Below are 57,671 nucleotides of genomic sequence, written 5' to 3'. Positions count from 1 at the left end.
TGGTTACCGCACTCTTTACCGCCAACCTGTTCGGGCTGTTCGAGATTCAGCTCTCTTCATCGTTGAATACGCGTATTGCCGCCCCACGCATTGAGAAACCGGGCGCCCGGGGGATAGTCGGTCACTTTGGGCAAGGCGTTTTGGCGACTTTGCTGGCAACCCCGTGTTCCGCTCCCTTCCTCGGTACAGCCGTGGCTTTCGCGCTGGCGGCTCCAATGCCCGCGCTGTGGGGGATTTTTACCGCGCTCGGGGTGGGGATGAGTTTGCCGTGGTTGGCAGTCGCCGCGTGGCCGAAACTCGCGTTGTGCCTACCGCGCCCCGGCCGTTGGATGAATCACTTGCGGATCGCCATGGGCGTACTGATGCTGGCGTCCTGTCTGTGGTTACTTAGCTTGATGATCAGTCATATCGGCCTGCAAACTGCCATTATCATCGCCGGAATAGTCTTGCTGGCATTACTACTGGCTATTGGCAGACGTTACGGCGCTCGCATTGCCGCGATAGTCAGTTTAATCGCCGTGCTGATTGTTGGGGGATTACTGCTGGTGGGGTCATTAACCGCAGATTTATGGCGCAAACCGCTGCATGACAATATCCCGTGGCAGCCATTAACCGAAACAGCCATTAAAAAGGCGTTGGCCGAACATAAACGCGTGTTTGTCGATGTCACCGCCGATTGGTGTGTGACTTGCAAAGTTAACAAGATACACGTGCTGATGCGTGATGATGTGCAACAGGCTTTGCAAGCACCGGATGTGGTGGCGTTACGCGGATACTGGACGCGCCCTTCCGCGGATATCACCGCATTTTTACGTGAACGAGGCAGTGTAGCCATTCCGTTCAATCAAATTTATGGGCCGCAGCAACCGCAGGGAGTGGTACTTTCTCCGCTGCTGGACAGTGATGTTCTGCTGAAAGTGTTGGCCGATGCGAAAGGAAATGAAAAATGAGAATGTTGACTGTATTACTGTTTGTTATGTTTTCGAACCCTCTATGGGCGGCGGCTCCCTTCACTCCTGAACAGGAAGTTCGCATTAAAGAACTGATCCGTGAAACGCTCATATCTAATCCAGATATTCTGGAGCAAGCGGTCAATGCCTGGCAGCAGCAGGCCAATGAAGCACAAGGGCAGCAACTGAGTCAGTTTATCGCGGCGAATAAACAAGCCCTGTATCAAGATCCCGGCAGCCCGCGTTTTGGCGCGACGACACCACAACTGACTTTAGTTTCTTTCACCGACTACAATTGCCCATTCTGTAAAACATTTGACCCATTGCTGGAAAAGTTAGTCAAAGAGTACCCGCAGGTGGCGGTGGTGATAAAACCATTGCCATTCAAAGGAGAAAGCTCGATGACCAGTGCGCGACTGGCATTGACTCTGTGGCAACAGCACCCGGAACAATGGATGGCTTTTCATCAGCGTTTGATGGCGAAAAAGGGCTTCCACGATGCAAGCAGTATTGCTGCGGCACAGAAAAAAACCGGGGTGGCACCGGCTGCGCTAAGTGAGCAAAGCCTGAATGTGCTGCGCTCCAATTTGAAGTTGGCCGACCAACTGGGTATTCAGGGCACCCCCGCTACCTTAATTGGTGACCAGTTAGTACCGGGTGCAATTTCTTATCAAGAACTGGAAGAGATAGTGAAGCAGCAACTGGCACAGGCGGGTAAATGAATCGCTTGAAGCGCTGGGGCAAAGAACTGATAGTTTTATTGCTGCTGGTGGTGGCAGTTTCACTGGCAATGGATTGGCTGCGTAGCCCGCAAGCGCCCGCGAATTGGCCAGGTACGCCCTGGCAAACGCTGGCGGGAAAGACGGTTTCTTTATCTGAAATGAGTCAGGAAAAACCGCTGCTTATCTATTTCTGGGCGACATGGTGTGGCGTGTGTAAATTCACCACTCCCAGTGTCAATCAGTTGGTGCAAGAGGGTGAAAATGTTCTGACCGTGGCGCTGCGCTCTGGAGACTCAGCTCAGGTTGAGACCTGGTTACGCAAAAAAGGCTACCAACTGCCAGTGATCAATGATCCGCAAGGCGAGTTATCCGCCCAGTGGCAAATTAATGTCACGCCGACCGTGGTTATTCTCTATCAAGGAAAAATGGTACAACACACCAGCGGCTGGAGCAGTTATTGGGGGATGAAACTGCGCCTGTGGCTGGCGTCCTTCTAACGTAATATTTTCTCATAGATAGCCCAGTGCCATTAGGCTGGGCTTTTTTCTGCCCCGCACTCCCTGATAGCGGCACTTAGTCGGTTTATTCCTTGAGTTATCAATTCCGGGGAGTTGGCGGCAAAATTCAAGCGCAGGGTAAACTCCCCGTCAGCTTCCTGGGTGTGAAAACCGCCTCCTTTGGCGAAAGTCACGCCCGCTTGCCACGCCAGCGGCATCAAACGCGAAATCGGTGCATTCTGTGGTAGTTGCAGCCAGATAAATAACCCACCATCAGGTATTTCAAACTGACAATCCGGCGGCAATGTCTGGGTGAGAGCCTCGACCATCACATCACGATGCTGGCGATATAAACGGCATGCCCGTCGTAGCTGTTTGTCATATCGCCCGACGGTAACGAAGGCATCCAGCGCCCGCTGAATCAGGTTCGAACTGGTAAAACTATCAACATGTTTTAAACGCGCCAACTGCGTGTAGTGGGGTTGGTCGGCAACCAAATAACCAATACGCATGCTGGGCAGCAACATTTTGGAAAAGGTGCTGACATAAATAACCTCGCCCGGTGCCGCCAGTGAACGCAATGAAGGCAGTTTTTTGCCGCTGTAGCGCAAATCTCCGACGTAATCATCTTCAAGAATCGGCACTCCGGCGGCTCGTGCGAGGTGTAATAGCTGATAGCGGCGGCTTTCACTGAGACAGCGGCCCGTCGGGTTATTAAAATTAGGGATGCAATAAATAAGTTTGGGTTGATGCTTAACCAATAGCGCAGGCAGCGTATCTAATTGCATGCCCTGCTGATCACTGGGTAGCGCAACAACATTCACTTTATGTAGGCGAAACAGGGCAATTGCTTCGGCATAAGTAGGTTCTTCTACCAACACGGTATCACCTGGGGCCAATAATGATTGGCTCACCAAACTGATGGCGTGTTGCGAACCATTGGTTATTAGCAATTGCTCTGGGCGTGTCGCGATACCCTGCGCAGAAAGAATACGGCTCAGGGTATCGCGCAGCGGGTAATAACCGCAGTAATCGCCGTAACTGAATGCCTCCTCAGCATGTCGCCGCAATATCGATTGCAAAATCTGGCGGAATTCATCCAGTGGAAAAATCTTTGGGCTACCAATACCTGCGGCGAAATTGATAGTGTCTGGGGGGAGGGGAATATCAGCATAACCGTCCAGCCGTGAAGTCACGGTGGTAAAACGATCGAGTGGAAATTCCCCTGGTAATAGCGGCTGTGGCTGACTTGGCGGTGGCGGGAGATGGCGAACATAGGCACCGCTGCCGCGTCGTTGTTGCAAAAAACCTTTAGCTGCCAACTCGGCGTAGGCGTTATCCACCGTTAGGCGGCTGACGGACAATTCTGCAGCTAAAGTACGGGTTGACGGCAATTTATCCCCATCAGCAAAGACGCCACTGAGAATAGCCCGCCGTAGTGCTTCTTCAATTTGCAGATACAGCGGAATGTCTTGTTGGCGATCTAAAGGAATATGCATGTGATAACGCCGAAAGTGGCTCAGGCTAGAAATAATACTTTTACTATACCCAATGCCAGCAAGCCTTCAAACAAGAAAAAGTGGCCTGCATCAATCAGGAGAGAAGTGGCTCTGGTGGCACAAAAATGACGGAGTAAAATTGCCTTAAATCAAGCAATGTCGTCAATCTAATGAGGCTGTTATGGCAATACCGGCAGGATTACCCCCATCAATAATTCGTGCTCCGATGGTGGGAGGCGGTTTTTTGACCGGTAAGCGGCAAGGGTATGTACTGGCGCTTATCAGTGCTATGTTATTGGGTTTTACTGGGATTATTATCCGCATTCTCACTGCGCATTATCATTTGCCGACTTCAGTCTTAGCTTTCTGGCGGGCAGGGTTGGTCGCAGCCGTTCTGTTACCTATTTTATTAGTGGTCAAGCCTGAGTGGGCCAAATTACGTCGCGATCAGGTCAAATTCTATTTGGCTTATGGTCTGTTACTGGCGGTATTTAATGGTTTATGGACAGAATCTGTGGCGTTAAACGGCGCATCGATATCCACCATTTTGGTATATTGCTCGGTGGGGTTTACCGTTTTTCTGGGCTGGATTTTTTATAACGAATATATGGGCTGGCGTGAGTTTTTCGTTATCGTTATTAGCATGGTGGGCTGTTTTCTGGTCAGCGATGGGGTGAATATCACGGCAGCAGATTTTAATTTTGTGGGTTTATTCATTGGACTGGCGTCGGGAATTGGTTACAGCTTTTATACTCTGGCCGGGCGAATTGCCACGGATCACCGTTATCCCGTGTGGAATACCATTTTATATGTGTTTGGATTCTCCGCTGTGTATCAGTTGATATTTAATCAACTGTTGTTGTGGTTCCCGATACAGGGGTTACAACAGATGGTGGGAAATCTGTTCTTTTTATCCATCGGGACAGAAGGTGTTCAATGGTCTGGCTGGTGGCTATTGCTGATCCTGGCCGCTGGCCCGACATTACTGGGCTTTGGTCTGTTTAATCTGAGTTTGAAAACGCTTCCGCTGGCAGTCGCCAGCTTAATACTCACCCTGGAATTGGTGTTCACCGCTGTAATTGCTTATTTTCTATTGGATGAAATCTTATCAGCTTCGCAATTACTGGGCAGTGCATTGGTTTTACTGGGCGTATTAATGCTGCATAGAAAAGATAATACTCAGGGTGAGATAGCAACACCGGGAAATAGTGTTATCTCACCCTGAGAGCATTTATTGCGCAGTTTTTCGACGTAGTGGTATGCGCAGACGTTGAGCTAATATCACCCCCGCGAGCGTAATTCCGCCACCAATCAGATGGTAGCTGTGCAACTGTTCATGCAGGAAAGCTACGGCAATAATGGCGGTAAACACTGGCGTCAGGTTCATAAATATCGACGCGGTGTTTGCTCCCAGTCGCATGACGCCGTGAATCCATAAATAAGGCGCAATAATAGAAGCGGGAATGCCGGCAAATAATACCAGCGGGATATTCTGTGCCGTTAATTGAACATCTGCTGCCAACAGGAAGTTCGGTAATAACAGCACCACACCAAAGACAATTTGCATATACAGGGATTGCCAGTTAGGTAATTGAATTGCCCAGCGCTTGGTTAACACCCCGTAGAGAGCATAGGATGCCGAGGCACCGAACATCATCAATTCACCTTTACCGATGCCATGTTGCAGCAATTGCGCCGGGTTACCCGCGCTGACCAACCACACCAATCCCCCTAATGACAATACACTGCCCAGCGCAATCCCGACGGTAGGTGCCACACGCAGCACCACAATGCTAATAAGCACGGTTAATAATGGAATTAACGAACTGAGTATTCCCATAAACAGGGCGCTGACACTGTGGGCAGCGTAATAAGCCAGGCTTTGGTACAACACCATCCCCAATAACCCCAGAATCATCAGTTTCCACCAATAAACGCGGATTGCCTGCCAGTTGCGGATAACGCCCATTAGCAAAAATGGCGTTAGGGTCAGTAATGCCAGTACCCAGCGATAGAAGGAGATTGCCGCCGGATCAATAGCGGTGGCGGAGACCTTGCTGACCACGGCATTAATTGACCAGATAATCACCGCGAATAAGGGGAATAACACATTCATGAACATAATTCTCATTGAGATACTAATGCGGTGCAGTGTAACGCTGTCTGATTTATTCTATATACTGATAATCAGACAATCGTTGCTGTGATTAAGACAATTTTAAACGGGCAGAGCTGTAGGCCGCAGGGTATTGATATGACGATGATAAAACCTAATCTTCCGATGGTTGCTGCCACCGCGCCGCAGAATCTCTCTTTCCGCTGCGAGATATACAATGCCAATACTGAATTTCTGCCCCATACCCATTCCTATGGGCAATTGATCTGTGTTAAATCGGGTGTACTGGCCATGAGCATTGGTGGGCAGCGCTTTCTGGCTCCGCCTGAATTCAGTGTCTGGATCCCCGCCGGAGTCGAGCATTCCAGTTATAACCGTAAATCAATGCATTTTCGCGCTATCGATATCGCGTTAGAACATTGCAAAGAGTTACCCACCTCAGCTTGTCTGATTAATGTCAGCCCGATTTTTAATGCCATCGTGGAGGATTGCTTCGCCCGCGGTTTATTAATGCCGCAAAGCGAACAAGATTTGCGCTTAAGCCTGGTGCTAATTGATCAGCTCAGAGTCTCACCGGTGCAGTGCACCTATTTACCGACCTCACAAGATAAATTGCTGTCGCCCATTTTGGCGGCGCTGGAACGCTGTCCATCAGACAATACCTCGCTGGCAGTTTGGGCCAAACGGGTCTATACCACTGAACGAACGTTATCACGCCGTTGCCAGCAAGAGTTAGGCATGGCGTTTAGTGAATGGCGGCAACGTTTGCGTTTTTTACATGCAATTTCGCTGCTCGAGCAAGGGAGAACGGTGCAAAGTGTGGCACTTGATGTGGGCTATAGTTCAGCGTCAGCTTTTATTACCATGTTCCAGCAAATTTCGGGCACGACACCAGAGCGTTTTCGCCGCACCAACCCCCTTCCTCCTTGATGTCGCAGGGGGGTGGCTATGTTTACGTACCCGAATCACTGACTTGAGTCAGCTCATCGGGGGTATTCGCTTGCCACTTACCTGCAACTCCAACGATTTTGGGGATATACTAAGCGCCCTGTTTTTCATCTGTAGGGCAGCAAGCTGCCGGAGAACAAAGTGAAAATTCTGGTTGATGAGAATATGCCATACGCCGATGCGCTATTTCAGCGGTTAGGTGATGTGCAGGCAGTGCCGGGGCGGCCAATCCCCCTTGATGCGCTGGCTGGTGCGGATGCACTGATGGTGCGTTCGGTCACCAAAGTGAATGAGGCTTTGTTGCAAGGTACGTCAATTCGTTTTGTCGGCACAGCGACCGCGGGCACTGACCATGTCGATGATAACTGGCTGCAACAGCAGGGCATCGGCTTCTCTGCCGCCCCCGGTTGTAATGCCATTGCCGTGGTGGAATATGTTTTTTCTGCGTTGATGATGATGGCCGAACGCGATGGCTTCCAACTACGTGATAAAACAGTTGGTATCATTGGTGTGGGGAATGTGGGATCACGGCTGAATGCTCGTCTGCAAGCTCTCGGGGTGCGGACTCTTCTGTGTGACCCACCACGCGCGGATCGCGGTGATAACGAAACATTCTGGCCGCTGGAAAAACTGGTATGTGAGGCCGATGTTCTCACCTTCCATACACCGCTGAATAAAACCGGCCCTTACCAAAGTCTGCACATGGCAGATGATGAACTGCTGGCGGCTTTACCTGATGGTCGCATTCTGATTAATGCCTGTCGCGGTGCGGTGGTTGATAATGCCGCATTGCTCCGCGCGCTGGAAAAGGGCAAAAAGCTCAGCGTGGTGTTGGATGTGTGGGAACCAGAGCCAGAGTTATCTTTGCCGCTATTGGCCCGCGTTGATATCGGGACACCCCATATCGCCGGATACACATTGGAGGGTAAAGCGCGCGGTACAACTCAAGTGTTTGAAGCATTCAGTCAATATTTGGGCCAGCCACAATCCGTCGAGCTTGCCAGCTTATTGCCACAGCCCGAATTCAGCCAGTTACGGTTAAATGGTGAGTTAGACGAAGGCAAATTAAAACGATTGATGCACTTGGTGTATGATGTGCGCCGCGATGATGCGCCGTTACGGCGTGTTGCTGGTCAGCCGGGCGAGTTTGACCGCCTGCGTAAGCACTATCAAGAGCGGCGCGAATGGTCATCACTTTGTGTGCAGTGTGATGATGCTGCCAGCGCTGAGTTGTTGCAAAAGCTCGGGTTTAGCACCAATACCCTTCGTTCTTGAAGTTGCAGGGGTGTTCGCTACGTTCACTCACCCGAGTCACTTACTTGAGTAAGCTCATCGGGATGAGTTCGCTTGCTGCCTACCTGCAACTCCAATGACTTTGGGTATATCGCATGAATTCGTTAGTAAATGACCATTCTGTTATTTGCATAATTCTTTGTAATTTAATGAACGTTAGTGGAGAAAACCAACATGTCTGACGGCTGGAATATAGCTCTGTTAGGAGCAACGGGCGCAGTAGGTGAAGCCTTGCTGGAGCTGTTAAATGAGCGCCAGTTCCCGGTTGGTGAATTGTATCCTTTGGCCAGCGAGCGCAGTGCTGGTGCGACTGTGCGTTTTAACGGTAAAAGCGTACTGGTTGAAAATGCCGCAGAATTTGACTGGTCACAGGCACAACTGGCTTTCTTTGTTGCTGGCCGTGAAGCCTCACAGCAATACGCTGAAGAAGCGGCCAACGCCGGTTGCTTGGTTATCGACAGCAGTGGTTTGTTTGCCATGGAACAAGATGTACCGCTGGTGGTGCCAAGTGTGAACCCTCAAGTGCTGGCGGAGTATCGCAATCGCAATATTGTGGCGGTCGCTGATAGCCTGACCAGCCAGTTATTGACAGCAATTAAGCCGTTGACCGAGCAGGCCGGTTTGTCCCGCTTGCATGTTACCGCGCTGATTTCTGCCTCCGCTCACGGCAAAGCCGCAGTGGATGATCTCGCCGGGCAAAGCGCCAAGCTGTTAAATGGTATTCCTGCGGAACCCGGTGTTTTCGCTAAGCAATTGGCCTTTAACGTTTTACCGCTGCTGGCTGATGAGGAAGGTAGCGTACGTGAAGAACGCCGTTTAGTGGATCAGGTGCGTAAAGTCTTGCAAGACGAGGGGTTACCTATCTCCGTGAGCTGTGTCCAGTCGCCAGTATTCTATGGTCAGGCACAAGTGGTTCATCTGGAAGCGCTACGCCCAATCGCCGCGGAAGAAGCCCGCAGTGAGCTGGAAAGTTGCGACGATATCCAGTTATCGGAAGAAGATGATTACCCAACACAAGTCACTGATGCCTCTGGCAGTGATGTTTTAAGTATTGGTTGTATCCGCAATGACTATGGTATCCCCGAAGTGTTGCAGTTCTGGTCGGTGACTGACAACATTCGTTTCGGTGGTGCGTTGATGGCAATTGAAACGGCGGAGCGCCTGTTGCAGGAGCAACTATACTGATGTCCGAACTTGAGTTGACTCAGCCAGAAAATACCGTGGCTGAGGCTGCGGGGATTAAAATCGCGCTGGGTATTGAATACAACGGCAGCCGTTATTTCGGTTGGCAGCGCCAGCAAGAGGTTGCCAGCGTACAGGCTTGTCTGGAGGCCGCATTGTCAAAAGTCGCCAATGAGCCTATCGGCGTATTATGTGCCGGACGGACAGATGCCGGGGTGCATGCGACGGGGCAGGTAGTCCATTTTATCACCACAGCCGAGCGCAAAGATGCCGCCTGGACGATGGGCGTCAACAGCCATTTACCGCCTGATATTGCGGTTCGTTGGGTCAAAACAGTTGATGATAGTTTTCATGCCCGCTTCAGTGCCACGGCTCGTCGCTATCGTTATATTATTTTTAACCATCGCTATCGGCCGGCGGTTTTGGCGCAAGGGGTCACCCATTGTTATATGCCGCTGGATGCCGAAAAAATGGAACAGGCTGCGCAATGTTTGCTCGGTGAACATGATTTTACTTCGTTTCGTGCGATACAGTGCCAGTCGCGTACACCCTGGCGAAATGTAAAACATGTCAAAGTTACCCGACATGGCGCGTATATCGTGGTAGATATCAAGGCCAACGCATTTGTTCATCATATGGTGCGCAATATTGTCGGTAGCCTGATCGAAATTGGTTGCGGCAATCAGAGTGTCACCTGGATGGCCGAGTTACTGGCGCTGAAAGACAGATCGCGTGCGGCGGCAACCGCGAAAGCGGAAGGGTTATATTTAGTCTCGGTCGACTATCCTGATCACTTTGCGTTACCCAAAACGCCATTGGGACCGCTTTTTTTAGCTGACGACTAATATTGTTGCCTTATTTTCATACAACAACATGAGTTAGGCGAGTGGATCACTTGGGGCTAAGGATTACCTAAGGAAGTTCAGCTAAGCTCGCTTAATCAAAGATTAAGCACGTTGACTACTCGAGAGTATTTATGGAATTTATACGTTTCGTTATTGATTTTATTTTGCATATTGATGTGCATTTAGCGGAGTTGGTAGCGCAGTATGGCGTCTGGGTTTATGGCATTTTATTCCTGATTCTATTTTGTGAAACCGGTTTGGTTGTCACGCCATTCTTGCCGGGCGATTCTCTGTTGTTTGTGGCGGGTGCATTAGCTTCACTGCCCTCCAATGACATCAATGTTCACATTATGGTTGCTCTGATGGTCACGGCCGCGATTTTGGGTGATGCAATTAATTACACCATTGGTCGGGTATTCGGTGAAAAGTTATTCAGTAACCCGGACTCCAAAATTTTCCGTCGTAGTTATTTGGATAAAACTCATCAGTTTTACGAAAAACATGGTGGTAAAGCCATTATCTTGGCGCGTTTTGTTCCGATTATTCGTACTTTTGCGCCGTTTGTTGCAGGTATGGGCAAAATGTCCTATCGCCATTTTGCTGCTTATAACGTGATTGGCGCATTAGTATGGGTGCTGTTATTCACCTATGCTGGCTACTGGTTTGGTAACATGCCTTTTGTTCAGGATAATCTGAAATTGCTGATTGTTGCCATTATTGTGGTGTCAATTTTACCGGGCGTATTCGAGGTTTGGCGGCATCGGCGGGCAGCAGCACGTCAGAAAAATCAGTAAAAATGTTACCTAAGCCATGGGTTCGACCAGTTTTTTATCTACACTGTCGAACCAATATGGTTTAATGAGTCACATTTATGGTCTGTTCCTGCGGACAATCCGGAGTGAGTGCCTTAGTTACGTCGTATTGGCGTATATCTTAGGCATTTTTTATTGGAATGTTTTCAGGGAGATGGTTAAAGCATGAACAGCGAACTGGCAACAGCCAGGTTCAAACAGAAAGGTCATCAATGAGCTGGATTGAACGAATTCTTAACAAAAGCAATATCACACAAACCCGCAAAGCGAGTATTCCTGAAGGGGTGTGGACGAAGTGCGACAGTTGCGGGCAGGTACTTTATCGTGCCGAGTTAGAGCGCAATCTGGAAGTATGTCCTAAGTGTGATCACCATATGCGTATGTCAGCCCGTGCGCGCTTACATATGCTGCTGGATGCAGGCAGCGAAGTTGAATTGGGTAGCGAACTGGAACCGAAGGACATCCTGAAATTCAAGGACTCCAAAAAGTATAAAGATCGCCTCTCTGCTGCACAAAAAGAGACGGGCGAGAAAGATGCTTTGGTTGCGATGAAAGGAACCTTGCAGGGAATGCCGATTGTTGCCGCTTCATTTGAATTTGCCTTTATGGGCGGGTCAATGGCATCAGTGGTAGGTGCTCGCTTTGTTCGTGCGGTAGAACAGGCACTGGAAGATAATTGTCCACTAGTGTGCTTCTCTTCCAGTGGTGGTGCCCGTATGCAGGAAGCATTGATGTCTCTGATGCAGATGGCAAAAACCAGTGCAGCTCTGGCTAAAATGCAAGAGCGCGGTTTGCCGTACATATCAGTGCTGACTGACCCGACTATGGGCGGTGTATCAGCCAGTCTGGCGATGTTGGGTGATATCAATATCGCTGAACCCAAAGCACTGATTGGTTTTGCTGGCCCTCGGGTTATCGAGCAAACTGTACGTGAAAAACTGCCGCCGGGCTTCCAGCGCAGCGAATTCTTGATTGAAAAAGGCGCTATTGACATGATAGTTCGCCGTCCGGTTATGCGTCAGACGCTGGCCAGCATTTTGTCGAAATTGACTCATCAACCGCAACCAAACGTGGATGGGGTTAAGGCTGATGCGGCTGTGACTGATAATCAGGCTGATGCCTGATGAACTGACCGGGCATCACTCTTATAAGGTGGTGCTCGGTTATCGTGCATTGTCGTAGCTTGAGCTTTGCTGCTTTCAATAAGAAAAGATATACCCAAAGTAATTGGAGCTGCAGGTAGACAGCAAGCGAATAAATCCCGATGAGCTGACTTAAGTCAGTGATTCGGGTGAATGAACGCAGCTAACAACCCTGCGGCTTCAAGTACGAAGGATATAAGGCCAGTGACGGGACTTATGAACAACCATCAAACTCCCCAAGCCACGTCGCCTTTGGCCGCGTGGCTTTACTATCTTGAGCGTTTGCATTCTCAGCCAATCGAGCTGGGGTTGGAACGTGTTAAACAGGTTGCTGAGCGTTTGGACTTGCTTAAACCTGCCCCCAAAATCTTTACCGTTGCCGGTACGAATGGCAAAGGCACCACCTGTTGTACCCTGGAATCAATTTTACTTGCAGCGGGTTTGCGGGTCGGGGTTTACAGCTCACCCCATCTTTTGCGTTACACCGAGCGCGTCCGTATTCAGGGGCAAGAACTGCCTGAAGCGGAGCACAGCCATTCTTTTGCTAAAATTGAAGCTGGGCGCGAAGGTATCTCACTGACTTACTTCGAGTTCGGCACTTTATCTGCCCTGCAACTGTTTAAGCAGTCCAACCTTGATGTGGTGATTCTGGAAGTGGGGTTGGGGGGGCGTTTGGATGCGACCAATATTGTTGATTCAGATGTTGCTGCCATCACCAGCATTGCGATCGATCACACCGATTGGCTGGGCTTTGACAGAGAAAGCATTGGCCGTGAAAAAGCCGGCGTTTTCCGTGCGGGTAAACCCGCAGTGGTAGGCGAACCTGATATGCCACAGTCGATTGCAGAGGTTGCGGCAACACTCGGTGCGCACCTGTATCAACGCAATATTGCCTGGCAGTTCAGCCAGCAAGACTCTTCTGGTCAACAAAAAAACGCTTGGAATTGGCAATGCGATGAACGCCAATGGAACGATTTGCCGTTGCCGAATGTGCCGCTCGCCAATGCTGCGACAGCTCTGGCAGTATTACATTATTCTGGATTGCCATTAAGCGAAGATGTAATTCGTCAGGGGTTGCAGGCCGCCAGTTTACCGGGGCGTTTTCAGATAATCAGTGAGCAGCCGTTGTTGATTTTGGATGTGGCTCACAATCCCCACGCAGCGCGTTATTTGACTGATAAACTGGCTCAATTACCGAAACAGGGCAAAGTGCGTGCGGTGGTTGGGATGTTATCGGATAAAGATATTGGTGGTACGCTGGCGTGTTTATCTGAGCAAGTCGATGAATGGTACTGCGCACCGCTGGAAGGGCCGCGCGGGGCGAGCGCGGAGCAATTAGCCGAGCATTTGGCGCAATCACGCCAGTTTAGTGATGTCGAAACTGCCTGGCGTCAGGCCATGCAGGATGCAGAACCACAGGATGTGGTCATTGTCTGTGGCTCTTTCCATACGGTTGCTCATGTTATGGCTGCCATGGATTTGTAACAGCTCGAGTTTATCAAGACATTGAAATGGGGAGTGCGAGTGGCAAGTAAGTTCCAGAACCGTTTAGTCGGGACCATAATTCTGGTGGCGTTGGGCGTGATTGTGTTGCCGGGGCTGCTGGATGGTAAAAAGAAGCATTATGAGGATGAGTTTGCTGCCATCCCATTAGTGCCAAAACCCGGTGATAGTCAGGAGATTGATGCGGTTCCTCCGGTCAGTCAGCCCCTGCCTATTGCGCCTCCGGAAGGTGCAGCGCAAGCCGTGGCAGTCCCTAAAGATGATTCCGGCTCAGAGGCCGCTAATGACGCCGGTAACCTACCGTCTGAACCGACTATCGTGGCACCCCCCCCGGTACAAAGTAAGCCGGTTGAAGTGAAACCTGTCGAGAAGAAACCAACTGAGGTTAAGCCAGTAGAAGTCAAGCCAGTACCCGTCGAGAAAAAACCGCAGGAAGTTAAGCCAAAACCTGAGGTTAAACCGCCAGTACAACCAGAAAATAAACCGGTCGCGGAAGAAAAAGCGCCAGTGGGGCAGGCCTATGTTGTCCAACTGGGGGCACTGAAAAATGCGGCCAAAGTGAATGAAATTGTTGCGACGCTGCGCTTGTCAGGTCATCGTGCATTTACGGTGCCCGCGACACCGGTTCAAGGTCAGATTACCCGCGTGTATGTTGGGCCAGATGCGTCAAAACAAAAACTGCAATCGGCCTTGCCAGAGCTTAATTCATTAAGTGGTCTGAATGGGCAGGTTAAGCCCTATGGTACGGGGCGCTAAAGTTTGATTAAGGGTTAAGACATCAGGGTGTATAGGGTTTTTCGCGTTAAGTTTGTGCGGCGATTGTTGTTTTTAAAATCGCCGCACTTTAATTTGTCGCCGGCAATAATTCCTCTACGCAAACGTTTTCTTTTTCTGTTAGAATTCGCCGCGAACAGGATGCAGCGGCGATTTCGTCATTGGAATAGTCATGGTCTGGATTGATTACGTCATTATAGGGATTATCGGATTTTCTGCTTTAGTCAGCTTAATCCGGGGTTTTGTCCGTGAAGCATTGTCACTTGTAACATGGGGATGTGCGTTTTTTGTTGCCAGCCATTTTTACAGTTACCTTGCTATCTACTTCACCCGTTTTGAGGATGAAGTGGTTCGTAACGGAATTGCTATCGGCATTTTGTTCATCGCGACATTGATCGTCGGGGCTATTGTTAACTATGTGATAGGTTCGCTGGTTGAACGTACGGGGCTATCAGGAACTGACAGGGTGCTGGGCATCTGTTTTGGTGCGCTGCGAGGCGTTCTGATTGTCTCGGCTATGTTGTTCTTTCTGGATACGTTTACTGGTTTTTCGCAGAGTGCTGACTGGAAACAGTCACAATTAATCCCGCAGTTCAGTTATATCATCAGGTGGTTCTTTGACTACCTACAGAGCACGTCGAGTTTCTTACCGAATCAATTACCGATTCGGAGCGGCTTATGAGGAAAAGACAACATGTGCGGTATTGTCGGTATCGCCGGTTTTGCACCGGTAAACCAGTCGATTTATGATGCGTTGACGGTGCTTCAGCACCGAGGCCAGGATGCTGCGGGCATCGTTACCATTGATGCCCATAATGGGTTCCGGCTGCGTAAAGCAAACGGCTTGGTGAAGGATGTATTTGAAACCCGGCATATGCTGCGCTTACAGGGGAATATGGGTATTGGCCATGTTCGTTACCCAACAGCAGGCAGTTCCAGTGCTTCCGAGGCCCAGCCTTTCTACGTTAACTCACCGTTTGGTATCACTTTGGCCCATAACGGTAATCTGACTAACGCTCACCAGCTGAGAAAGGAATTATTCGAAGTTTCTCGCCGTCATGTGAACACCACTTCTGACTCAGAAATTCTGCTGAATATTTTTGCCAGCGAATTGGACCGTTTCCAGCATTATCCGTTGGAATCTGACAACATTTTTGCCGCTGTTGCCGCCACACATCAATTGATTCGTGGTGCCTATGCTTGCGTCGCGATGATCATTGGTCATGGTATGGTTGCTTTTCGTGACCCTAACGGTATTCGCCCGCTGGTGATGGGTAAACGCACCCTCGCAGATGGTCGTAATGAATACATGGTCGCTTCTGAAAGTGTGGCGTTGGATACCCTTGGTTTCGAATTCCTGCGTGATGTTGCACCGGGTGAAGCGGTGTATATCACCGAGAAAGGTCAATTATTCACTCGCCAGTGTGCTGAAAATCCGAAATACAATCCGTGCTTGTTTGAGTATGTTTATTTTGCTCGCCCTGACTCCTTTATGGATAAAATTTCTGTCTACAGCGCACGAGTGCGCATGGGCCAGAAATTAGGCGCAAAAATTGCCAAACAGTGGGAAGATCTGGATATCGATGTTGTGATTCCTATCCCGGAAACTTCCTGCGATATCGCGCTGGAAATCGCCCGTATTCTGGATAAGCCTTACCGCCAGGGGTTTGTGAAAAACCGTTATGTTGGCCGTACCTTTATCATGCCGGGCCAGCAGGAACGCCGTAAATCAGTGCGCCGTAAACTGAATGCCAACCGTGCAGAATTCCGTGATAAGAACGTATTATTGGTGGATGACTCCATTGTACGCGGTACGACATCAGAACAGATCGTTGAAATGGCGCGTGAAGCTGGAGCGAAGAAAGTATATTTCGCCTCTGCCGCTCCTGAAATTCGTTTCCCGAATGTGTATGGCATCGATATGCCAAGTGCTAATGAATTAATTGCACATGGGCGTGAAGTGGATGAGATTCGTCAGTTGATTGGTGCGGATGCACTGATTTTCCAGGATCTTAGTGACCTTATCGAGGCGGTACGCGAAGATAACCCAGATATTACTCAGTTCGAGTGCTCAGTCTTTAACGGCGTTTACGTGACTAAAGATGTGGATCAAAGCTATCTGGAGTATCTGGAATCGTTACGTAACGACGATGCGCAAGCATTACGTAGTCATAACGAAGCGGAAAACCTGGAGATGCATAACGAAGGATAATACCCGTCATCTTTCAAGCCGCAGGTGTACTGGCTATATTTAGTGAAAAGGTGAGTGTGAATCAAAAAGGTGCAACCAGCGTGCAGGCGCGGTGCGCCTTTTTTTGTTACTAACTGAACCCTGAGTGATATGGCTAAATGAGCGGGTGATAATTTGCTAATTGATCTCGGATACGGCAAAGTCTCGCCATATTTCTTTATGTTATGCTTAATTTATAAGGCATAAAGCCAGCTTGAGGGACTTTCCCATGAAACGACTTATTATTGGCATTAGCGGTGCCAGCGGTGCCATTTATGGTGTTCGCTTGTTACAGGTGCTACGACAGGTCGAGGGGGTGGAAACACACTTGATTCTCAGTAATGCGGCACGCCAGACGTTAGCACTTGAAACAGATTTCAGTGTGAAGGATGTGCAGGCGCTAGCGGATGTGGTACACGATTCTCGCGATATCGCAGCTTGTGTTTCCTCGGGATCGTTCAAGACCAGCGGGATGGTCATTTTACCTTGTTCGATCAAAACGTTATCTGGCATTGTTCATAGCTATACCGATGGCTTATTGACCCGTGCTGCTGATGTGATACTGAAAGAGCGCCGTCCACTGGTGCTGTGCGTACGCGAAACGCCGCTACATTTAGGCCATTTACGGCTGATGCTACAGGCTGCTGAGTTGGGCGCGGTCATTATGCCGCCGATGCCAGCGTTTTATCACCGCCCGCAGACTATCCAAGACCTGGTCGATCAAACGGTTAATCGGGTTATCGATCAATTCGATATTGAGTTGCCCGAAGATCTATTTATTCGTTGGCAAGGTGCCAGTTAACATTCTTCCCTCAATTGATACATTTGTGCAACATCGCACTGAAATGGGGCGCATTATGCACCACAATGATGCTGTTTCAGATCGCGTACTGTTGCATAGATTTCGTATTCAGTTTCTCTCTACGACCCTATGCCCACTTTTAGTGGTTGTTGTGCCAGGCAAGCGGTAATGGAATTTGCTTTTTCCGCCAATGATTACTGGCACGATTACTGCACATCGATTTATGGAAACGTAGATTTATGGACGCTAAGGGTTGTACAGAAAACTAACGCGCTTTGTGGCATCGAAAATCAATTTGAGGGTTATGTATGAATAAGAAAATTTTGGTTCTGCCTCTTGTATTAGCATTGGCTGCTGCCAGCACTGCTTTTGCTGCTATTCCTAAAGATATCAAAATTGGTACAGATCCAACTTATGCTCCTTTCGAATCAAAAAATGCCAGTGGTGAGTTGGTAGGTTTTGATATCGATATCGCCAAAGAGTTATGTAATCGTATTGATACTAAATGTACTTTTGTTGAAAGTGATTTCGATGCACTTATTCCATCGCTGAAAGCTAAAAAGATTGATGCCATTATCTCTTCGCTTTCCATTACTGAAAAACGCCAAAAAGAAATTGCTTTCACCGACAAACTTTATGCTGCGAATGCTCGTTTGATCGCGCCGAAAGACAGCAAAATTGAACCAACATTGGTGGCGTTGAAAGGCAAACGTGTCGGTGTATTACAAGGTTCGACTCAGGAAGCATTCGCCAATGCAGAGTGGCAGCCAAAAGGTATTGAAGTTGTTGCTTATCAGAATCAGGATTTGATTTACTCCGATTTAAGCTCTGGTCGTATTGATGCGGCTTTCCAGGATGAAGTCGCTGGCAGTGAAGGTTTCCTGAAGCAAGAAGCAGGTAAAGGTTATGCCTTTGCCGGCCCATCAGTTAAAAATGATGAATTCTTTGGTGTAGGCACGGGTATGGGCCTGCGTAAAGATGACGCTGAGCTGAAAGCTGCGCTGGATAAAGCCTTTGCAGAAATGCGCAAAGATGGTACCTACGATAAACTCGCGAAAAAATATTTCGATTTTGATGTTTACGGCGGTTAATTCCGTTTGCTGTAACGGCCTCTGCCTAAATAGGGCAGGGGCCGTTATGGGGCAATTCACAATTATTAACCAGACTCCTTACTCAGTAAAATAGGATAACCCAGATGCTGGATGGATATTCCAAACTGATATTTGAGGGTGCGCTGGTGACGCTGGAGTTGGCATTGTGCTCGGTGCTGCTGTCAGTGATTATCGGCTTAATAGGTGCCGGTGGGAAATTATCATCAAATAGGCTGTTATCTGGCTTATTTGAGTGCTATACCACGTTGATACGTGGTGTACCTGATTTAGTTTTGATGTTGCTTATCTTTTATGGTTTGCAGATAGCCCTAAATAGCATTACTGAATCTCTTGGTTTTGCACAAATCAATATTGACCCCCTTTCTGCTGGGATTATCACCCTCGGTTTTATCTATGGTGCTTATTTCACTGAAACATTCCGTGGCGCTTATATGGCGGTGCCGACAGGCCAGATTGAAGCTGCCAGAGCATTTGGTTTCTCTTCCAGCCAGATTTTCCGCAGAATTATGTTTCCTGCCATGATGCGTTATGCGTTGCCAGGTATTGGTAATAATTGGCAAGTTATTCTCAAGGCGACAGCTTTAGTCTCTATTTTGGGATTGAATGATGTCGTTAAAGCCACTCAGTTGGCTGGAAAGGGGACTTATCAACCATTCTTCTTCGCATTGGTGGCGGGCGTGGTTTATCTCATTTTTACCACCCTATCTAATGGTATTTTACTGTGGTTGGAACGGCGCTATTCCCACGGAGTGAAGAGGGCCGAACTATGATTGAAATCCTACATCAATATTGGCAAGCCTTACTTTGGAGTGACGGTTATCGATTTACCGGTATGGCCGTTACGCTATGGTTATTAATCTCCTCAGTTGTGATGGGCGGGTTACTGGCTATTCCGTTGGCAGTGGCGCGTGTCGCCGAGCGGCGTTGGATTCGCTTACCGGTGTGGATATTTACTTATATCTTTCGTGGTACGCCGTTATACGTGCAATTGCTGGTGTTCTATTCCGGGATGTATAGCCTGGAGATAGTCCGAGGCAACGATCTACTCAATGCATTCTTCCGCAGTGGATTGAATTGTACTATTTTGGCCTTGACGCTAAATACCTGTGCTTATACCACCGAGATATTCGCCGGTGCTATTCGATCAGTACCTCACGGTGAAATTGAAGCAGCAAGAGCCTATGGTTTCTCGCGTTTTAAAATGTATCGCTGCATTATTTTACCTTCTGCATTGCGTATTGCTTTACCCGCCTATAGTAATGAAGTTATTTTAATGCTGCATTCTACCGCGTTGGCTTTTACTGCCACGGTGCCAGATATACTGAAGATAGCGCGTGATATTAACGCTGCGACTTATCAGCCGTTTTATGCTTTTGGTATTGCTGCCGTACTTTATCTGATTATCTCCTTTACGCTAATTAGCCTGTTCCGCCAGGCAGAGAAACGTTGGCTGGCACATATAAAACCTCAGGCATCGCATTAAGTACGGAGAATTTATGACTGATACATTAAAAACTAAAATAGCTGAAACCAAGCTGTCTGTGACGGAATTGCACAAGCGCTATGGGGAACATGAGGTGTTAAAAGGTGTTTCACTGTCAGCCAAAGCCGGGGATGTTATCTCTATTATTGGTTCGTCTGGATCGGGGAAAAGTACCTTTTTGCGTTGTATCAACTTCCTGGAGAAGCCCAGTGAAGGGTCGATCAGTGTCAATAATCAAGATATCCGATTGGTGCGCGATAAAGACGGGCAATTAAAAGTCTTTGATAAAAAAGAGCTGCAATTGCTACGTACCCGGCTAACGATGGTATTCCAGCATTTTAATTTATGGAGCCATATGACGGTGCTGGAAAATGTGATGGAAGCACCGGTGCAGGTATTAGGGTTAAGTAAATCGGTAGCTAAAGAACGTGCTATCCGTTATCTGGATAAAGTCGGTATTGATGAGCGTGCGCGCGCTAAATATCCAGTGCATCTTTCCGGCGGTCAACAGCAACGAGTCTCTATTGCGCGGGCATTGGCGATGGAGCCGGATGTATTGCTGTTTGATGAACCGACTTCTGCGCTTGACCCGGAACTGGTTGGGGAAGTTTTGCGAATTATGCAAAAACTAGCAGAAGAGGGGAAAACCATGGTGGTAGTGACTCACGAAATGGAGTTTGCTCGTCATGTTTCCAGCCATGTCATTTTCTTGCATAAAGGGGTAATCGAAGAAGAAGGCCCGCCAGCCGAGCTTTTTGGTCATCCTAAAAGTCTTCGTTTGCAGCAGTTCCTTTCTGGTGCATTGAAGTAATTTACTCCATGAGATGAGCGTAATGTTCATCTCATCGTTATACCAATTCACCGAAATATCTCCTCCTTCAAAATTATTTAATTCTGTAAGGATAGACTTGAAGCATAGATATTTTACGGAATGGGCTTGTTCAGCACATTACGCAGCGCTTCTTCCAGTTCAAAATAACGGAAAGCAAACCCGGCTTCTTCCAAACGTTTCGGAATTGCCCGCTGTCCACCTAATACCATAGTTGCAGATTCTCCTAGCAATAAGCGAATTGCCGCAGCAGGGGTACGAATAACTGCTGGACGGTCTAATACCTCGGCCAGAGTGGCAATAAATTGCTCATTATGGACCGGATAAGGAGAAACCATATTAAATGGGCCGCTAAGGCCATCGGTGGTCAGTAAATAATAAATACCATGAACCATATCATCTATATGTATCCACGGCAGGTATTGACGCCCATCACCAATTGGGCCACCTATTCCAAGGCGTAATAACGGGACCATTTTAGCCAATGCTCCACCGTGTGGAGCTAATACGATGCCAGTGCGTAGTAGGCAAACCCGTGTGTGCTGACTTTCAGCGGCACGAGCGAGACTCTCCCAGCGTTCACATAGCATATGAGTAAACTCATCATGGGGGGCTTCATCTTCGGTAACCACGGCTTGCCCTTGATCACCATAAAACCCGACAGCTGATCCTGAAATAAAGACCGCAGGGGGCTGACTGCTAGCTCTAATTAATGTCGTCAATTTTTCGGTTATCTGCCAACGACTTTGACACAAAATCTCTTTCTGTTGTGGCGTCCAGCGTTTTTCCGCAATAGGTTCACCTGCCAGATTGATAACGGCATCAAAATTATTGAGATCATGTTGGTCATCTAATGTTGACCAACAGGTGACTTGTGAACCAAGCACGTCTTTCGCCCGTTGTGGATCGCGGGTTAATGCTGTTATTTGATGGGCTTGCGACAAAAGGAATGCGGTCAGACTGCGTCCGATGAGTCCTGTAGCTCCAGTGAGTAAAATACGCATAGCCAATCTCCGTATATGCCCTTCTGACTTGATGCCTACCTGCACCACCTCGTTCTTTGGAGATAGCGGTAGCCTGATTTCTTTTTAGCATAGGTTATCTTGCGCTCTTCTCCCACGACGCTGAGCACATCCTGAGTGAAATTTTTAACAAAATAAAAAATAATAACTAAATAAATTTGCTGATCTATCCGATGAATACAGAATTGAATACTTGGCTATTACCCATTGAGTAGTGGAACTGTCAGGACTATGTACCTTATTGTTTCTGAACGCGAACAATGATTATAAGCCATACCAATGATGACAAAGCTCTGAATTCGCGCTTTTCTGCTAGAGTCAATATACTCATCGGTATGGAAAAGAGGCCATCTGCCTCTTTCACCTTGTAATGTTGGATATTTTATAAATAAAAGTTGAGTATTTCATAAAACTCACGGCGGCTTATAAATCCTCTGGTTGAGGTCAGCTTGCTGCCTCATTGTTGTCCATACACTTTTCAGGTGCGCATGAAGCTAAACATTGAAGTTAATTGTTCTTATGTATGTGAACCCATACATAAGCAAGACGGTAGTTTATTAGCGGTAGAGCTATTGAGCCGATTTTCAGCTAAGTCGGTAGATTTACCCATCGATGTTGAAGATTTTATTAATAAATTGGATATCGATGGAAAGACTGATTTATTCCAGGATCAATTACGGGCAGTGAAAGTTTATAGCGAGTGGTTTATCACTCATAATGTTCTGCTTTCAATTAATATCGATTTTGACTTGGCAAGCGTGATTGTTACAGATGAGTCAACTCGTCTGATGCTTGATGAGTTGCCTTTCTTGCGCTTGGAAATAATGGAAACATTCTCCAATTTATCTGATGGAATGAATAACCCACTGTTACGCGATTTGGCTGAGCGATATCCGCTATGGCTGGATGACCTTGGTAGCGGTGGCTCAACCTTAAATGCTGTCACTGCCAATATTTTCGAATATGTAAAAATTGATAAGCATTTCTTCTGGCAACACAATAAGCATACCTTCCCGATTTTGATCAATAATATTAAGAAATATTGCCTTGGGGTGATTGTTGTTGGTGTAGAGAATCAGGATGAATCGGAGCAACTTAAAGGCAGTAATATTGATGCAATGCAGGGATATTTATTCAATCAGCTGACACTGGATGAATTGGTAGCACAATCTTCGCTTTAACGCTTTCTCTCCCATTCTATCTTGCGCAATGCTGACATTATTCTTTCATGTCGGCGTTGTTTTTTTACGATAAAATTTTCTTATGATAAATGGTGGCTTTTTCTCGGATTAATCTGACGGATTGGATGATAGAATAAAGCCTCATTGAGTTCTCACTACGTACTGCGGCGGCAGGTGTCGCCAGATTGACTTGAAATTAGACCTAAGAGACGACGATACCATGAAGTTAATGTTTGCTTCTGATCTGCATGGGTCGCTACCGGCCACTGAAAGAGTTTTGGAGATTTTTGACCGCAGTGGGGCGCAATGGCTGGTGCTGTTGGGGGATTTACTCAACCACGGGCCACGTAATGCGCTACCAACAGGTTATCAACCAGCCGCGGTTGCAGAATGTCTTAATCCCTATAAAAACCAGATTATTGCTGTGCGGGGTAATTGCGATAGTGAAGTCGATCAGATGCTATTACGGTTCCCTATCATGGCCGGCTGGCAGCAGATTATTATGCCAGAAACACGTTTATTTTTGACGCATGGTCACCTTTATCATCCGGGTGCGCTTCCTCCGTTGCGCAAGGGGGATGTCTTAGTTTATGGTCATACCCATCTACCACAGGCAGAGTGGCAAGATGACGTCATATGCTTTAATCCCGGTTCAGTCAGCATCCCTAAAGGGGGATATCCGGCGAGTTATGGCATGTTGGATGGGGGAGTTTTACAGGTTCTGGCCCTACAAAATGATGAACCTATCAGCCAATTGTCATTAAAAACTAAATAATATAACGAGTTATAAACTCTTGATTAACAATTGCGCGTATCTAACCGCGCCCAGATAGAAGGTTTCAGAGGATGGTGGAGCAAAATCCAGCAGCAGTCATCGAGTGGGTTGATATTGTTGATGAGCAAAATGATGTTATTGCTCAATGCAGTCGTCAACAAATGAGAGCTCAACGACTACGCCACCGTGCTACCTATATTGTGGTGCACGACGGAATGGGCAAAATACTGGTACAACGCCGTACTGAGAGTAAAGATTTCTATCCCGGGAAACTGGATGCAACTGCCGGTGGTGTGGTGCAAAGTGGTGAAAACTACCTTGAGTCTGCACGGCGCGAGGCGGAAGAAGAGTTAGGTATTGCTGGCGTACCTTTTGCTGAACATGGTCAGTTCTACTTTGAAGAAGAGTGTTGCCGCGTGTGGGGGGCTTTGTTCAGCTGTGTTTCCCATGGCCCATTTGCATTGCAGGCGGAAGAAATAGACGAAGTTCGTTGGATGCTACCGGAGGAAATTACCGCGCGTTGCGACGAGTTCACGCCGGATTCTCTGAAAGCACTATCGCTGTGGTTAACCCGTAACAACGAGCAGGATTACGGTAAAATCACACCGCGCGAAGATTAATCTCATCCAATCATAAAAAAGCCCCGACATCAGTCAGGGCTTTTTTGTTTTGAGCTTATTCTACTGATTATCGAACAATAATCCCGAGCAGGATACCCAGCGCACCGAAGTCGGCATCACTAAACGTTGTGTTGGCGAATCCGATATCACCCAATACTGGCAGCAGGAATACTGGCAGGAAGGTAATCAGCAAGCCTTGGGCAAAGGCACCCAAAATAGCACCACGACGCCCACCGGTCGCATTACCAAACACCCCTGCGGCAGCACCGACAAAGAAATGAGGCACAACACCTGGGATGATGACGGTCATATTCATCAAATACAGCGCGAACATACCGATAAGACCAGCGGCAAAGCTGCTCAGGAAGCCAACCAATACTGCATTTGGCGCGTAAGGGAACACGACCGGGCAATCTAGTGCGGGTTTTGCATTTGGCACTAATTTGTCGGAAATCCCTTTGAAGGCTGGCACGATCTCAGCAATAACCATACGCACACCTTGCAAGATGATGTATACACCTGCGGCGAAAGTAATGGATTGCATCAGTGAGAACATAAACCAGTTTTTACCACCGCTTAGGCTTTTCACCACTTCCGGCCCGGCAAACAGGCAAGTGACGATGAAAATGATACACATGGTAAAGGAGATAGCGACCGGTGTATCACGCAAGAACAACAGACTTTTTGGCACATTCATGTCTTCAGTTGAATGTTCTTTATTGCCAAACTTGCTGCCGATAAAGCCAGCTAATACATAAGACAGGGTTGAGAAGTGGCCGATAGCTACATCATCTGAGCCGGTGACTTTCTTCATGTAAGGATGGGCAATGGCCGGGAAGAACACCATCGCAACCCCAACAACCAGAGAACCGATCACAATCAGAGTTACACCACTAATCCCGGCGGTCGCCAGAATTACAGCTACCATCATCGACATAAACAGCGTGTGATGACCGGTCAGGAAGATGAATTTCCACGGCGTAAAGCGGGCAATCAGAATATTGATAACCATAGCGAAGAACATAATCATCGCCATTTCTTTACCGAAACTCTTTTGTGCCACAGACACAATGGCTTCGTTATTTGGCACAACGCCCTGAATACCAAATGCATGTTGGAAGATGTTGGCGAAATCACCCAGAGATGAAACCACCAGGCCAGCACCGGCACCTAAAATCACAAAACCCATAATGGTTTTTACGGTGCCTTTAATGCACTCCGTGACCGGTTTCTTCTGTGCAATAAGGCCGATTAAAGCGATCAGACCGACCAGCACTGCCGGTTCGGAAAGAACATCACTCATTAAAAAGCGAAAGAAATCCATGCCAGCCTCCTGTTACAAAGCGCCTAATTCGGTTAATGCTACAGACAAGCGCTCTTTCATGGCTTTCTTGTCGATCATATTGTCCAGTGCCACGATTTTTCCGCCAACAGCCTGAGCAATTAATTGCTCAGCGATATCTTTAGTACCGATGAAAATGTCACTGGGTGTTCCTTTGGCGGAACCGAGATCCACATGATCCACTTCTGCATTGACCGCCAATTCTTTCAGAATATTTTTGATGCTGATTTCCATCATCAGGCTTGTACCTAAGCCGTTGCCGCAAACCACTGTAATTTTCATTTTCTTTCCCCTTGAAATTATTATCCGAATTCAATGCTGAGATTAATAACGCGCAATAACGGATAAGATATCCTGCTGCGTTTTGGCATTAAGTAGGGCTTGTACATCGTTATCGTTATCGAACAACTGAGCGAGTTGAGAAATAGCCTCGATGTGGCTAGTACTGTCTGTCGCCGCTAACACTATGAGCAGTTTTACCGGATCGTTACCTTCAGCATTGAAAGTGACGCCCTCGGTGATGACGGTTAAGGCCAGAGAGAGTTTATTGGCACCTTCTTCCGGGCGGGCATGTGGCATGGCAATGCCCGGCCCAACAACATAATAAGGGCCAATAGCCTCATGGGAGCGATAGATTGCCTCGACATAACGGGCTTCAATCGAGCCATTATCAATCAATGGCTGACATGAAATCGCGATGGCATCACGCCAGTCTTTTGCCTGGCTGACGACCTGAATGACGTCTGGCGTTAACAGTGTTTTTAACATGATATATATGACTCCCGATGACTGTTAACGTGAGAGTAGATTTTTATCACTGGTATTAATGTGATGAATATCTCAATTGATAGCGCTACCTGATAGCGCTATCAAAATTTGTGATAGCGCTATCATTTGTCACACCAAGGGCTTTGGCTATCTCCAAATAAGCCATATACAATGCAATGTATTGTCGAGGGCCAGTGTGGGAAAGTTTTACTCAGACAAGAATTTTAATCAGGCAGGAAATCAGCATGGAAAAAACGCGCAAGCGCCGTAATACCGGGCGGGTCACTCTATCCGATGTGGCGAATTATGCCGGGGTAGGGTCGATGACTGTTTCCAGAGCGCTGCGAACGCCGGAGCAGGTTTCAGATAAATTACGTGAAAAAATAGAACAAGCGGTTGAAACTCTTGGCTATATTCCAAACCGGGCAGCCGGAGCATTGGCCTCGGCTCACAGCGATACCGTCGCTGTTTTAATTCCGTCATTAACGGACAAAGCCAGTTCCCGATTTATGCAGGCGCTGCAACAGATTCTAAATAAAAATGAGTTCCAGTTATTACTAGGTTGCCATGAATATAACCAACGCAAAGAGGCGGAAATATTGATGACCTTGCTGCAAAGTAATCCGGCAGCAGTGGTGATATTTGGCTCACAGCTGGCAGATAAAACCTATCAATTACTGGAACGTGCCAATATCCCGACGGTCAACGTGGTCGGTTCTTATTTCAAAGGGGCCAAAATTACTCTTGAAGCGGCTTTTTTTGAGTCGGCCTATGAACTGAGCCGCCATTTGTTGGCGCGAGGCTACCAGAATATTGGTTTTATCGGCGCTCATATGGATAACCGTCTACAACGTCAGCAGTTGAATGGTTGGCATAAGGCGATGTTAGAGCACTATAAAAATGCGGATCAGACCGTCACAACACCGGAGACGGCCAGCTTGCAGTTTGGGCGCTATGCACTGACAGAAATACTCCAGCGCCAGCCAGAATTGGATGCGGTGATATGCAGTCACGAAGATATCGCGCTCGGTGTGTTATTTGAATGCCAGCGGCGGCTGTTGAAAATCCCCAGTGGTATTGCGGTAGCATGTTTAGACGGCTCTGACAGCTGTGATCAAACCCATCCGACCTTGACTTCAATGCGTATTGATTACAAAAAAATGGGCAAAGAAGCTGGCAAAATGCTGATTGAGCTATTGGATAATGATGAAGAGGGTGAACCTCTAAGCCAGAATTTCAGCTATAAATTTGAGTTGCGGCAAAGCACATGAAGATAGACAAACTCTGAAGGAAAGCCGCCCCGAAAGGCGGCTATCTGTTTTACTTGCCTGATGTGTTGATGATTACCGTGATTGAGTTGTTGAAAATACTCCAACCCCCATTCCAGGATGTTAACAACGCACCAAATACAACGAGCACAATACAAAAGTATCGTTTCATTGTGCGGTCCATGCTTAGACCGCTTCACGCCAGCACCATCGGCGACACTGCCGTGAATACAAGCACGAGAGTGTGCCTGTGTTTACGGCCATTGGAACTCCTTTCCTTAAACCGATGCCCGCTTGCTTAGGGCGGCGAAAAGGCCCAGCGCGATTGTACACCAATATTGAGTTGTTCAGCATTTGACAATCAACCACAAGCGAGACAATATACTCAGCACGAGAGTGTGCTTGCGTTACAACGGCAATACAAATCTGCTGGAAAGGCCGCTTACCGGACCAGCGCAGAAAAACCGTCTTTATGGCGGTTTTTTTGTGCCTATTCTTGCCCTAATACAATAAAAAGCCCGCAATAAAAACGCCAGCACGAGGCTGGCGTTGGTGTTTCTTATACATACTTAATCGTGAAATTAAGATGCGCTAGCGTCAGCCTGAGCTGATTGAATTGCGGTCAACGCCACGGTATAGACGATATCGTCTACCAACGCACCACGAGACAAGTCGTTAACTGGCTTGCGCATGCCTTGCAGCATCGGCCCGATGGAGATCAGGTCGGCAGAGCGTTGTACCGCTTTATAGGTGGTGTTACCGGTATTCAAATCAGGGAAGATGAACACTGTCGCTTTACCGGCAACTGGCGAGTTAGGCGCTTTGGATTTAGCCACATCTGCCATGATTGCCGCGTCATACTGCAACGGACCATCGATGATCAGATCTGGGCGTTTTTCCTGTGCCAGACGAGTTGCTTCACGCACTTTTTCTACGTCGCTACCTGCACCAGAGTTACCGGTGGAGTAAGAGATCATCGCTACACGCGGTTCGATACCGAATGCCGCCGCAGAATCAGCTGATTGGATAGCAATTTCTGACAGTTGCTCAGCCGTTGGATCTGGGTTAATCGCGCAGTCACCGTAAACCAGAACCTGGTCAGGCAGCAGCATAAAGAATACAGAAGAGACCAGTGAACTGCCCGGTGCAGTTTTGATCAACTGCAACGGTGGGCGGATAGTGTTTGCGGTAGTATGAACAGCGCCAGACACCAGACCATCAACTTCGCCTTTCTCCAGCATCAGCGTGCCGAGAACCACGTTGTCTTCCAGTTGCTCACGAGCAACCACTTCGGTCATCCCCTTGCTCTTACGCAGTTCTACCAGACGTGGAACATACTGCTCACGCACAGCAACCGGATCGATGATCTCAACGCCTTTACCCAGCTCTACACCTTGAGCCGCAGCAACACGTTGGATCTCATCTGGATTACCTAACAGCACACAAGTCGCAATACCGCGCTCAGCACAGATAGCCGCAGCTTTAACTGTACGTGGCTCATCACCTTCTGGCAGCACGATACGTTTGCCAGCTTTACGCGCCAACTCGGTCAGCTCATAGCGGAATGCTGGAGGAGACAGGCGGCGTGAACGTTCGGATGTGGCGCTCAGAGAATCAATCCACTCACTGCTGATATGGCTGGCAACGTAGTTTTGCAGTTTCTCAACACGTTCATGGTCATCTGCTGGTACTTCCAGATTGAAACTTTGCAGACTCAGGGATGTCTGCCAAGTGTTGGTATCAACCATAAATACTGGCAGGCCAGTTTGGAAGGCACGATCACACAGCTTTTTGATTGGCTCATCAATCGCATAACCGCCAGTCAGCAGAATGGCACCGATTTCAACGCCATTCATGGCTGCCAAACAAGCAGAAACCAACACGTCTGGGCGGTCTGCTGAGGTCACCAGCAGAGAACCCGGACGGAAGTGCTCCAGCATGTGTGGGATACTACGCGCACAGAATGTCACAGACTTAACGCGGCGGGTTTTGATATCGCCTTCGTTAATAATGCGTGCATTCAGGTGTTTACACATATCAATCGCACGGGTCGCAATCAGCTCGAAGCTCCATGGCACGCAACCCAGAACTGGCAGCGGGCTGTTGGCGAACAGCTGTTTTGGATCGATGCTCGCGACACTGGCCTTGGTGGAATCATCAAAGATTTCAGACAGGTCAGGGCGGGTGCGGCCTTGCTCATCAACTGGCGCATTCAGTTTGTTAATGATAACGCCAGTGATATTTTTGTTTTTGCTGCCACCGAAGCTGGAACGAGCCAGTTCGATACGCTCTTTCAATTGGTCTGGTGAGTCATTACCCAGCGCAATAACAAACACGATTTCTGCGTTCAGCGTTTTGGCGATTTCGTAGTTCAGCGCATTAGCAAACTGATGTTTGCGCGTTGGCACTAAACCTTCAACCAGAACCACTTCGGCGTCTTTGGTATTTTCGTGGTAACGGGCAACAATCTCTTCCATCAACACGTCTTGCTGGTTAGAACTCAGCAAGTTTTCCACATGGTTCATATTCAGCGGCTCGGCAGCAGTGATGCTGGAGTTCGCGCGAATGATGGTGGTGGTTTGGTCAGGTGCATCGTTACCAGCACGTGGCTGCGCGATTGGCTTGAATACGCTCAGGCGTACACCTTTTTGTTCCATGGAACGGATGACACCCAAGCTGACGCTGGTTAAACCAACGCTGGTGCCGGTAGGGATCAACATTATTGTACGGGACACGGCTAAACCTCTTCGGTTATGCCCTTCGTCCTTGAAGCCGCAGGGTTGTTGGCTACACTCATGCACCCGAATCACTGACCTGAGTCAGCTCATCGGGATTTATTCGCTTGCCGCCTACCTGCAACTCCAATGACTTTGGGTATATGTCAAAAAATCTTATGCGGTCAGACGAGCGGCGTCTTGTGCGATAACCAACTCTTCGTTGGTTGGGATAACCAGAGCCAGACGGCTGCCATCTTTGGTGATGGTGCCTGATTTACCAAAGCGTGCTGCCAGGTTGCGTTCATGGTCAATTTCAAAGCCCAACAGGCCCAGTTTGTCCAAGGTCAGTTCACGCACCATTGCTGCGTTCTCACCGATACCGCCGGTGAATACCACTGCATCCAGACGACCATCCATCAGTGCAGTGTAAGCGCCGATGTATTTCGCCAGACGGTGGCAGAACACATCCATTGCGCGACGTGCATCAGCTTTGGTTTCGTAGTTGTCTTCAACATAACGGCAGTCGCTGGTGACCTCAGTCAGACCCAATAGACCAGATTCTTTGGTCAACAGTTTGCTGATCTGTTCCATGCTCATGCCCATCGCATCATACAGATGGAAAATGATAGCTGGGTCAATATCACCACTACGGGTGCCCATGACCAGACCTTCCAGTGGCGTCAGGCCCATAGAAGTATCAACACATTTACCGTTACGCACTGCAGTGACTGAGCCGCCGTTGCCTAAATGGCAAGTAATCACGTTCAGTTCTTCCAGTGGTTTGTTCAGGGTTTTTGCTGCTTCCTGGCTTACGTAGAAGTGGCTGGTGCCGTGTGCGCCGTAGCGACGGATACCGTGCTCTTTGTATAAGTTGTATGGCAGGGCGTAGAGATAAGACTCTTCCGGCATGGTCTGGTGGAAGGCAGTGTCAAAAACTGCAACATTTTTATCAGCCAGATTCGGGAAGGATTTCAATGCCTCAGCGATACCAATCAGGTGCGCTGGGTTATGCAGAGGTGCAAACGGGATGGAATCTTTGATACCCTGAATAACTTCTTCAGTAACGATAGCTGATGCAGTGAATTTCTCGCCACCATGAACAATACGGTGACCGATAGCCGTCAACTGAGCGGAAAGCTCTGGTTTTTGTGCCAGAATAGTATTAACAATGAAATTCAGTGCTTCGCTGTGTGCTGCACCAGCACCCAATGCTGCTTCCTGTTTGCTGCCGTCCAGTTTCCATTTGATACGGGCTTCCGGCAGGTGGAAGCATTCGGCTAAACCAGAGAGGTGTTCTTCACCATTGGTCGCGTCGATGATAGCAAATTTTAGGGAAGAGCTACCGCAGTTAAGAACCAGTACTAGCTTACTCGACATGGAAGTACCTATTTATAGTCGTGTTCGACATTTGTTTTTGTATGACCGATACCTATATTGCATCGAGAGGACAAAAACAGCGAAAAACACGTGGTTAATAAAACGTCAATCTGTCCAAAAGCGTAGCGCATATTGGCGTCGACATTAATGATTAACATCATGCGATAGCGAAAAAGGCATGATGATGGAAAAATCGCTGATAGAACGTTAATGCCTGGTGGTAAAAGCCTGCGCGATTTAACAAAATTGATTTAAATGCTGCAAAAAGTTGACATATTTAGCGTCATCTTCTAGCGGCCAAAAGGCCGGACTAGGATACCGATAGCGCCGCCTAAAAACAAAATATATTTAACAGACTAATTTTTAGTTAGTGGATTACAAAAAAAATTTTAATCTTTGCTTGTGAAGTTGAGGTGAGCCATGACAACAAAACCCTCTGATACCGTAAGTTGGTTTCAGGTACTGCAACGCGGCCAGCATTATATGAAGACCTGGCCTGCTGATAAACGCCTGGCACCGGTGTTTCCCGAGAATCGTGTGGCGACCGCGACCCGCTTTGGTATCCGCTTTATGCCGCCGTTGGCTATCTTTACGCTGACCTGGCAGATAGCTCTGGGCGGGCAATTAGGGCCAGCCATTGCCACAGCATTGTTTGCCTGCGGTTTACCGCTGCAAGGATTATGGTGGTTAGGTAAACGTGCTATTACGCCGTTACCGCCAACATTATTACAGTGGTTCCACGAGGTGCGGAATAAATTGACTGAAGCCGGCCAAGCCGTCGCCCCCGTTGAACAAACACCAACTTACCAATCTTTGGCAGACGTGCTTAAGCGTGCCTTCAAGCAGTTAGATAAAACATTTCTTGATGATTTATAACGGTGATCTTTGATTGGGCAATGTCGGGAATCGATACCGGGGCTTTATCAGCAACCGGGGCTTTTTATGTATCTGATAAACAGCAGCGTAAAATCCCCTGTCAAATCAAAGTATGGCCCAACTCTGTATGCGATGATTTCCTCATTATTTATGTCTTAGGAGTTTAGTGATGGATATGACAAACGCCCAACGACTGATTCTGTCGAATCAGTACAAAATGATGACCATGCTGGATCCGGAAAACGCAGAGCGCTATCGCCGCCAACAAACCATCGTCGAACGTGGCTTTGGTTTGCAGATGCGTGAACTGGATCGTGATTTTGGTGAAATGAGCGAAGATACTTGCCGTACTATCATTAATATCATGGAGATGCATCACGCACTGCAAGTCTCTTGGGATAACCTGAAAGACAAACAAGATTTAGATGAGCGCCGTATTGCGTTCCTTGGTTTTGATGCTGCTACTGAATCGCGTTACCTGAGTTATGTGCGCTTTATGGTGAATACCGAAGGCCGTTATACCCATTTTGACTCAGGAACACACGGCTTCAATTCCCAAACCCCAATGTGGGACAAATACCAACGTATGCTGGCTATCTGGCAATCATGCCCGCGCCAGTATCACTTGAGTGCTGTTGAGATTTCGCAAATTATCAATGCCTGATAGTGCGTAATGATCAAGACCTGGATTGACTAACGAGGATGTGCTTGTGGAGTGTAAAGGTTTTCTTTTTGATTTGGATGGGACTCTGGTTGATTCATTACCTGCTGTGGAGCGAGCCTGGATTGGCTGGGCGCAAAGTCGCGGCATTGATCCATCGGAAGTTCTGGAGTTTATCCACGGGAAACAAGCAATTACCTCTCTTCGTCATTTTATGCCGGGTGCGAGTGATGCCGAGCTTCAAGCAGAATTTTTGGCTTTAGAGCAGATTGAAGCCAATGACACTGATGGTGTAACTGCTCTGCCGGGAGCAGTGTCATTGCTGGAGCGGCTGAACAGCTTGTCTATTCCATGGGCGATCGTGACTTCCGGCTCTGTACCCGTTGCTTCTGCGCGCCGTGCGGCGGGCCATTTACCTGAGCCAAAAGTATTCGTCACTGCTGAACAGGTGAAACATGGTAAACCTATGCCTGATGCTTACCTGCTGGGTGCTGAACGTTTAGGCCTGGCTCCGGCGGATTGCATTGTGGTGGAAGATGCACCCGCGGGAATATTGTCAGGGCTGGCGGCGGGTTGCCAGGTGGTCGCTGTGAATGCACCTGCCGATACACCAAAACTGGATCAAGTTAATTTAGTTCTCAGCTCACTTGAACATATCGCTGTTGAAAAGACAGCCAATGGCGCTGCAGTTCGCTTTATCGGCTAATCACTTTGGTGAGTATGTTATTGAGAGCGCCTGATGGAGCTCTCAGAGTGCTGACAAAGTCAAATGGCTCGATCTATGTAAGGTGAGGGCAGGTAGAAGAGTAAAGCGTCCGCGCCAGGGATGGCGCGGGTCGAGCCATCATGGACGATTTTACGGCGTCTTTACGATCTACCTGCTTTCACCGATACAGGCACTTTGTCGTTAACCTCAGTGCGCTTGATGGCGCTCTTTTGCTTTTAGCGCGACTGGGGAAGTGATTGTATGGAGGACGGCGGCGCTAAGCTGTCTTCCAGACTGTGAAGGTTTTGTGGTTTTACCCGAATAATCCCCCCGCGCGGGCTATCAATGTCGGCGATGAGCATAAAAGAGAATGAGATAACCAGCGGCAATATCAACGTCATCACCTTACCTTTTTTACCCTGCTTTGAGCCATACCCTACCAGAGTACAACTGCAAATCGCGATAATCAGCATCAGTAACCAGGCTGCATGCGGGATTCTGTTCCACCACGCTGCTTGGGTGTAACCCGCTGAGTTCAACACATCATTCATACCGGATACGACCAACGCCATAACAGGGTCTGGGCGCTGACTCACCGGCCCGAGTAACTCGGCCCACAACGCATTTTCCAGTTGATTAGTTCGGTCATTAATCTCGGCCAGATGGTTTTCATTGCGCGTGGTATAAAAAAGTATCCGCTGATCAAGATAGTGTATTAATAATGCCTTAGTCGTGACACTGGATGCGGCTGGCAAATAATCGACGCGCAGATATTCAGTCCCAATCGCGTTGGCTTCCGCCTCTTCGTAATTTTTACGCAAATCATAGCGACTGATCGCCATCGAAAAACTAAAACCGATAATCAGGCCCAGCAAGGTAAGTGTTGCCCCTTGAATGACGGTAAAATTCTCGCGAATATTATCATCCAGATCCCGCCCTCGTCGGAAAAAGGCCTGACCGACATAAGCTGAACTATACAACAGGGCACATGACAGCAGAAAAAGTACAATCGGGTAGTCTGTGATATCGATCATTCACCGCTCCAGCCAAATAACCCCAATGATGGATTGCCACTTAGTATTATCAGTATAGTCAGGCGGTTAAATCCTATTGAATATCAGAATGTTTCCGGCGGATTTTTTTTACTGGCGAATACTGCATCACAAATTGGTTAATTATTTTTCAGAAAAAAATACAATTAATGCCGTTGTGGGATGGTAAGCGCATAAATTTACAGTCATTATTGATCTCAAACAGCGGTAGTGTCTTAATTTGATGATTTACTACCATATACCCTTCATACTTCAAATTGCATATGCGTTGGCCGCCTTCGCTCACCCCAGTCACTTACTTGTGTAAGCTCTTGGGAATTCACTCAGTTGCCGCCTTCCTGCAACTCGAATTATTTTGGGTATAGCTGGATATCCCTTTTCACTTTTTGCCAACGAGGCCATTTTGAACAGCGAACTATTGTGGGTGTTGACGCTACTTCTGATAGCTATTGTGCTGTTTACCACCAATAAACTGCGGATGGATGTCGTGGCATTATTGGTCATTATTGCCTTTGTTATGAGCGGCACGCTGTCATTAGGGGAGGCGACCAGCGGCTTCAGTGACCCTAATGTCATCTTGATTGCGGCATTGTTTGTCATTGGTGAAGGGTTAGTGAGAACCGGCGTCGCCTATCAGGTGGGGGATTGGCTGGTAAAAGTTGCCGGCCACAGCGAAACCAAAATGCTGGCGTTACTGATGGTCACTGTGGCGGGGTTGGGAGCCTTTATGAGCTCAACCGGCGTGGTGGCGATTTTTATCCCGGTAGTACTAAGTGTCGCCAGTCGAATGAAGATTTCGCCCGGTCGATTAATGATGCCGCTGAGTTTTGCCGGGCTGATCAGTGGCATGATGACTCTGGTCGCGACACCACCCAATATGGTGGTGAACAGTGAGTTGCTGCGCGAAGGTATTAAAGGTTTTGGTTTCTTCGGCGTGACGCCGATTGGCCTTATCATCTTGCTGATGGGGGTTGGCTACATGTTGGTTGCCCGCCACTGGTTGGGGGGAAAACCGGAAAGTTCAGAAAAAGAGCAGCAATGGAAGCGCCGTACCTTTCGTGATCTTATCCGCGATTATAAACTTACCGGCCGCGCCCGCCGCCTGGCGATTCGCCACGATTCCCCTTTGATTGGTCGTTCTCTTGATGAACTGCATCTGCGCGCCCGCTATGGCGCGAACGTGGTTGGGATTGAACGCTGGAAACGTTTTCGGCGGGTCATGGTCAGTGCGACCGGCTCGTCTGAGCTGCACGAAAATGATGTTTTGCTGATTGATATGTCTGATTGTGATGTGGATTTACGCGAATTTTGTACTGAGCAGATGCTAGAGCCGATGGTGTTGCGTGGTGAGTATTTCTCTGAACAGGCGCGTAACGTCGGGATGGCCGAAGTTTCTCTTATTCCAGACTCTTCCCTGCTGGGAAAAAGTTTACGTGAAGTCACTTTCCGTACCCGCTATGGTCTGAATGTTGTGGGTATTCGCCGCAATGGTAAGACGCTGGAAGGTAAACTGGTCGATGATAAATTACAGTTTGGCGACATCTTATTGGTGATCGGCGACTGGAAATTGATTCGTCAATTGCAGCAGAAAACCCGTGATTTTATCGTGCTGAATTTACCGGCTGAAGTTGATGAAGTAGCACCTGCTATCTCACAAGCGCCCCATGCTTTGTTCTGTCTGGCGCTGATGGTGGCGATGATGCTAACTGACGAAGTACCGAATGTGATAGCGGCGTTGGTGGCATGTTTGTTGATGGGGCAATTCCGCTGTATTGATATGGAAAGTGCTTATCGCTCAATCCATTGGCCAAGTTTGATTCTAATTATCGGGATGATGCCCTTTGCACAAGCGCTGCAAAAAACTGGCGGGGTAGATTTGATAGTTCGTGGTTTGATGGATGTTGCTGGTGGTATGGGGCCAAGGGTGATGTTGCTGTGCTTATTTGTGCTGTGCGCCACCATCGGGCTATTTATCTCCAATACCGCGACGGCGGTGTTGATGGCACCGATCGCCATCGCTGCCGCTCGTGAAATGTCACTTTCCCCGTATCCATTCGCGATGATTATCGGTATTGCCGCATCAGCCGCCTTTATGACTCCAGTCTCATCCCCGGTTAATACCCTGGTTTTAGGCCCCGGTGGCTATAAATTCGGTGATTTTATCCGAATAGGGGTGCCGTTTACCCTGTTGGTGATGATCGTGAGTGTGATGGTGGTGCCGATACTTTTTCCTTTTTAATTGGGATGCTACAGGGTAAGAGTTGTGTTTAGTTCGGTTGATATGAGATTGGTGCTCACCTTGCCCCTTGGTGCCTCAACCGCCAAAGGGGTCACAAGCGCGTGACCCCTTGTGGAATCCCCGCGCTAGCGCACGTATCGCGGCCTGCTTCGCAGGTTCCCTTACTCATCGTTTCGGCTGACGGACGGCTATTATAGCCTCTTCGAGGCTACCCTCCGGGCCAACGCAAGCGTTGTTCAAAACTGCTTCGCAGTGTTGTCGTGGGTCCCTCCGCGTGACGCCTAAAACGGGCGTCCTGCCCGTTTTCCTTGCCTATACTCTTCGCGCGGTAGCTCAAATGTGCTTTTGAAAATCAACTTCAACTTTAATCCAGTGAATCAAGGCTGATTTCGTCTAATGACAGGCTGAAGCTGGGGACGAAAACTTCCATAAAATAATCCATTTCTGGGCTTTGACGCATGGCGAGGGTCTTCTCCAGCCGTGCTTTGGCTTGGATGAACTCATTGTTACCGGCGGATAATTCTTCTAAACATTTGAGATAAGCACACAGGGCATCTGCCTGTTTAACCAGTGCTTTTTCCTCTTCGCTGTAATAATGCTCATCCAGCAGACAACGAAAATCATGTTGTAACTCGACGGGCAACATTTCAATCAGCTTCTGCTGCGCAACTTTTTCTATCTTTTTATATTCATGAGCAATTTGTGGGTTGTAATACTTGATAGGAGTTGGCAAGTCACCGGTTATCACCTCACTGGCATCGTGGTACATCGCCAGCAGAGCAATACGATCGGCATTAAGATTGCCATTAAATTTCCGATTTTTGATGATAGCCAATGCATGAGCGACAAATGCCACCTGCAAACTGTGCTCAGAAACATTCTCAGTGCGGACATTGCGCATCAGCGGCCAGCGATTGATGAGTTTTAAGCGGGATAGGTGAGCGAAGAAGTGACTCATAGTTTTCTCTCTTTTGTTCTTTTAAGGCAGGCAATAGGGGGTAGTTTATCAGATTGGGTTTCAGTTGATCGGATCTGGTTTCGGTTGATATTCGGTCTTGTGATTAGGTTCGGTTGTTAGAGCTTCATCGCTCATCTAACCTCCAATGCCTCAACCGCCAAAGGGTGCGGGCGCGCACCCTTGTGGAATCCCGCGCTTCGCACGTATCGCTTGCCCACTGCGTGGGTTCCCTCACTCATCATTACGCAGACGGACCGGGCCGATTATAGCCTCTTCGAGGCAACCCTTCGGGCCAACGCAAGCGTTGTTCAAAACTGCTACGCAGTGTTGTCGCATCCATGCTCAAGCGGCCCTCGCTCGGCATCCATGCCTCGCGTCCTACCTTCATTCTTCACTCGGCAGCTCACATGTGCTTTTAATATCAAGGTCAAAACCGTGGTTTTTGGCTTTTGATGTTGAGCGCAATCAGGAATATTACCGACAAAGACGATGGCCCGAGTGAGCCGCCATGGACGGCGGCGAAAAGCGCGCTGGAGCAGGACGCGACTCGCGCTGGCTCGATAAGGCCAACGGCTGCCGGAGGGGACTGCGAATAGCAGTAATATTTCGCGCAAGCCGCAGGTGCAGGAGGGCCGGCTTGCCCTCCTGCTCGGTTGAGTCTACGGTGGTCAGGTCATAACTGAAGGATTATCAACCGAAAAAATGATTCGATCTGCCCTAACAACGGAATCAATTACATGATTAAATCTCAACCGAACTAATCACGAAATCAACAAATTACTGATGGTATGTTTCCAAAAATCGCCCCAGTTTCCCAACAGCCATCTCCAACTCATCCACGCGCGGTAATGTCACGATCCGCACATGATCAGGATATGGCCAGTTAAAAGCACTGCCCTGTACCAGCAAGACTTTTTCCTGTAACAGGAGATCCAATACCAACTTTTGATCGTCTTTCAGGTTAAAACGCTTCTGATCAATACGCGGGAACATATAGAGCGCGCCCTGAGGTTTAACACAGGAAACACCAGGTATCTGGTTAATCAACTCCCAAGCCCGGTCGCGTTGTTCGTACAAACGCCCGCCAGGTTGGATAAACTCGCTGATGCTCTGATAGCCACCTAATGCAGTCTGAATCGCATGCTGCATGGGCACGTTAGCGCACAATCGCATAGATGCCAGCATTTCCAAACCTTCAATATAACCTTTGGCGTGTTTCTTCGGCCCATTCAGTACCATCCAGCCCTGACGAAAACCGGCAACACGGTAAGTCTTGGATAAACCATTGAAGGTCACAGTCAGTAGATCAGGTGCCAGTGCAGCAATCGAATGGTGCTGAGCTTCGTCATATAAAATCTTATCGTAGATCTCATCGGCGAAAATAATCAGATCATTCTGGCGAGCGATTTCGACAATTTCCAGCAACAATTCTTTGCTGTAGACCGCGCCAGTCGGGTTGTTTGGGTTGATAATCACTATCCCGCGAGTCCGTGGGGTGATTTTACTGCGAATATCATCCAAATCAGGGAACCAGCCTGATTCTTCATCACACATATAATGCACAGCTTTACCGCTCGAAAGCGATACTGCCGCTGTCCATAATGGATAGTCCGGAGCCGGGACCAGCATTTCATCGCCAAGGTTTAGCAATGCTTGCATGGATTGCACGATCAGCTCAGAAACACCGTTCCCAATGTAGATATCCTCTACCGTCAGGTCGCGCATATCGCGGGCCTGATAGTGCTGCATAATGGCTTTGCGCGCCGAAAAAAGGCCTTTGGAGTCGCAATAGCCCTGTGCAGTCGGCAAATTACGGATCACATCCACCAGGATTTCATCCGGTGCATCGAAACCAAACGGGGCAGGGTTGCCGATGTTGAGTTTCAGAACCTTGTTACCTTCTTCTTCAAGACGCTTAGCTTCTTTTAGCACTGGGCCACGAATGTCGTAACAGACGTTGTCCAGTTTGCTGGATTTCTCAATGGGGGACATAAAAAATTGAGCCTTTTGCTGGTAAAAGCGTGTCCTCAGCATGGAACACTGCAAGGTGTTCAATGTACTCCGACGCCATTGATTTTTGAAGCTGTATGCACATCTTTAGTGCAAATGACTGTTGGCGGAAAAATGCAGGTGGTTTTGCCCGTGCTTTTGCGCTCAAACCTACAGATTGGATGTGTGATTGATGAGTTTGTCTTAAGTTTTTCTCTGTCCAACCTGAATTGATACCGGTGTTAGCAAAAAGATAGTTTTCACAGTAGAGGAAGGGCATTTTTGCTGCTGCATTAAAGAAAGGGATATATGGCAAGTATGGGCACTCAATTGCTCTGTATTTTACGAGGCATGATCTGAATTCAACAGTTTATATCATCATACATATATGGTGGAGCAAAAAAGAGGTAAATTTGTAAATAGGAAAACTATTAAGAATATCTAATATTATTCGATGAGATTTTATCAATTATCAAATGTTACTACCTTAACTGACTGGATTAGATAAGAAAACTGGGTAGAAATATATTGATATCTTTTAATATTTCTCGGTTGGTTAGTCTTGCTGGTTTTATTAAAATGAAGGTGTGTCTCTTTATAAAAAGCTAAAAAAATCAGGATTTCTAAAGGAAAAAATCTTCATTTATCGAAGATTTAGCGTTTTTTTATGACGTCACTCACAAACATAGACAGAATTGAGCCAATAGTTTTTTTTAAAAAGAGATAGCGGTAACGAAATATAAGTAAATTTTTTGCCCTACTCGAATGAGTGGGGTACTGTCATACTTAGCGTTGTCCCTTATTGATGGCGCTAATACATAAACACCAGGGTAGTTTGTAATTAGAATTCAAAAAAGTGAAGAATACACTATGACAAATGCAAATCGTCCGATAATTAATCTCGACCTCGATCTGCTTAGAACCTTTGTAGCTGTTGCTGACTTAAATACGTTTGCCTCTGCTGCGGCAGCGGTTTGTCGAACACAGTCAGCAGTTAGCCAACAAATGCAACGGTTAGAACAGTTAGTTGGTAAGGAGTTATTTGCCCGTCACGGGCGTAACAAATTGCTCACTGAACATGGTCTCCAGTTACTTGGCTATGCCAGAAAAATTTTGCGTTTCAACGATGAAGCCTGTACGTCACTGATGTATAGCAATATAGAAGGGTCACTCATTATCGGCGCATCTGATGATACTGCCGATACGCTGCTGCCTTTCCTGCTAAACCGAGTGGCGACACTATATCCTCGGCTGGCCATCGATGTGCGGGTAAAACGTAGCCCACTCATTGCTGACATGCTGAGCCAGGGTGAAGTGGATCTGGCAATTACCACCGCCAAGGTCGACAACCATCCCCATGTGATTTTAAGGACATCACCGACGCTGTGGTATTGCTCCGCCGATTACCAATTCCAACCCGGCGAATCAGTACCTTTAGTCGTTATGGATGAGCCAAGCCCGTTCCGTGATATGGCAATAGAACATCTGACCAGAGCCGGTATTGCATGGCGTATCGCTTATGTTGCTTCCTCGCTTTCTGCCATTCGTGCGGCAGTGAGGGCCGGGGTGGGCATCACTGCCAGACCGATTGAGATGATGAGTCCTGATTTACGTGTATTGGGTGAAACAGAAGGGCTACCTCGCCTGCCTGAAACCCATTATTCATTATGTAAAGCCAGTCAGTGTAGTAATGAATTGGCCTTGGCTATTTTCGATGCGATGCAGACCGGTCATCAACATGGATTGCAATCTGGCACGGATTTAATATTAGACTCTGATTATTTAATCGACGATCAAAGTTAATAAATTATTTGTATAATTAATTATAAGCCCCTTATTTTAGGGGCTTTTTTGTTTTCATTTTGAACAAAAGTCCTATTTTATCCTACCTCAGTTAATTTTTTTCATAAAACGTTGTTTTATTCCACAAACAGAGATTTTTCATGAGTAGATTGCAGGGAATAAACCTGATTAATAGAATGGTTAATATCCATATTTATTATTATCTATTTGTTTTTTATTAAAACACCGTTTCATATTTTTTGAATAAAAAAATACAACTTTTCATACCGAATATTTATGAAATAACACTCAAAACGTGTTCTGGATCAAAAAAATACCCCTAGCTAGTGAGTGGAAGAACCGGTTATTCCTGAGACAATGGTATAGTTAGTAGGAACTATCCATGTTGGTTTATATGTGTATGTTCTGGCTTAACAAATTACTGACTCGATTAAGCTGGCTGGTTCGCATCAAATGTTAAGTAAGATCGTGCGTTTGTAAATTAATCTGTAGTTACTTTTGTCAAAGTTGACAAAAGGTTACTGAAAGGAGTAAAAAGCCCACAGTAAAACACTGGCTAAACAGTTGTAAAGACAGTGTGTTTTGTGTGGTTTTTATCCTTCCCTTTGAATCGATGTGGTGCACTAACTGCCAACACAAGAGCAGGATGTCCGACACCACTTTTGATGAGTAAGCAATGAGTATGTCAACAACCACTGAAGTTATCGCTCATCATTGGGCGTTCGCTGTATTCCTGATCGGCGCAATCGGGCTGTGCGGTTTGATGCTGCTAGGTGCGTTCTTCCTGGGTGGGAGAGCTCGGGCCCGTGCCAAAAACGTCCCTTATGAGTCTGGTATTGATTCAGTAGGCTCCGCGCGCATGCGCTTGTCTGCGAAATTCTACCTGGTCGCCATGTTCTTCGTTATTTTCGATGTTGAAGCGCTGTACCTGTATGCATGGTCAATTTCTATCCGTGAGAGCGGCTGGATAGGCTTCATCGAAGCAACCATTTTCATTTTGGTGCTCTTGGCTGGTTTGGTTTATCTGGTGCGTATTGGCGCTTTGGATTGGACTCCTGTGCGTTCTAATCGCCGCGTGAGTAAACCAAGCATAGTTAAATACGCCAGCAATCATCCGCAAGCTATACCCAAAGAACGTGGTGTTGAAAGTACGGCTACCAGCAAATAAATCCCGATGAACTTATCTATAGTTTAAGACAGGTAAGTGATTGGGGTGAACGCGCACAGCTAACAACCCTGCGGCTTTAAGTACAAAGGGTATAGTGGTCAATAAATACAGCGAGGCATTAACATGGACTATACGCTCACCCGCATAGACCCTAACGGTGAGAACGACCGTTACCCCCTGCAAACTCAGGAAACCGTCAGCGGCGACCCTCTCGAGCAACATGTCCACCGTAGTGTTTACATGGGTAAACTTGAGAATGCCATGCATGACATGGTGAACTGGGGGCGTAAGAACTCTCTTTGGCCGTATAACTTCGGTCTTTCCTGCTGTTATGTGGAGATGGTGACCTCGTTCACCGCCGTGCATGACGTGGCACGTTTCGGTGCAGAAGTATTGCGTGCCTCCCCGCGTCAGGCCGACTTTATGGTGGTTGCCGGTACATGCTTTACCAAGATGGCCCCAGTTATTCAGCGTTTGTATGAACAAATGTTGGAGCCAAAATGGGTTATTTCCATGGGCGCCTGTGCTAACTCCGGCGGCATGTACGATATCTATTCTGTAGTGCAAGGCGTGGATAAATTCCTACCGGTAGATGTGTATATCCCTGGCTGCCCACCGCGCCCGGAAGCCTATATGCAAGCATTGTTGCTGCTACAGGAATCTATCGGTAAAGAGCGCCGTCCTCTCTCTTGGGTTGTGGGTGATCAAGGTGTTTACCGCGCCAATATGCAGCCAGAAAGAGAACGTAAGCATGCTGAACGAATTGCAGTAACTAACCTGCGTACACCTGACGAAATCTAATGTGCCTTTAGGCATAAGATTTTGGTGCGTAAGTGATTTGTTTTTGGAGAGAACCGTTTTTCTTCCAGAACATGTGTGCGGCAAATGACCACAAAATGACACATTCAGTGTGGTGAAAAAACAGTGTGGTGAATAAATAATGACCGATTTAACGACGTCCGACAGCACCCAGTCAGCATGGCAGACCCGAGACCATCTTGATGATCCGGTGATTGGTGAACTGTCGAACCGTTTTGGGCCAGAGGCCTTTGTTGTTCAGGCAACTCGTACCGGTATGCCCGTGGTATGGGTGAAGCGTGAACAATTACTGGAAGTAATGTCGTTTCTGAGAAAACAACCGAAGCCGTATGTCATGCTGTTTGACCTGCATGGTGTAGATGAACGTCTTCGTACCCACCGCCAGGGCTTGCCTGACGCGGATTTTTCTGTTTTCTATCATCTGCTTTCCATTGAGCGTAACCGCGACATCATGCTGAAAGTGGCACTGTCTGAAAAAGACTTGCACGTGTCCACAGCGACCAAGATTTTCCCTAATGCCAACTGGTATGAGCGCGAAACTTGGGAAATGTTCGGTATTACCTTCGATGGTCACCCTCATCTGACGCGCATCATGATGCCGCAGACTTGGGAAGGCCACCCGCTGCGTAAAGATTACCCAGCCCGTGCAACAGAATTCGATCCCTTTGTGCTGACCAAGCAGAAAGAAGATCTGGAAATGGAATCACTGACTTTCAAACCGGAAGATTGGGGTATGAAACGCGGGACCGAAAATGAGGACTTTATGTTCCTTAACCTCGGCCCGAACCACCCCTCTTCACACGGTGCGTTCCGTATCGTGTTGCAACTTGATGGTGAAGAGATTGTCGACTGCGTGCCAGATGTGGGTTACCACCACCGTGGTGCGGAGAAGATGGGCGAGCGCCAATCCTGGCACAGCTACATTCCTTATACCGACCGTATTGAGTACTTGGGTGGTTGCGTTAACGAGATGCCTTACGTGCTGGCAGTTGAAAAACTGGCTGGTATAGAAGTGCCGGATCGCGTTAAAACCATCCGCGTGATGTTGTCTGAATTGTTCCGCATCAACAGCCACTTGCTGTATATCAGTACTTTTATCCAGGACGTCGGTGCAATGACACCGGTGTTCTTCGCCTTTACCGACCGGCAGAAAGTGTACGATTTGGTAGAAGCGATTACTGGTTTCCGTATGCACCCGGCCTGGTTCCGTATTGGTGGTGTGGCACACGACCTGCCGCGTGGCTGGGAACGTCTACTGCGTGACTTCCTTGACTGGATGCCAAAACGCCTGGATTCCTACGTCAAAGCGGCATTGCAGAACAGTATCCTGAAAGGGCGTTCTATCGGTGTTGCTGCCTACAATTCCAAAGAAGCATTGGAATGGGGTGTAACCGGAGCAGGCCTGCGTGCTACTGGCGTTGAGTTTGACGTGCGTAAATGGCGTCCGTACTCCGGTTATGAAAACTTCGATTTCGAAGTTCCCGTCGGTAACAACGGCGACTGTTATGACCGCGTGATGTTGAAAGTGGAAGAGTTGCGTCAAAGCCTGCGCATTCTGGAGCAATGTTATAAAAATATGCCAGAAGGCCCATTCAAGGCAGACCACCCACTGACCACTCCGCCGCCGAAAGAACGCACGCTGCAACATATCGAAACGCTGATCACTCACTTCCTGCAAGTTTCATGGGGCCCAGTGATGCCAGCTAACGAATCATTCCAGATGGTTGAAGCGACCAAAGGGATCAACAGTTACTATCTGACCAGTGACGCCAGCACCATGAGCTATCGCACCCGGATACGTACTCCAAGCTATGCCCATTTACAGCAGATCCCATCGGTTATCCGTGGCAGCCTGGTATCTGACTTGATCGTCTATCTGGGCAGTATCGATTTTGTAATGTCTGATGTGGACCGCTAATTATGAGCAACCAAAAAGATACTCAGGTGAGTAACGAAAGCCAAAATGTGGCGAACCTGGCAGTCAATGCGGCTGAACCGGCGACCACAGCAGAAGTTTTCGAGTTGAGTGCTGAAGAACGTGATGCTATCGAACATGAAAAGCACCATTACGAAGATGCCCGCGCCGCGTCAATTGAAGCACTGAAAATTGTGCAAAAACAACGCGGTTGGGTGCCGGATGGGGCGATTCACGCCATTGCTGAAGTATTGGGCATCCCAGCCAGTGATGTTGAAGGTGTGGCGACATTCTACAGCCAGATCTTCCGTCAACCGGTTGGGCGTCATGTGATCCGCTACTGTGACAGCGTGGTGTGCCACATCACTGGTTATCAGGGGATCCAAGCTGCGATTTCGAAAAAACTCAGCATTCAGCCAGGTCAAACTACCTTTGATGGCCGCTTTACGCTGCTGCCGACCTGCTGTTTGGGCAACTGTGATCGTGGCCCGACCATGATGATCGATGACGATACGCACAGCTACCTGAAGCCTGAAGATATTGAGAAGTTACTGGAGCAATATCCATGACAGCCCACTCAGGTTTTACCAAAGAAGTCGTCCGTACACCGGAAATGCATCCGCTGACCTGGCGTTTGCGCGATGATAAACAGCCAGTATGGTTGGATGAATATCGCAGCAAAAACGGTTATGTCGGCGCGGAAAAAGCCTTAAAAAGCATGGCAGCACCTGATGTTGTTAGCTTAGTCAAAGACGCCGGCCTGAAAGGGCGTGGTGGTGCTGGCTTCTCCACCGGTTTGAAGTGGAGTTTGATGCCAAAAGACGAAAGCATGAATATCCGCTATCTGCTGTGTAACGCTGATGAAATGGAACCGGGCACCTATAAAGACCGCCTGCTGATGGAGCAGTTGCCTCATTTGCTGGTGGAAGGGATGCTGATCAGTGCCTTTGCGCTGAAAGCCTACCGCGGTTACATCTTCTTGCGTGGCGAATATATCGAAGCTGCCGTGCACTTACGCCGTGCCATCGCTGAAGCGACTGAAGCAGGCTTGCTGGGCAAAAACATCATGGGCAGCGGCTTTGATTTTGAGCTGATTGTTCATACCGGGGCGGGTCGTTATATTTGCGGTGAAGAAACTGCACTGATTAACTCGCTGGAAGGCCGCCGTGCCAACCCACGTTCCAAGCCACCTTTCCCGGCATCTTCTGGTGTTTGGGGCAAACCGACTTGCGTTAACAACGTTGAAACTCTGTGCAACGTTCCAGCCATTCTTGAGCATGGTGTGGAGTGGTATCAGGGAATTACCGCCGGTAAAAGTAACGATGCGGGTACTAAACTGATGGGCTTCTCTGGCCGGGTGAAAAATCCGGGTCTGTGGGAATTGCCGTTTGGTATCACCGCTCGCGAAATTCTGGAAGATTACGCCGGTGGCATGCGCGATGGCTTGAAATTCAAAGCCTGGCAGCCGGGTGGAGCAGGTACTGACTTCCTGACCGCCGACCACCTGGATTTACCGATGGATTTTGAAAATATCGCTAAAGCTGGCAGCCGTTTAGGGACTGCATTGGCTATGGCGGTAGACCACGAAATCGGTATGGTTCCGCTGGTACGTAATCTGGAAGAGTTTTTCGCCCGTGAATCCTGTGGCTGGTGTACACCTTGCCGCGATGGGTTGCCGTGGAGCGTGAAGATCCTGCGTGCACTGGAGCGCGGCGAAGGTCAGCCGGGCGACATCGAGACGCTGGAGCAGCTTTGCCGTTTCCTGGGGCCGGGCAAAACCTTCTGTGCTCACGCGCCGGGCGCGGTTGAACCACTACAAAGTGCGATCAAATATTTCCGGGAAGAATTCGAAGCCGGGATCGCAGCGAAAGACTATGGCAACACCCGAGCCATAGCCGGTATTCAACCAAACCTGTTAAAAGCGCGCTGGTAGCATAGATACCCTTACGGTTTTGCCGTGGGGTCAGAATTTTGGATTAACGCCTGCCGTAAGGTAGGTCATTTGGAAGCATGCATATGGCTACGATTCATGTAGACGGCAAAGAATACGACGTAAACGGGGCCGACAATCTGTTACAGGCTTGTCTCTCCCTGGGACTCGATATTCCTTACTTTTGCTGGCATCCGGCGCTGGGAAGCGTCGGCGCTTGCCGCCAATGTGCGGTAAAGCAATACCAAAACGCGGACGACACGCGTGGGCGTTTGGTGATGTCCTGTATGACGCCAGCCACCGATGGAACCTTTATTTCCATTGATGACGGTGAAGCCAAAGCGTTCCGTGAGAGTGTGGTTGAATGGTTGATGACTAACCACCCACACGATTGCCCGGTCTGTGAAGAAGGGGGTAACTGTCATCTGCAAGATATGACAGTGATGACCGGCCACAGTTTCCGCCGCTATCGCTTTAGCAAACGGACTCACCAAAATCAGGATCTCGGCCCGTTCATCTCTCATGAAATGAACCGCTGTATCGCCTGTTATCGCTGTGTACGTTATTACAAAGATTATGCTGATGGCACTGACTTTGGTGTCTACGGTGCGCATGACAACGTCTACTTTGGTCGCACCGAGAGCGGCACGCTGGAAAGCGAGTTCTCCGGTAACCTGGTAGAAGTGTGCCCGACCGGTGTATTCACCGACAAAACCCATTCCGAGCGTTATAACCGTAAATGGGATATGCAGTTCGCGCCAAGTATCTGCCAGCAGTGCAGCGTAGGGTGTAACACCAGCCCAGGTGAACGTTATGGTGAATTGCGCCGTATCGAAAACCGCTACAACGGCAGCGTGAACCACTACTTTATGTGTGACCGCGGCCGCTTTGGTTATGGCTACGTCAATCGCAAAGACCGCCCACGTCAGCCGCAGCAATTGCGTGGCAATGATTGGATCCACCTGAACGCCGAACAGGCGATGCAAGGTGCAGCAGATATTCTGCGTCAGGCGAAGAAAACCATCGGTATCGGCTCACCACGTGCCAGTTTGGAAAGCAACTTTGCGTTGCGTGAACTGGTGGGTGCGGAAAACTTCTATACCGGCATCGCCGCAAGCGAACAACAACGCCTGCAACTGATGCTGAAAGTGCTGCGCGAAAGCGGTATCTACACGCCAGCATTACGTGAAATTGAAAGCTACGACGCCGTGCTGATTCTGGGTGAAGATTTGACTCAGACGGGTGCCCGTATCGCACTGTCTGTTCGCCAGGCAGTGAAAGGTAAAGCCCGTGAAATGGCGGCGGCACAGAAAGTGGCTGACTGGCAGATTGCTGCCATCATGAACATCGGCCAGCATGCCAAACATCCGCTGTTTATCACCAACGTTGATAACACCCGCATGGATGATATCGCGGCATGGAACTATCGTGCGCCAGTGGATGATCAGGCCCGGTTAGGTTTCGCCATTGCGCATGCATTGGATGAATCTGCCCCTGCAGTAGCTGACCTGGATCGTAATCTGAAAGGTAAAGTGGATATCATCGTGCAAGCCCTGGCGGGTGCGAAGAAACCACTGATTATTACCGGCAGCAGTGCCGGCAGCGATGCCATCATTGAAGCTGCAGCTAACGTGGCGAAAGCCCTGAAAGGCCGTGGTTCGGATGTCGGTATTACTTTCGTTGCCAGTGCGGCTAACAGCATCGGTCTTGCTATGATCGGCGGCGGTTCTCTGGATCAAGCGCTGGAGTCGTTGACTCAAGGCGATGCAGACAGCGTTATCGTGATGGAAAACGATCTCTATCGCCACGCGGCGCAAGACAAAGTTGATGCGGCGCTGGATAAAGTGGCCAACCTGATCGTGGTTGATCATCAACGCACCGCCATTATGGATAAAGCGAACTTAATTCTGTCAGCGGCCAGTTTTGCTGAAAGTGACGGTACGCTGGTCAATCAGGAAGGCCGTGCTCAGCGCTTCTTCCAGGTTTATGACCCAACTTATTATGACGACCCGAAAAAACCAGAAAGCCGCAGCATCATGCTGGAAAGCTGGCGTTGGCTGCATTCCCTGCACTCAACTTATACCAGCCGCCACGTGGACTGGACACAGCTTGATCATGTGATTGCCGCCTGTGTTGCAGCATTGCCGCAGTTGGAAGGGATTGTTGAAGCCGCACCAGATGCCAGCTTCCGTATCCGTGGTCAGAAACTGGCTCGTTCACCAATTCGTTACAGTGGCCGTACTGCCATGCGTGCGGATATCAGTGTGCACGAACCGCGCCAACCGCAGGATATCGACACGCCGTTTGCCTTCTCAATGGAAGGGAATAACAGCCCACTGGCTGATCGTCAGCAGATCCCATTTGCCTGGGCACCGGGCTGGAACTCACCGCAAGCATGGAACAAATTCCAGGCTGAAGTGGGCGGTAAGCTGCGCTTTGGTGATCCGGGTGTACGTTTGATTGAAGCGGGGGAGGGAACGCTCGGTTACTTTGATTCTATACCCGCCGCCTTTACCGCCAACGGCGAAAACTGGCAGATTGCCCCTTACTACCATCTGTTTGGTAGTGAAGAGATGTCTCAGCGTTCAGATGTCATCCAGCAGCGTATGCCAGCACCTTATGTGATGGTCAATCCTGCTGATGCGGCCCGTCTCGGGGTAAACCTCGGTACGCTGGTGGAGTTCAACTGTGCCGGTCAGACCTTGCGTCTGCCAGTGCGTTTGAGTGAAACCTTGGCTCAGGGTCAGGTCGGCTTGCCGCTTGGCTTACCGGGTATTCCACCGATTATGGTGGGTGCGCGCGTTGAGAATCTGCGGGAGGCAGTACTATGAGCTGGTTTACCCCTGAATTGATTGAGATTTTAATCTCTGTCCTGAAAGCGGTAGTGATTCTGCTGGTCGTGGTGACTTGCGGTGCATTTATGAGCTTCGGCGAGCGTCGCTTGCTGGGCTTGTTCCAGAACCGTTACGGGCCAAACCGTGTCGGTTGGGGCGGGTCATTGCAGCTGGTGGCTGACATGATCAAAATGTTCTTCAAAGAAGACTGGGTGCCGCGCTTCTCTGACCGGGCTATCTTTACCCTGGCACCGGTGATTGCCTTTACCTCGCTGCTGCTCTCCTTTGCCATCGTCCCGGTCAGCCCGACCTGGGCAGTTGCGGATCTGAATATCGGTATTTTGTTCTTCCTGATGATGGCGGGGCTGGCGGTATACGCTGTGCTGTTCGCCGGTTGGTCCAGTAATAACAAATATTCTCTGTTAGGGGCGATGCGTGCTTCAGCGCAAACCCTGAGCTATGAAGTGTTCCTCGGCTTATCCTTGATGGGCGTAGTGGCGCAAGCTGGCTCATTTAACATGCAGGATATTGTTAACTCTCAGGAGCACGTCTGGAATGTTATCCCGCAATTCTTTGGTTTTGTGACCTTTGCCATTGCGGGTGTTGCCGTCTGTCACCGTCATCCCTTTGACCAGCCAGAAGCTGAACAAGAACTGGCCGATGGTTACCACATTGAATATTCCGGTATGAAATTCGGTTTATTCTTCGTCGGTGAATACATCGGTATCGTGACTGTCTCTGCACTGATAGTCACCTTATTCTTCGGCGGCTGGCAAGGCCCGTTCTTGCCGCCATTTATCTGGTTTGCGCTGAAAACGGCTTTCTTCATGGTGATGTTCATTCTGATCCGTGCATCCTTGCCGCGCCCACGTTATGACCAAGTGATGTCATTCGGCTGGAAAGTTTGCCTGCCGTTGACCCTGCTGAATCTGCTGGCGACTGCCGCGGTCATTTTGTACAACGCTCAATAAGGGGTGAATGAACCATGACGTTGAAAGAGTTAGTGGTTGGTTTCGGCACCCAAGTGCGCAGCCTGTGGATGATTGGCCTTCATGCCTTCCACAAGCGCGAAACCCAAATGTATCCGGAAGAGCCGGTTTATCTGCCGCCGCGCTACCGTGGCCGTATCGTGCTGACGCGCGATCCCGACGGTGAAGAGCGCTGCGTTGCGTGTAACTTGTGTGCGGTTGCCTGTCCGGTCGGCTGTATTTCATTACAGAAAGCCGAGCACAAAGATGGCCGCTGGTATCCGGAGTTCTTCCGTATCAACTTCTCTCGCTGCATTTTCTGTGGCCTGTGTGAAGAGGCTTGCCCGACCACCGCTATCCAGCTGACGCCGGATTTCGAAATGGGTGAGTTCAAACGCCAGGATCTGGTGTATGAGAAAGAAGACTTGTTGATCTCGGGGCCGGGTAAATATCCGGAATATAACTTCTACCGGATGTCCGGTATGGCGATTGACGGCAAGCAGAAAGGCGAAGCCGAAAATGAAGCCAAACCGATCGACGTTAAAGGTCTGATGCCTTAGGAGCCAGCGTCCATGGAATTTGCATTTTATATTGCAGCATTGGTGGCAGTGGTGGCGACTATTCGCGTTATCACTCACACCAACCCGGTACATGCGCTGCTGTACCTGATTATCTCTTTGCTGGCTATTTCGGCCGTGTTCTTCTCACTGGGGGCTTACTTTGCCGGTGCGTTGGAAATCATTGTTTACGCCGGTGCCATTATGGTGCTGTTCGTGTTCGTGGTGATGATGCTGAACCTGGGCAATGTCGAGCAACAAGAGCGCGATTGGCTGAAACCAAGCTTGTGGATTGGCCCTGGTTTACTGGCATTGGTACTGCTTACCGTGCTGATTTATGCCATCAGTTCAGTCACTGATTCCGGCATTAGCGGTGAAATGGTCGATGCCAAAGCAGTCGGTATCAGCCTGTTCGGCCCTTATGTACTGGCGGTGGAACTGGCTTCAATGCTGCTGCTGGCCGGTCTGGTGGTTGCCTTCCATATCGGGCGTGAACACAAGCCGGGTGAAGTGCTGGGCGCAAGCGAAAGCGCGAAAAGAAAAACGGAGGAACAAGCATGATCCCTCTACAACATGGCCTGATTTTAGCGGCCATTCTGTTTGTGCTGGGGCTGACGGGGTTGATTATTCGTCGCAACCTGCTGTTTATGCTGATAAGCCTTGAAGTGATGATCAACGCGGCGGCGCTCGCCTTTGTGGTGGCGGGCAGTTATTGGGGTCAGGCTGACGGTCAGGTGATGTATATCCTGGCGATCACGCTGGCGGCGGCGGAGGCCAGTATTGGTCTGGCACTGCTGTTACAGCTGTATCGTCGCCGTCATACTCTGAATATTGACACAGTCAGTGAGATGCGCGGATGAACCTATTATATTTAACAATTCTGCTGCCACTGCTGGGCTTCTTGCTGTTGGCATTCTCCCGTGGGCGTTGGTCTGAAAATACCTCTGCTACTGTCGGGGTGGGATCGATTGGTCTGACGGCACTGGTGACACTGTATGTTGCCGTGGACTTCCTCAGTCAGAAAGCCACCGGGGTTCAGGTGTTTAACCAAACCCTGTGGAACTGGATGTCGGTTGGCACCTTCAACATTCCGTTGACTCTGACACTGGACGGCTTGTCGCTAACCATGTTGTCTGTCGTCACTGGCGTGGGCTTCCTTATTCATATGTATGCCTCTTGGTATATGCGTGGAGAAGAGGGCTACTCCCGCTTCTTCGCCTACACCAACTTGTTTATCGCCAGTATGGTGGTTTTGGTGCTGGCCGATAACCTGATGCTGATGTATCTGGGTTGGGAAGGTGTGGGTCTGTGCAGTTACCTGTTGATCGGTTTCTACTACACCAATCCGGCTAATGGTGCGGCGGCGATGAAAGCCTTTATCGTGACCCGTGTGGGTGACGTGTTCCTGGCTATCGCGCTGTTCATCCTGTATCAGGAACTGGGCACGCTGAACATTCGTGAGCTGATGGTATTGGCACCGCAGAAACTGGAAATGGGCTCTACCGCCATTACCTGGGCGACGCTGATGTTACTCGGTGGTGCAGTGGGTAAGTCGGCGCAGTTGCCGTTACAAACCTGGCTGGCCGATGCGATGGCAGGCCCAACGCCGGTTTCCGCACTTATCCATGCGGCTACCATGGTCACCGCCGGTGTCTATCTGATTGCCCGTACTCACGGTCTGTTCCTGATGGCACCAGAAGTGCTTCATCTGGTGGGGATCATCGGGGCAGTCACTCTGGTGTTGGCCGGTTTTGCCGCGCTGGTGCAGAGCGATATCAAGCGCGTGTTGGCCTATTCCACCATGAGCCAGATTGGCTACATGTTCCTGGCGCTCGGCGTTCAGGCATGGGATGCGGCTATCTTCCACCTGATGACTCATGCATTCTTTAAAGCGTTACTGTTCCTCTCCTCTGGCTCAGTGATTCTGGCCTGTCACCACGAGCAAAATATCTTCAAAATGGGTGGTCTGCGTAAGACTATTCCATTGGTGTATATCTGCTTCCTGGTGGGTGGCGCGGCGCTGGCAGCATTGCCAATCGTCACCGCAGGCTTCTACAGTAAAGACGAAATTCTGTGGGGCGCATTGGCCAGTGGCCATATCAATCTGATGGTCGCCGGGCTGGTTGGGGCATTCCTCACCGCGCTGTATACCTTCCGTATGATTTTCATTGTGTTCCACGGCGAGCCAAAAACCAAAGCGCATCCGGTCAAAGGGATCACTCACAGCCTGCCGCTGATCGTGTTGCTGGTGCTATCGACATTTGTTGGCGCGCTGATAACTCCGCCGCTGGCGGGTGTATTGCCAGAGCTTCATTTCGGTGAAGAGGGCAAAATGCCGCTGGAAATCTTCTCCGGCGTATTGGTGGTGATTGGTATCGCACTGGCTGCAATGCTGTATCTGGGCAAACGTCAGCTGGTCAACAGCATCGCGCAAAGTGCGCCGGGCCGCTTCTTTACGGTCTGGTGGTTCCACGCGTGGGGCTTCGACTGGCTGTACCATAACGTATTTGTCCGCCCGTATCTGTGGATTGCAAGATTGTTGCAACGTGATCCGCTGAATTCACTGATGAATACCCCGGCGATTCTTTCGCGCTGGAGTAATCGCGGTCTGACCGTCAGTGAAAATGGACAGGTGCGTTGGTATGTCGCGTCTATGGGTTTGGGTGCAGTCGTTGTACTGGCTCTGTTGCTTTTCGTTTAATTAGGGACACAAAACGCCATGCTATTACCTTGGCTAATTCTTATCCCCTTTATCGGCGGCTTACTGTCTTGGCAGTGTGAGCGCTTCGGTACTAGAGTTCCGCGCTGGATAGCGCTACTCGCGATGGGGCTGACATTGGTGCTCTCCTTGCAGTTGTGGGTGCAGGGCAACTATTCACTGATGAACCCGGCGGGTATCCCGCAGTGGCAGTCAGAATTCACCTTGCCGTGGATCCCACGGTTCGGCATCTCATTCCATCTGGCTTTAGATGGTTTGTCACTGCTGATGGTGGTGCTGACCGGCCTGTTGGGTGTGCTGGCTATCCTCTGTTCGTGGCGTGAAATTCAGCGCAATCAGGGCTTCTTCTACCTGAATCTGTTGTGGATTCTGGGTGGGGTAATCGGCGTGTTCCTCGCCATCGACATGTTCCTGTTCTTCTTCTTCTGGGAAATGATGTTGGTGCCGATGTACTTCCTGATTGCTTTGTGGGGTCACAAAGCATCAGACGGTAAAACCCGTATCGCGGCGGCCACCAAGTTCTTCATCTATACCCAGGCCAGCGGCCTTATCATGCTGATTGCCATTTTGGGGCTGGTGTTCGTGCACTACAACGCCACCGGTATCTGGACTTTCAACTATGAAGATTTGTTGAAAACCCCGATGTCCCACAATGTGGAATGGTTGCTGATGCTGGGCTTCTTTATCGCTTTTGCGGTAAAAATGCCGGTTGTGCCATTGCACGGTTGGTTGCCAGATGCACACAGTCAGGCACCAACCGCAGGTTCTGTCGACCTGGCGGGGATTTTGCTGAAAACCGCAGCTTATGGTTTGCTGCGCTTTAGCCTGCCACTGTTCCCGAATGCCTCGCATGAGTTTGCGCCAATCGCTATGTGGCTGGGTGTCATCGGTATCTTCTACGGTGCGTGGATGGCCTTCTGCCAGACCGATATCAAACGCCTGATCGCTTACACCAGCGTATCGCACATGGGCTTTGTGTTGATTGCCATCTATACCGGCAGCCAACTGGCTTACCAGGGTGCGGTTATCCAGATGATTGCCCACGGCCTGTCAGCCGCCGGTATGTTCATCATCTGCGGCCAGCTGTATGAGCGCCTGCATACGCGTGATATGCGCCAAATGGGTGGCCTGTGGGGTCGAATCAAATACTTGCCTGCGCTATCGCTGTTCTTCGCGGTGGCAACATTGGGGATGCCGGGTACTGGTAACTTCGTCGGCGAATTCATGATCCTGTTCGGCAGCTTCCAGGTGGTTCCGGTGATTACCGTGATTTCTACTTTTGGGCTGGTTTTTGCTTCGGTTTACTCGCTAATTATGATGCAGCGTGCTTATTACGGCGCGCCAAAATCTGAAGAAGCATTGCCGGGCATGAGTGCAAGGGAACTGTCCATCATCCTGCTGTTAGTGGTGTTGTTAGTATTGCTGGGGGTTTATCCGCAGCCAATTCTCGACACATCCCATGCTGCGATGAGTAATGTACAGCAGTGGTTCAATGCTTCATCTATTATTCCAACAACAAGGCCGTAATTCGCCATGACAATAACTCCTCAACAACTGATCGCAATGCTACCGCTGTTGATCGTCGGATTGACGGTGGTGGTTGTGATGCTGTCCATTGCGTGGCGACGCGATCATTTTATCAACGCCACTCTGACGGTTATCGGGCTTAACCTGGCGCTGCTGTCACTCTACTTTGTCGGCCAGGTCGGGCCGATGGATGTCACACCGCTGATGCGGGTTGATGGCTACGCGATGTTCTACACCGGGCTGGTGATTGTTGCCAGTCTGGCGACCAGCACCTTTGCTTATCCGTGGCTCAATGGCTATCCGGATAACCGCGAAGAGTTCTACCTGCTGGTGCTGATTGCGACTATGGGCGGTATTTTGCTCGCCAGCGCCAATCATCTGGCATCGCTGTTCCTGGGTATCGAGCTGATATCCTTGCCGCTGTTTGGTCTGATCGGCTATGCCTATCGCCAGAAGCGCTCACTAGAAGCCAGCATCAAGTACATGCTGCTGTCTGCGGCGGCATCGTCATTCCTGCTGTTTGGTATGGCGTTGTTGTATGCGGAATCTGGCAGTTTGTCATTCGCCGGCCTGGGCAAAAGCCTGAGCGACTCCATGATTCACCAACCGCTGATCCTGGCAGGTTTGGGGATGATGATTGTTGGTCTTGGCTTTAAGTTATCGCTGGTGCCGTTCCAACTGTGGACGCCGGATGTGTATCAGGGCGCACCTGCCCCGGTATCTACTTTCCTGGCGACCGCCAGTAAGATTGCCATCTTTGCGGTGGTGATGCGCTTGTTCCTGTACACGCCAGCCGCTGACAGTGAAGCGGTGCGTTTAGTACTTTCGCTGATTGCTGTGGCCTCGATTCTGTTTGGTAACCTGATGGCTATCAGCCAGACCAACATCAAGCGTCTGCTGGGTTATTCCTCTATCGCGCACCTTGGCTATTTGCTGATTGCGTTGGTGGCGGTGCAAACCCATCAACTGGCACTGGAGACTGCTGGCGTCTATCTGGCGGGTTACCTGTTCAGTAGCTTGGGGGCTTTCGGTGTAGTCAGCTTGATGTCCAGCCCGTACAAAGGCCCGGATGCGGAATCACTGTTCTCCTACCGTGGGTTGTTCTGGCATAAGCCCATTCTCTCTGCGGTGATGACGGTGA

At 49.0% G+C, this 57,671-nt stretch carries 53 protein-coding genes and 1 pseudogene (2 of these 54 cut by a window edge); 42 read left to right on the top strand and 12 right to left on the bottom strand.

The window, feature by feature from the left end; all coding sequences use genetic code 11:
• The 3 genes in view from FTB31_RS03950 to FTB31_RS03940 are tightly spaced (each overlapping or abutting the next) and all read left to right on the top strand, a layout consistent with a single transcriptional unit that may run on beyond the window.
• A protein-coding gene (locus FTB31_RS03950) for a protein-disulfide reductase DsbD family protein (protein ID WP_227731107.1) crosses the window boundary here: on the top strand, nt 1-950 show its end. It extends 1,111 nt beyond the left edge of the window; 950 of the gene's 2,061 nt are visible here — the last part of the coding sequence; the start codon falls outside the window, past its left edge; its stop codon occupies nt 948-950.
• The gene (locus FTB31_RS03945) at nt 947-1,672 is read left to right on the top strand and encodes a DsbA family protein (protein WP_050078360.1); all 726 of its coding nucleotides are present in this window, start codon (nt 947-949) and stop codon (nt 1,670-1,672) included. Before FTB31_RS03950 ends, FTB31_RS03945 begins: the two co-directional genes overlap by 4 nt.
• Nucleotides 1,669-2,169: a protein disulfide oxidoreductase gene (locus FTB31_RS03940; RefSeq protein ID WP_077173824.1), complete on the top strand. Its 501-nt coding sequence runs from the start codon at nt 1,669-1,671 to the stop codon at nt 2,167-2,169. The genes FTB31_RS03945 and FTB31_RS03940 overlap by 4 nt, the downstream gene beginning before the upstream one ends.
• A 32-nt stretch (nt 2,170-2,201) precedes the next feature.
• Here FTB31_RS03940 and pdxR read toward each other — a convergent pair whose 3' ends face one another.
• Nucleotides 2,202-3,668, bottom strand: a complete 1,467-nt coding sequence (pdxR, locus tag FTB31_RS03935; RefSeq protein WP_175627971.1) for a MocR-like pyridoxine biosynthesis transcription factor PdxR — start codon at nt 3,666-3,668, stop codon at nt 2,202-2,204.
• 181 nt (nt 3,669-3,849) lie between these two features.
• On the opposite strand from pdxR, the gene FTB31_RS03930 reads away from it, so the two are divergent.
• Nucleotides 3,850-4,893, top strand: coding sequence for a DMT family transporter (locus FTB31_RS03930; protein ID WP_227719391.1), 1,044 nt, complete (start codon nt 3,850-3,852; stop codon nt 4,891-4,893).
• Between the two features lie 6 nt (nt 4,894-4,899).
• Here FTB31_RS03930 and FTB31_RS03925 read toward each other — a convergent pair whose 3' ends face one another.
• Complete coding sequence (locus FTB31_RS03925) at nt 4,900-5,784, bottom strand: DMT family transporter (protein ID WP_050078353.1); 885 nt, start codon at nt 5,782-5,784, stop codon at nt 4,900-4,902.
• A gap of 144 nt (nt 5,785-5,928) precedes the next feature.
• On the opposite strand from FTB31_RS03925, the gene FTB31_RS03920 reads away from it, so the two are divergent.
• The 15 genes from FTB31_RS03920 to hisP all read left to right on the top strand — a co-directional run bounded on the left by FTB31_RS03920 (nt 5,929) and on the right by hisP (nt 20,721).
• Nucleotides 5,929-6,714 carry an AraC family transcriptional regulator gene (locus tag FTB31_RS03920; RefSeq protein WP_050078399.1) on the top strand — a complete coding sequence of 262 codons (786 nt, stop codon included), beginning with the start codon at nt 5,929-5,931 and terminating at the stop codon, nt 6,712-6,714.
• A 159-nt stretch (nt 6,715-6,873) separates the two neighbouring features.
• Entirely contained in the window at nt 6,874-8,007 is a 1,134-nt protein-coding gene (pdxB, locus tag FTB31_RS03915) for a 4-phosphoerythronate dehydrogenase PdxB (protein ID WP_050078352.1), read from the top strand.
• A gap of 192 nt (nt 8,008-8,199) precedes the next feature.
• A complete protein-coding gene (locus FTB31_RS03910; RefSeq protein ID WP_077173828.1) occupies nt 8,200-9,210 on the top strand; it encodes an aspartate-semialdehyde dehydrogenase in 1,011 nt (336 codons plus the stop codon).
• Nucleotides 9,210-10,052 carry a tRNA pseudouridine(38-40) synthase TruA gene (truA, locus tag FTB31_RS03905; protein ID WP_227719389.1) on the top strand — a complete coding sequence of 281 codons (843 nt, stop codon included), beginning with the start codon at nt 9,210-9,212 and terminating at the stop codon, nt 10,050-10,052. Before FTB31_RS03910 ends, truA begins: the two co-directional genes overlap by 1 nt.
• Before the next feature lie 131 nt (nt 10,053-10,183).
• Entirely contained in the window at nt 10,184-10,846 is a 663-nt protein-coding gene (locus FTB31_RS03900; protein ID WP_005171830.1) for a DedA family protein, read from the top strand.
• Between the two features lie 230 nt (nt 10,847-11,076).
• Nucleotides 11,077-11,988 carry an acetyl-CoA carboxylase, carboxyltransferase subunit beta gene (gene accD / locus FTB31_RS03895; RefSeq protein WP_077173830.1) on the top strand — a complete coding sequence of 304 codons (912 nt, stop codon included), beginning with the start codon at nt 11,077-11,079 and terminating at the stop codon, nt 11,986-11,988.
• 234 nt (nt 11,989-12,222) lie between these two features.
• On the top strand, nt 12,223-13,491 hold the full coding sequence (gene folC, locus FTB31_RS03890) for a bifunctional tetrahydrofolate synthase/dihydrofolate synthase (RefSeq protein WP_227719388.1): 1,269 nt from the start codon (nt 12,223-12,225) through the stop codon (nt 13,489-13,491).
• 39 nt (nt 13,492-13,530) lie between these two features.
• The gene (gene dedD, locus FTB31_RS03885; protein ID WP_050078348.1) at nt 13,531-14,265 is read left to right on the top strand and encodes a cell division protein DedD; all 735 of its coding nucleotides are present in this window, start codon (nt 13,531-13,533) and stop codon (nt 14,263-14,265) included.
• 190 nt (nt 14,266-14,455) lie between these two features.
• On the top strand, nt 14,456-14,965 hold the full coding sequence (cvpA, locus tag FTB31_RS03880; protein WP_077173832.1) for a colicin V production protein: 510 nt from the start codon (nt 14,456-14,458) through the stop codon (nt 14,963-14,965).
• A 12-nt stretch (nt 14,966-14,977) separates the two neighbouring features.
• On the top strand, nt 14,978-16,495 hold the full coding sequence (gene purF / locus FTB31_RS03875; RefSeq protein WP_005158469.1) for an amidophosphoribosyltransferase: 1,518 nt from the start codon (nt 14,978-14,980) through the stop codon (nt 16,493-16,495).
• Nucleotides 16,496-16,742: 247 nt separating this feature from the next.
• Nucleotides 16,743-17,315, top strand: coding sequence for a UbiX family flavin prenyltransferase (locus tag FTB31_RS03870; protein ID WP_050078346.1), 573 nt, complete (start codon nt 16,743-16,745; stop codon nt 17,313-17,315).
• A gap of 308 nt (nt 17,316-17,623) precedes the next feature.
• Nucleotides 17,624-18,406: a histidine ABC transporter substrate-binding protein HisJ gene (gene hisJ, locus FTB31_RS03865; protein ID WP_050078345.1), complete on the top strand. Its 783-nt coding sequence runs from the start codon at nt 17,624-17,626 to the stop codon at nt 18,404-18,406.
• A 104-nt stretch (nt 18,407-18,510) separates the two neighbouring features.
• A complete protein-coding gene (locus tag FTB31_RS03860; protein ID WP_050078344.1) occupies nt 18,511-19,197 on the top strand; it encodes a histidine ABC transporter permease HisQ in 687 nt (228 codons plus the stop codon).
• Complete coding sequence (locus FTB31_RS03855) at nt 19,194-19,910, top strand: ABC transporter permease (RefSeq protein ID WP_005171793.1); 717 nt, start codon at nt 19,194-19,196, stop codon at nt 19,908-19,910. The genes FTB31_RS03860 and FTB31_RS03855 overlap by 4 nt, the downstream gene beginning before the upstream one ends.
• A 13-nt stretch (nt 19,911-19,923) precedes the next feature.
• The gene (gene hisP, locus FTB31_RS03850) at nt 19,924-20,721 is read left to right on the top strand and encodes a histidine ABC transporter ATP-binding protein HisP (protein ID WP_072081926.1); all 798 of its coding nucleotides are present in this window, start codon (nt 19,924-19,926) and stop codon (nt 20,719-20,721) included.
• Between the two features lie 113 nt (nt 20,722-20,834).
• Here hisP and FTB31_RS03845 read toward each other — a convergent pair whose 3' ends face one another.
• A complete protein-coding gene (locus tag FTB31_RS03845; RefSeq protein WP_050078343.1) occupies nt 20,835-21,743 on the bottom strand; it encodes a TIGR01777 family oxidoreductase in 909 nt (302 codons plus the stop codon).
• A gap of 506 nt (nt 21,744-22,249) precedes the next feature.
• On the opposite strand from FTB31_RS03845, the gene FTB31_RS03840 reads away from it, so the two are divergent.
• The 3 genes from FTB31_RS03840 to yfcD all read left to right on the top strand — a co-directional run bounded on the left by FTB31_RS03840 (nt 22,250) and on the right by yfcD (nt 24,337).
• Complete coding sequence (locus FTB31_RS03840) at nt 22,250-22,942, top strand: EAL domain-containing protein (protein ID WP_050078342.1); 693 nt, start codon at nt 22,250-22,252, stop codon at nt 22,940-22,942.
• 220 nt (nt 22,943-23,162) lie between these two features.
• Complete coding sequence (gene yfcE, locus FTB31_RS03835) at nt 23,163-23,717, top strand: phosphodiesterase (protein ID WP_050078341.1); 555 nt, start codon at nt 23,163-23,165, stop codon at nt 23,715-23,717.
• Between the two features lie 71 nt (nt 23,718-23,788).
• The gene (gene yfcD / locus FTB31_RS03830) at nt 23,789-24,337 is read left to right on the top strand and encodes an NUDIX hydrolase YfcD (RefSeq protein WP_077173834.1); all 549 of its coding nucleotides are present in this window, start codon (nt 23,789-23,791) and stop codon (nt 24,335-24,337) included.
• 67 nt (nt 24,338-24,404) lie between these two features.
• Here yfcD and FTB31_RS03825 read toward each other — a convergent pair whose 3' ends face one another.
• From FTB31_RS03825 to FTB31_RS03815, 3 genes are read right to left on the bottom strand one after another with little or no spacing between them, the layout of a single operon-like run.
• A complete protein-coding gene (locus FTB31_RS03825; RefSeq protein WP_005277900.1) occupies nt 24,405-25,661 on the bottom strand; it encodes a PTS ascorbate transporter subunit IIC in 1,257 nt (418 codons plus the stop codon).
• Between the two features lie 12 nt (nt 25,662-25,673).
• On the bottom strand, nt 25,674-25,961 hold the full coding sequence (locus FTB31_RS03820) for a PTS sugar transporter subunit IIB (protein WP_050078338.1): 288 nt from the start codon (nt 25,959-25,961) through the stop codon (nt 25,674-25,676).
• Between the two features lie 42 nt (nt 25,962-26,003).
• Entirely contained in the window at nt 26,004-26,447 is a 444-nt protein-coding gene (locus FTB31_RS03815; RefSeq protein ID WP_004391631.1) for a PTS sugar transporter subunit IIA, read from the bottom strand.
• A 245-nt stretch (nt 26,448-26,692) separates the two neighbouring features.
• On the opposite strand from FTB31_RS03815, the gene FTB31_RS03810 reads away from it, so the two are divergent.
• Nucleotides 26,693-27,718: a LacI family DNA-binding transcriptional regulator gene (locus tag FTB31_RS03810; RefSeq protein WP_050078337.1), complete on the top strand. Its 1,026-nt coding sequence runs from the start codon at nt 26,693-26,695 to the stop codon at nt 27,716-27,718.
• A gap of 578 nt (nt 27,719-28,296) precedes the next feature.
• Here FTB31_RS03810 and pta read toward each other — a convergent pair.
• Nucleotides 28,297-30,435 (bottom strand): phosphate acetyltransferase, encoded by a 2,139-nt coding sequence (gene pta, locus FTB31_RS03805; protein ID WP_050078336.1) that lies wholly within the window; start codon nt 30,433-30,435, stop codon nt 28,297-28,299.
• Between the two features lie 171 nt (nt 30,436-30,606).
• Nucleotides 30,607-31,809: an acetate kinase gene (gene ackA / locus FTB31_RS03800; RefSeq protein WP_050078334.1), complete on the bottom strand. Its 1,203-nt coding sequence runs from the start codon at nt 31,807-31,809 to the stop codon at nt 30,607-30,609.
• Between the two features lie 420 nt (nt 31,810-32,229).
• Here ackA and yfbV point away from each other — a divergent pair, with 420 nt between their 5' ends.
• The 3 genes from yfbV (at nt 32,230) to FTB31_RS03785 (ending at nt 34,052) form a co-directional block, all read left to right on the top strand.
• Nucleotides 32,230-32,685: a terminus macrodomain insulation protein YfbV gene (gene yfbV / locus FTB31_RS03795; RefSeq protein WP_227719387.1), complete on the top strand. Its 456-nt coding sequence runs from the start codon at nt 32,230-32,232 to the stop codon at nt 32,683-32,685.
• 169 nt (nt 32,686-32,854) lie between these two features.
• A complete protein-coding gene (locus FTB31_RS03790) occupies nt 32,855-33,349 on the top strand; it encodes a YfbU family protein (protein ID WP_005159196.1) in 495 nt (164 codons plus the stop codon).
• Nucleotides 33,350-33,395: 46 nt separating this feature from the next.
• The gene (locus tag FTB31_RS03785) at nt 33,396-34,052 is read left to right on the top strand and encodes a sugar phosphatase (RefSeq protein WP_050078332.1); all 657 of its coding nucleotides are present in this window, start codon (nt 33,396-33,398) and stop codon (nt 34,050-34,052) included.
• A gap of 236 nt (nt 34,053-34,288) precedes the next feature.
• On the opposite strand, the gene FTB31_RS03780 is transcribed toward FTB31_RS03785, so the two are convergent.
• A complete protein-coding gene (locus FTB31_RS03780; protein WP_050078331.1) occupies nt 34,289-35,086 on the bottom strand; it encodes a bestrophin-like domain in 798 nt (265 codons plus the stop codon).
• Nucleotides 35,087-35,507: 421 nt separating this feature from the next.
• On the opposite strand from FTB31_RS03780, the gene FTB31_RS03775 reads away from it, so the two are divergent.
• Nucleotides 35,508-37,343 carry an SLC13 family permease gene (locus tag FTB31_RS03775; RefSeq protein ID WP_019082012.1) on the top strand — a complete coding sequence of 612 codons (1,836 nt, stop codon included), beginning with the start codon at nt 35,508-35,510 and terminating at the stop codon, nt 37,341-37,343.
• Nucleotides 37,344-37,707: 364 nt separating this feature from the next.
• On the opposite strand, the gene yfbR is transcribed toward FTB31_RS03775, so the two are convergent.
• Complete coding sequence (gene yfbR / locus FTB31_RS03770) at nt 37,708-38,301, bottom strand: 5'-deoxynucleotidase (RefSeq protein ID WP_004391643.1); 594 nt, start codon at nt 38,299-38,301, stop codon at nt 37,708-37,710.
• Nucleotides 38,302-38,753: 452 nt separating this feature from the next.
• Between yfbR and FTB31_RS03765 the strand changes: the two genes are divergently transcribed.
• Nucleotides 38,754-38,897 carry a hypothetical protein gene (locus tag FTB31_RS03765; protein WP_172665981.1) on the top strand — a complete coding sequence of 48 codons (144 nt, stop codon included), beginning with the start codon at nt 38,754-38,756 and terminating at the stop codon, nt 38,895-38,897.
• Nucleotides 38,898-39,078: 181 nt separating this feature from the next.
• On the opposite strand, the gene FTB31_RS03760 is transcribed toward FTB31_RS03765, so the two are convergent.
• Together FTB31_RS03760 and FTB31_RS03755 are read right to left on the bottom strand one after the other, a co-directional pair.
• Nucleotides 39,079-40,293, bottom strand: a complete 1,215-nt coding sequence (locus tag FTB31_RS03760; protein WP_019082014.1) for a pyridoxal phosphate-dependent aminotransferase — start codon at nt 40,291-40,293, stop codon at nt 39,079-39,081.
• Nucleotides 40,280-40,606: a hypothetical protein gene (locus tag FTB31_RS03755; protein ID WP_139343713.1), complete on the bottom strand. Its 327-nt coding sequence runs from the start codon at nt 40,604-40,606 to the stop codon at nt 40,280-40,282. Before FTB31_RS03755 ends, FTB31_RS03760 begins: the two co-directional genes overlap by 14 nt.
• 554 nt (nt 40,607-41,160) lie before the next feature.
• Here FTB31_RS03755 and rovM point away from each other — a divergent pair.
• The 14 genes and pseudogenes from rovM to nuoN all read left to right on the top strand — a co-directional run.
• Complete coding sequence (rovM, locus tag FTB31_RS03750) at nt 41,161-42,093, top strand: virulence transcriptional regulator RovM (protein ID WP_050078327.1); 933 nt, start codon at nt 41,161-41,163, stop codon at nt 42,091-42,093.
• 676 nt (nt 42,094-42,769) lie between these two features.
• Nucleotides 42,770-43,261, top strand: coding sequence for an NADH-quinone oxidoreductase subunit NuoA (gene nuoA / locus FTB31_RS03745; protein ID WP_050078326.1), 492 nt, complete (start codon nt 42,770-42,772; stop codon nt 43,259-43,261).
• A 123-nt stretch (nt 43,262-43,384) separates the two neighbouring features.
• On the top strand, nt 43,385-44,062 hold the full coding sequence (locus FTB31_RS03740) for a NuoB/complex I 20 kDa subunit family protein (protein WP_002210278.1): 678 nt from the start codon (nt 43,385-43,387) through the stop codon (nt 44,060-44,062).
• A gap of 139 nt (nt 44,063-44,201) precedes the next feature.
• Nucleotides 44,202-45,998, top strand: a complete 1,797-nt coding sequence (nuoC, locus tag FTB31_RS03735) for an NADH-quinone oxidoreductase subunit C/D (protein WP_077295130.1) — start codon at nt 44,202-44,204, stop codon at nt 45,996-45,998.
• A 66-nt stretch (nt 45,999-46,064) separates the two neighbouring features.
• Nucleotides 46,065-46,564, top strand: a pseudogene (nuoE, locus tag FTB31_RS03730) (NADH-quinone oxidoreductase subunit NuoE).
• On the top strand, nt 46,561-47,928 hold the full coding sequence (nuoF, locus tag FTB31_RS03725; protein ID WP_050078325.1) for an NADH-quinone oxidoreductase subunit NuoF: 1,368 nt from the start codon (nt 46,561-46,563) through the stop codon (nt 47,926-47,928). Before nuoE ends, nuoF begins: the two are co-directional and overlap by 4 nt.
• A gap of 83 nt (nt 47,929-48,011) precedes the next feature.
• Entirely contained in the window at nt 48,012-50,756 is a 2,745-nt protein-coding gene (gene nuoG, locus FTB31_RS03720) for an NADH-quinone oxidoreductase subunit NuoG (protein ID WP_050078324.1), read from the top strand.
• Entirely contained in the window at nt 50,753-51,730 is a 978-nt protein-coding gene (nuoH, locus tag FTB31_RS03715) for an NADH-quinone oxidoreductase subunit NuoH (protein WP_005159221.1), read from the top strand. Before nuoG ends, nuoH begins: the two co-directional genes overlap by 4 nt.
• Before the next feature lie 14 nt (nt 51,731-51,744).
• Entirely contained in the window at nt 51,745-52,287 is a 543-nt protein-coding gene (gene nuoI, locus FTB31_RS03710; protein ID WP_005171687.1) for an NADH-quinone oxidoreductase subunit NuoI, read from the top strand.
• A gap of 12 nt (nt 52,288-52,299) precedes the next feature.
• A complete protein-coding gene (gene nuoJ / locus FTB31_RS03705; protein ID WP_005159228.1) occupies nt 52,300-52,845 on the top strand; it encodes an NADH-quinone oxidoreductase subunit J in 546 nt (181 codons plus the stop codon).
• Nucleotides 52,842-53,144 (top strand): NADH-quinone oxidoreductase subunit NuoK, encoded by a 303-nt coding sequence (gene nuoK, locus FTB31_RS03700; protein ID WP_005159229.1) that lies wholly within the window; start codon nt 52,842-52,844, stop codon nt 53,142-53,144. Before nuoJ ends, nuoK begins: the two co-directional genes overlap by 4 nt.
• Nucleotides 53,141-54,985 (top strand): NADH-quinone oxidoreductase subunit L, encoded by a 1,845-nt coding sequence (gene nuoL, locus FTB31_RS03695; protein WP_050078322.1) that lies wholly within the window; start codon nt 53,141-53,143, stop codon nt 54,983-54,985. Before nuoK ends, nuoL begins: the two co-directional genes overlap by 4 nt.
• An 18-nt stretch (nt 54,986-55,003) precedes the next feature.
• On the top strand, nt 55,004-56,530 hold the full coding sequence (gene nuoM / locus FTB31_RS03690; protein WP_050078321.1) for an NADH-quinone oxidoreductase subunit M: 1,527 nt from the start codon (nt 55,004-55,006) through the stop codon (nt 56,528-56,530).
• Between the two features lie 6 nt (nt 56,531-56,536).
• Nucleotides 56,537-57,671, top strand: the 5' portion of a protein-coding gene (gene nuoN / locus FTB31_RS03685; RefSeq protein WP_227731106.1) for an NADH-quinone oxidoreductase subunit NuoN. 323 nt of this gene lie beyond the right edge of the window; the window shows 1,135 of its 1,458 coding nt (coding positions 1-1,135); its start codon is at nt 56,537-56,539; the stop codon falls past the right edge of the window.

This window comes from Yersinia proxima, from assembly GCF_902170785.1.
Taxonomy (GTDB): Bacteria; Pseudomonadota; Gammaproteobacteria; order Enterobacterales; family Enterobacteriaceae; genus Yersinia; species Yersinia proxima.
This window is presented reverse-complemented; position numbering and strand designations above follow the sequence as displayed.

Excerpts from the sequence above, each read along its gene's own strand:
- nuoM (WP_050078321.1), top strand. The coding sequence starts at position 55,004 with ATGCTATTACCTTGGCTAATTCTTATCCCCTTTATCGGCGGCTTACTG.
- FTB31_RS03765 (WP_172665981.1), top strand. The coding sequence starts at position 38,754 with ATGTTGAGCGCAATCAGGAATATTACCGACAAAGACGATGGCCCGAGT.
- FTB31_RS03825 (WP_005277900.1), bottom strand. The coding sequence starts at position 25,661 with ATGGATTTCTTTCGCTTTTTAATGAGTGATGTTCTTTCCGAACCGGCA.
- FTB31_RS03945 (WP_050078360.1), top strand. The coding sequence starts at position 947 with ATGAGAATGTTGACTGTATTACTGTTTGTTATGTTTTCGAACCCTCTA.
- yfbR (WP_004391643.1), bottom strand. The coding sequence starts at position 38,301 with ATGAGTCACTTCTTCGCTCACCTATCCCGCTTAAAACTCATCAATCGC.
- FTB31_RS03930 (WP_227719391.1), top strand. The coding sequence starts at position 3,850 with ATGGCAATACCGGCAGGATTACCCCCATCAATAATTCGTGCTCCGATG.
- FTB31_RS03790 (WP_005159196.1), top strand. The coding sequence starts at position 32,855 with ATGGATATGACAAACGCCCAACGACTGATTCTGTCGAATCAGTACAAA.
- nuoA (WP_050078326.1), top strand. The coding sequence starts at position 42,770 with ATGAGTATGTCAACAACCACTGAAGTTATCGCTCATCATTGGGCGTTC.
- hisJ (WP_050078345.1), top strand. The coding sequence starts at position 17,624 with ATGAATAAGAAAATTTTGGTTCTGCCTCTTGTATTAGCATTGGCTGCT.
- FTB31_RS03855 (WP_005171793.1), top strand. The coding sequence starts at position 19,194 with ATGATTGAAATCCTACATCAATATTGGCAAGCCTTACTTTGGAGTGAC.
- ackA (WP_050078334.1), bottom strand. The coding sequence starts at position 31,809 with ATGTCGAGTAAGCTAGTACTGGTTCTTAACTGCGGTAGCTCTTCCCTA.
- FTB31_RS03820 (WP_050078338.1), bottom strand. The coding sequence starts at position 25,961 with ATGAAAATTACAGTGGTTTGCGGCAACGGCTTAGGTACAAGCCTGATG.
- nuoJ (WP_005159228.1), top strand. The coding sequence starts at position 52,300 with ATGGAATTTGCATTTTATATTGCAGCATTGGTGGCAGTGGTGGCGACT.
- rovM (WP_050078327.1), top strand. The coding sequence starts at position 41,161 with ATGACAAATGCAAATCGTCCGATAATTAATCTCGACCTCGATCTGCTT.
- FTB31_RS03760 (WP_019082014.1), bottom strand. The coding sequence starts at position 40,293 with ATGTCCCCCATTGAGAAATCCAGCAAACTGGACAACGTCTGTTACGAC.
- FTB31_RS03900 (WP_005171830.1), top strand. The coding sequence starts at position 10,184 with ATGGAATTTATACGTTTCGTTATTGATTTTATTTTGCATATTGATGTG.
- pdxR (WP_175627971.1), bottom strand. The coding sequence starts at position 3,668 with ATGCATATTCCTTTAGATCGCCAACAAGACATTCCGCTGTATCTGCAA.
- truA (WP_227719389.1), top strand. The coding sequence starts at position 9,210 with ATGTCCGAACTTGAGTTGACTCAGCCAGAAAATACCGTGGCTGAGGCT.
- FTB31_RS03940 (WP_077173824.1), top strand. The coding sequence starts at position 1,669 with ATGAATCGCTTGAAGCGCTGGGGCAAAGAACTGATAGTTTTATTGCTG.
- purF (WP_005158469.1), top strand. The coding sequence starts at position 14,978 with ATGTGCGGTATTGTCGGTATCGCCGGTTTTGCACCGGTAAACCAGTCG.
- nuoI (WP_005171687.1), top strand. The coding sequence starts at position 51,745 with ATGACGTTGAAAGAGTTAGTGGTTGGTTTCGGCACCCAAGTGCGCAGC.
- nuoG (WP_050078324.1), top strand. The coding sequence starts at position 48,012 with ATGGCTACGATTCATGTAGACGGCAAAGAATACGACGTAAACGGGGCC.
- FTB31_RS03860 (WP_050078344.1), top strand. The coding sequence starts at position 18,511 with ATGCTGGATGGATATTCCAAACTGATATTTGAGGGTGCGCTGGTGACG.
- hisP (WP_072081926.1), top strand. The coding sequence starts at position 19,924 with ATGACTGATACATTAAAAACTAAAATAGCTGAAACCAAGCTGTCTGTG.
- folC (WP_227719388.1), top strand. The coding sequence starts at position 12,223 with ATGAACAACCATCAAACTCCCCAAGCCACGTCGCCTTTGGCCGCGTGG.
- FTB31_RS03925 (WP_050078353.1), bottom strand. The coding sequence starts at position 5,784 with ATGAATGTGTTATTCCCCTTATTCGCGGTGATTATCTGGTCAATTAAT.
- FTB31_RS03780 (WP_050078331.1), bottom strand. The coding sequence starts at position 35,086 with ATGATCGATATCACAGACTACCCGATTGTACTTTTTCTGCTGTCATGT.
- yfcD (WP_077173834.1), top strand. The coding sequence starts at position 23,789 with ATGGTGGAGCAAAATCCAGCAGCAGTCATCGAGTGGGTTGATATTGTT.
- nuoH (WP_005159221.1), top strand. The coding sequence starts at position 50,753 with ATGAGCTGGTTTACCCCTGAATTGATTGAGATTTTAATCTCTGTCCTG.
- FTB31_RS03810 (WP_050078337.1), top strand. The coding sequence starts at position 26,693 with ATGGAAAAAACGCGCAAGCGCCGTAATACCGGGCGGGTCACTCTATCC.
- cvpA (WP_077173832.1), top strand. The coding sequence starts at position 14,456 with ATGGTCTGGATTGATTACGTCATTATAGGGATTATCGGATTTTCTGCT.
- accD (WP_077173830.1), top strand. The coding sequence starts at position 11,077 with ATGAGCTGGATTGAACGAATTCTTAACAAAAGCAATATCACACAAACC.
- yfcE (WP_050078341.1), top strand. The coding sequence starts at position 23,163 with ATGAAGTTAATGTTTGCTTCTGATCTGCATGGGTCGCTACCGGCCACT.
- nuoK (WP_005159229.1), top strand. The coding sequence starts at position 52,842 with ATGATCCCTCTACAACATGGCCTGATTTTAGCGGCCATTCTGTTTGTG.
- FTB31_RS03920 (WP_050078399.1), top strand. The coding sequence starts at position 5,929 with ATGATAAAACCTAATCTTCCGATGGTTGCTGCCACCGCGCCGCAGAAT.
- FTB31_RS03815 (WP_004391631.1), bottom strand. The coding sequence starts at position 26,447 with ATGTTAAAAACACTGTTAACGCCAGACGTCATTCAGGTCGTCAGCCAG.
- FTB31_RS03870 (WP_050078346.1), top strand. The coding sequence starts at position 16,743 with ATGAAACGACTTATTATTGGCATTAGCGGTGCCAGCGGTGCCATTTAT.
- FTB31_RS03740 (WP_002210278.1), top strand. The coding sequence starts at position 43,385 with ATGGACTATACGCTCACCCGCATAGACCCTAACGGTGAGAACGACCGT.
- yfbV (WP_227719387.1), top strand. The coding sequence starts at position 32,230 with ATGACAACAAAACCCTCTGATACCGTAAGTTGGTTTCAGGTACTGCAA.
- nuoC (WP_077295130.1), top strand. The coding sequence starts at position 44,202 with ATGACCGATTTAACGACGTCCGACAGCACCCAGTCAGCATGGCAGACC.
- nuoF (WP_050078325.1), top strand. The coding sequence starts at position 46,561 with ATGACAGCCCACTCAGGTTTTACCAAAGAAGTCGTCCGTACACCGGAA.
- FTB31_RS03840 (WP_050078342.1), top strand. The coding sequence starts at position 22,250 with ATGAAGCTAAACATTGAAGTTAATTGTTCTTATGTATGTGAACCCATA.
- nuoL (WP_050078322.1), top strand. The coding sequence starts at position 53,141 with ATGAACCTATTATATTTAACAATTCTGCTGCCACTGCTGGGCTTCTTG.
- FTB31_RS03910 (WP_077173828.1), top strand. The coding sequence starts at position 8,200 with ATGTCTGACGGCTGGAATATAGCTCTGTTAGGAGCAACGGGCGCAGTA.
- FTB31_RS03845 (WP_050078343.1), bottom strand. The coding sequence starts at position 21,743 with ATGCGTATTTTACTCACTGGAGCTACAGGACTCATCGGACGCAGTCTG.
- pta (WP_050078336.1), bottom strand. The coding sequence starts at position 30,435 with ATGTTGATCCCTACCGGCACCAGCGTTGGTTTAACCAGCGTCAGCTTG.